Origin of the sequence: Paenibacillus camerounensis, from assembly GCF_000723885.1 — a bacterium.
Taxonomy (GTDB): Bacteria; Bacillota; Bacilli; order Paenibacillales; family Paenibacillaceae; genus Paenibacillus_AQ; species Paenibacillus_AQ camerounensis.
The window spans coordinates 57,672-115,342 of the sequence record NZ_CCDG010000024.1; the positions used below are offsets into that span (position 1 = coordinate 57,672).

53 protein-coding genes and 1 pseudogene (2 of these 54 cut by a window edge) are annotated in these 57,671 nt (G+C 51.0%); 50 read left to right on the forward strand and 4 right to left on the reverse strand.

Annotated features, from left to right (window positions below; all coding sequences use genetic code 11):
• The 15 genes from BN3772_RS10130 to dut form a co-directional block, all read left to right on the forward strand.
• A protein-coding gene (locus BN3772_RS10130; protein ID WP_042199208.1) for a PolC-type DNA polymerase III crosses the window boundary here: on the forward strand, positions 1-2,887 show its 3' portion. The gene continues 1,445 nt to the left of window position 1, outside the view; the window shows 2,887 of its 4,332 coding nt (coding positions 1,446-4,332); its start codon lies beyond the left edge, outside the window; it ends in the stop codon at positions 2,885-2,887.
• A 244-nt stretch (positions 2,888-3,131) separates the two neighbouring features.
• Positions 3,132-3,599, forward strand: coding sequence for a ribosome maturation factor RimP (gene rimP, locus BN3772_RS10135; RefSeq protein WP_038593427.1), 468 nt, complete (start codon positions 3,132-3,134; stop codon positions 3,597-3,599).
• A 26-nt stretch (positions 3,600-3,625) separates the two neighbouring features.
• Complete coding sequence (gene nusA / locus BN3772_RS10140) at positions 3,626-4,723, forward strand: transcription termination factor NusA (protein WP_042177493.1); 1,098 nt, start codon at positions 3,626-3,628, stop codon at positions 4,721-4,723.
• Positions 4,724-4,754: 31 nt separating this feature from the next.
• Positions 4,755-5,063, forward strand: a complete 309-nt coding sequence (gene rnpM, locus BN3772_RS10145) for an RNase P modulator RnpM (protein ID WP_042177492.1) — start codon at positions 4,755-4,757, stop codon at positions 5,061-5,063.
• On the forward strand, positions 5,056-5,379 hold the full coding sequence (locus BN3772_RS30890) for a YlxQ family RNA-binding protein (protein ID WP_036724725.1): 324 nt from the start codon (positions 5,056-5,058) through the stop codon (positions 5,377-5,379). Before rnpM ends, BN3772_RS30890 begins: the two co-directional genes overlap by 8 nt.
• Positions 5,372-8,041: a translation initiation factor IF-2 gene (gene infB, locus BN3772_RS10150; protein WP_042199209.1), complete on the forward strand. Its 2,670-nt coding sequence runs from the start codon at positions 5,372-5,374 to the stop codon at positions 8,039-8,041. Before BN3772_RS30890 ends, infB begins: the two co-directional genes overlap by 8 nt.
• Before the next feature lie 17 nt (positions 8,042-8,058).
• On the forward strand, positions 8,059-8,409 hold the full coding sequence (rbfA, locus tag BN3772_RS10155; protein ID WP_042177490.1) for a 30S ribosome-binding factor RbfA: 351 nt from the start codon (positions 8,059-8,061) through the stop codon (positions 8,407-8,409).
• Positions 8,410-8,430: 21 nt separating this feature from the next.
• Positions 8,431-9,408: a DHH family phosphoesterase gene (locus BN3772_RS10160; protein WP_042199210.1), complete on the forward strand. Its 978-nt coding sequence runs from the start codon at positions 8,431-8,433 to the stop codon at positions 9,406-9,408.
• Positions 9,405-10,319, forward strand: coding sequence for a tRNA pseudouridine(55) synthase TruB (gene truB / locus BN3772_RS10165; protein ID WP_042199212.1), 915 nt, complete (start codon positions 9,405-9,407; stop codon positions 10,317-10,319). The genes BN3772_RS10160 and truB overlap by 4 nt, the downstream gene beginning before the upstream one ends.
• Before the next feature lie 38 nt (positions 10,320-10,357).
• Complete coding sequence (locus BN3772_RS10170) at positions 10,358-11,305, forward strand: bifunctional riboflavin kinase/FAD synthetase (protein WP_042199213.1); 948 nt, start codon at positions 10,358-10,360, stop codon at positions 11,303-11,305.
• A 150-nt stretch (positions 11,306-11,455) separates the two neighbouring features.
• Complete coding sequence (gene rpsO / locus BN3772_RS10175) at positions 11,456-11,725, forward strand: 30S ribosomal protein S15 (protein ID WP_036656390.1); 270 nt, start codon at positions 11,456-11,458, stop codon at positions 11,723-11,725.
• Between the two features lie 221 nt (positions 11,726-11,946).
• Entirely contained in the window at positions 11,947-14,049 is a 2,103-nt protein-coding gene (gene pnp / locus BN3772_RS10180) for a polyribonucleotide nucleotidyltransferase (RefSeq protein WP_042199214.1), read from the forward strand.
• A gap of 184 nt (positions 14,050-14,233) precedes the next feature.
• Entirely contained in the window at positions 14,234-15,223 is a 990-nt protein-coding gene (locus BN3772_RS10185) for a polysaccharide deacetylase family protein (protein ID WP_042199215.1), read from the forward strand.
• Between the two features lie 79 nt (positions 15,224-15,302).
• Positions 15,303-16,568, forward strand: coding sequence for a M16 family metallopeptidase (locus tag BN3772_RS10190; protein WP_042199216.1), 1,266 nt, complete (start codon positions 15,303-15,305; stop codon positions 16,566-16,568).
• The gene (gene dut, locus BN3772_RS10195; protein ID WP_042199217.1) at positions 16,540-16,992 is read left to right on the forward strand and encodes a dUTP diphosphatase; all 453 of its coding nucleotides are present in this window, start codon (positions 16,540-16,542) and stop codon (positions 16,990-16,992) included. The genes BN3772_RS10190 and dut overlap by 29 nt, the downstream gene beginning before the upstream one ends.
• A gap of 99 nt (positions 16,993-17,091) precedes the next feature.
• Here dut and BN3772_RS10200 read toward each other — a convergent pair whose 3' ends face one another.
• A complete protein-coding gene (locus BN3772_RS10200; protein ID WP_042199219.1) occupies positions 17,092-18,564 on the reverse strand; it encodes a S41 family peptidase in 1,473 nt (490 codons plus the stop codon).
• A 169-nt stretch (positions 18,565-18,733) separates the two neighbouring features.
• Here BN3772_RS10200 and dpsA point away from each other — a divergent pair, with 169 nt between their 5' ends.
• The 30 genes from dpsA (at position 18,734) to BN3772_RS10345 (ending at position 49,288) form a co-directional block, all read left to right on the forward strand.
• Entirely contained in the window at positions 18,734-19,630 is an 897-nt protein-coding gene (gene dpsA / locus BN3772_RS10205; protein ID WP_042199220.1) for a dipicolinate synthase subunit DpsA, read from the forward strand.
• The gene (locus tag BN3772_RS10210; protein ID WP_042177480.1) at positions 19,631-20,227 is read left to right on the forward strand and encodes a dipicolinate synthase subunit B; all 597 of its coding nucleotides are present in this window, start codon (positions 19,631-19,633) and stop codon (positions 20,225-20,227) included.
• A gap of 114 nt (positions 20,228-20,341) precedes the next feature.
• Positions 20,342-21,562 carry an aspartate kinase gene (gene dapG, locus BN3772_RS10215; RefSeq protein ID WP_042177479.1) on the forward strand — a complete coding sequence of 407 codons (1,221 nt, stop codon included), beginning with the start codon at positions 20,342-20,344 and terminating at the stop codon, positions 21,560-21,562.
• Between the two features lie 16 nt (positions 21,563-21,578).
• Positions 21,579-22,454 (forward strand): 4-hydroxy-tetrahydrodipicolinate synthase, encoded by an 876-nt coding sequence (gene dapA, locus BN3772_RS10220; RefSeq protein ID WP_042199221.1) that lies wholly within the window; start codon positions 21,579-21,581, stop codon positions 22,452-22,454.
• A gap of 324 nt (positions 22,455-22,778) precedes the next feature.
• Positions 22,779-23,030 (forward strand): hypothetical protein, encoded by a 252-nt coding sequence (locus tag BN3772_RS10225; protein WP_042199223.1) that lies wholly within the window; start codon positions 22,779-22,781, stop codon positions 23,028-23,030.
• The gene (locus BN3772_RS10230) at positions 23,005-24,687 is read left to right on the forward strand and encodes a ribonuclease J (RefSeq protein WP_042199225.1); all 1,683 of its coding nucleotides are present in this window, start codon (positions 23,005-23,007) and stop codon (positions 24,685-24,687) included. Before BN3772_RS10225 ends, BN3772_RS10230 begins: the two co-directional genes overlap by 26 nt.
• A gap of 160 nt (positions 24,688-24,847) precedes the next feature.
• Positions 24,848-25,345 (forward strand): RNA polymerase sigma factor, encoded by a 498-nt coding sequence (locus BN3772_RS10235; RefSeq protein WP_042199226.1) that lies wholly within the window; start codon positions 24,848-24,850, stop codon positions 25,343-25,345.
• Complete coding sequence (locus BN3772_RS10240; RefSeq protein ID WP_042199227.1) at positions 25,342-26,352, forward strand: anti sigma factor C-terminal domain-containing protein; 1,011 nt, start codon at positions 25,342-25,344, stop codon at positions 26,350-26,352. Before BN3772_RS10235 ends, BN3772_RS10240 begins: the two co-directional genes overlap by 4 nt.
• A gap of 113 nt (positions 26,353-26,465) precedes the next feature.
• Entirely contained in the window at positions 26,466-27,239 is a 774-nt protein-coding gene (locus BN3772_RS10245) for a ClpP family protease (RefSeq protein WP_086074506.1), read from the forward strand.
• Complete coding sequence (locus BN3772_RS10250) at positions 27,236-27,451, forward strand: YlzJ-like family protein (protein ID WP_042199228.1); 216 nt, start codon at positions 27,236-27,238, stop codon at positions 27,449-27,451. Before BN3772_RS10245 ends, BN3772_RS10250 begins: the two co-directional genes overlap by 4 nt.
• A gap of 89 nt (positions 27,452-27,540) precedes the next feature.
• On the forward strand, positions 27,541-30,207 hold the full coding sequence (locus BN3772_RS10255) for an FtsK/SpoIIIE family DNA translocase (RefSeq protein WP_425280431.1): 2,667 nt from the start codon (positions 27,541-27,543) through the stop codon (positions 30,205-30,207).
• Positions 30,208-30,383: 176 nt separating this feature from the next.
• Positions 30,384-31,244, forward strand: coding sequence for a spore cortex-lytic enzyme (gene sleB / locus BN3772_RS10260; RefSeq protein WP_042199230.1), 861 nt, complete (start codon positions 30,384-30,386; stop codon positions 31,242-31,244).
• A gap of 211 nt (positions 31,245-31,455) precedes the next feature.
• A complete protein-coding gene (gene yfmF / locus BN3772_RS10265; RefSeq protein ID WP_209443636.1) occupies positions 31,456-32,694 on the forward strand; it encodes an EF-P 5-aminopentanol modification-associated protein YfmF in 1,239 nt (412 codons plus the stop codon).
• Positions 32,695-32,697: 3 nt separating this feature from the next.
• Positions 32,698-33,978, forward strand: coding sequence for an EF-P 5-aminopentanol modification-associated protein YfmH (gene yfmH / locus BN3772_RS10270; RefSeq protein WP_042199233.1), 1,281 nt, complete (start codon positions 32,698-32,700; stop codon positions 33,976-33,978).
• Complete coding sequence (gene ymfI / locus BN3772_RS10275; protein ID WP_042177469.1) at positions 33,978-34,745, forward strand: elongation factor P 5-aminopentanone reductase; 768 nt, start codon at positions 33,978-33,980, stop codon at positions 34,743-34,745. Before yfmH ends, ymfI begins: the two co-directional genes overlap by 1 nt.
• A gap of 153 nt (positions 34,746-34,898) precedes the next feature.
• The gene (locus BN3772_RS10280) at positions 34,899-35,159 is read left to right on the forward strand and encodes a DUF3243 domain-containing protein (protein ID WP_042177468.1); all 261 of its coding nucleotides are present in this window, start codon (positions 34,899-34,901) and stop codon (positions 35,157-35,159) included.
• Positions 35,160-35,339: 180 nt separating this feature from the next.
• Complete coding sequence (locus BN3772_RS10285) at positions 35,340-36,107, forward strand: DUF3388 domain-containing protein (protein WP_042177467.1); 768 nt, start codon at positions 35,340-35,342, stop codon at positions 36,105-36,107.
• Between the two features lie 82 nt (positions 36,108-36,189).
• Entirely contained in the window at positions 36,190-37,155 is a 966-nt protein-coding gene (locus tag BN3772_RS10290) for a helix-turn-helix domain-containing protein (protein ID WP_042199234.1), read from the forward strand.
• Between the two features lie 80 nt (positions 37,156-37,235).
• Positions 37,236-37,397: a hypothetical protein gene (locus tag BN3772_RS30895; protein WP_167336664.1), complete on the forward strand. Its 162-nt coding sequence runs from the start codon at positions 37,236-37,238 to the stop codon at positions 37,395-37,397.
• A 201-nt stretch (positions 37,398-37,598) separates the two neighbouring features.
• Complete coding sequence (locus tag BN3772_RS10295) at positions 37,599-38,090, forward strand: YajQ family cyclic di-GMP-binding protein (RefSeq protein ID WP_042177465.1); 492 nt, start codon at positions 37,599-37,601, stop codon at positions 38,088-38,090.
• A gap of 93 nt (positions 38,091-38,183) precedes the next feature.
• Positions 38,184-38,771 (forward strand): CDP-diacylglycerol--glycerol-3-phosphate 3-phosphatidyltransferase, encoded by a 588-nt coding sequence (gene pgsA, locus BN3772_RS10300; RefSeq protein WP_042177464.1) that lies wholly within the window; start codon positions 38,184-38,186, stop codon positions 38,769-38,771.
• Between the two features lie 52 nt (positions 38,772-38,823).
• A complete protein-coding gene (locus tag BN3772_RS10305) occupies positions 38,824-40,113 on the forward strand; it encodes a competence/damage-inducible protein A (protein ID WP_042199236.1) in 1,290 nt (429 codons plus the stop codon).
• Between the two features lie 298 nt (positions 40,114-40,411).
• Positions 40,412-41,476, forward strand: coding sequence for a recombinase RecA (gene recA / locus BN3772_RS10310; protein WP_042177462.1), 1,065 nt, complete (start codon positions 40,412-40,414; stop codon positions 41,474-41,476).
• 187 nt (positions 41,477-41,663) lie between these two features.
• Positions 41,664-42,398 (forward strand): regulatory protein RecX, encoded by a 735-nt coding sequence (locus tag BN3772_RS10315; RefSeq protein ID WP_042199238.1) that lies wholly within the window; start codon positions 41,664-41,666, stop codon positions 42,396-42,398.
• A gap of 311 nt (positions 42,399-42,709) precedes the next feature.
• Positions 42,710-44,251 (forward strand): ribonuclease Y, encoded by a 1,542-nt coding sequence (gene rny / locus BN3772_RS10320; protein ID WP_042177460.1) that lies wholly within the window; start codon positions 42,710-42,712, stop codon positions 44,249-44,251.
• A gap of 59 nt (positions 44,252-44,310) precedes the next feature.
• The gene (locus tag BN3772_RS10325; RefSeq protein WP_042177459.1) at positions 44,311-45,105 is read left to right on the forward strand and encodes a TIGR00282 family metallophosphoesterase; all 795 of its coding nucleotides are present in this window, start codon (positions 44,311-44,313) and stop codon (positions 45,103-45,105) included.
• A gap of 200 nt (positions 45,106-45,305) precedes the next feature.
• Complete coding sequence (locus BN3772_RS10330; RefSeq protein WP_019910496.1) at positions 45,306-45,566, forward strand: stage V sporulation protein S; 261 nt, start codon at positions 45,306-45,308, stop codon at positions 45,564-45,566.
• Between the two features lie 143 nt (positions 45,567-45,709).
• A complete protein-coding gene (locus BN3772_RS10335; RefSeq protein ID WP_042199239.1) occupies positions 45,710-46,675 on the forward strand; it encodes a dipeptidase in 966 nt (321 codons plus the stop codon).
• Positions 46,676-46,865: 190 nt separating this feature from the next.
• Positions 46,866-47,438 carry a phosphate propanoyltransferase gene (pduL, locus tag BN3772_RS10340; protein WP_042199240.1) on the forward strand — a complete coding sequence of 191 codons (573 nt, stop codon included), beginning with the start codon at positions 46,866-46,868 and terminating at the stop codon, positions 47,436-47,438.
• 257 nt (positions 47,439-47,695) lie between these two features.
• A complete protein-coding gene (locus tag BN3772_RS10345; RefSeq protein WP_042199242.1) occupies positions 47,696-49,288 on the forward strand; it encodes a DEAD/DEAH box helicase in 1,593 nt (530 codons plus the stop codon).
• Positions 49,289-50,048: 760 nt separating this feature from the next.
• On the opposite strand, the gene dapA (BN3772_RS10350) is transcribed toward BN3772_RS10345, so the two are convergent.
• Entirely contained in the window at positions 50,049-50,924 is an 876-nt protein-coding gene (gene dapA / locus BN3772_RS10350) for a 4-hydroxy-tetrahydrodipicolinate synthase (protein WP_042199243.1), read from the reverse strand.
• Positions 50,925-51,042: 118 nt separating this feature from the next.
• Here dapA (BN3772_RS10350) and BN3772_RS10355 point away from each other — a divergent pair, with 118 nt between their 5' ends.
• The 4 genes and pseudogenes from BN3772_RS10355 (at position 51,043) to htpG (ending at position 55,203) form a co-directional block, all read left to right on the forward strand.
• Positions 51,043-51,939 (forward strand): LysR family transcriptional regulator, encoded by an 897-nt coding sequence (locus BN3772_RS10355; protein WP_042199245.1) that lies wholly within the window; start codon positions 51,043-51,045, stop codon positions 51,937-51,939.
• A 59-nt stretch (positions 51,940-51,998) separates the two neighbouring features.
• Positions 51,999-52,453 (forward strand): annotated as a pseudogene (locus BN3772_RS10360) (GNAT family N-acetyltransferase).
• A 23-nt stretch (positions 52,454-52,476) separates the two neighbouring features.
• Positions 52,477-53,172, forward strand: coding sequence for an MBL fold metallo-hydrolase (locus BN3772_RS10365; RefSeq protein ID WP_042199247.1), 696 nt, complete (start codon positions 52,477-52,479; stop codon positions 53,170-53,172).
• Between the two features lie 150 nt (positions 53,173-53,322).
• Positions 53,323-55,203 carry a molecular chaperone HtpG gene (htpG, locus tag BN3772_RS10370; protein WP_042199248.1) on the forward strand — a complete coding sequence of 627 codons (1,881 nt, stop codon included), beginning with the start codon at positions 53,323-53,325 and terminating at the stop codon, positions 55,201-55,203.
• Between the two features lie 150 nt (positions 55,204-55,353).
• Here the strand turns inward: htpG and BN3772_RS10375 are convergent, their stop codons facing one another.
• Entirely contained in the window at positions 55,354-55,968 is a 615-nt protein-coding gene (locus BN3772_RS10375; RefSeq protein WP_042199250.1) for a hypothetical protein, read from the reverse strand.
• 205 nt (positions 55,969-56,173) lie between these two features.
• Complete coding sequence (locus tag BN3772_RS10380; RefSeq protein ID WP_042199252.1) at positions 56,174-57,043, reverse strand: LysR family transcriptional regulator; 870 nt, start codon at positions 57,041-57,043, stop codon at positions 56,174-56,176.
• Between the two features lie 152 nt (positions 57,044-57,195).
• On the opposite strand from BN3772_RS10380, the gene BN3772_RS10385 reads away from it, so the two are divergent.
• Positions 57,196-57,671: the beginning of an ABC transporter ATP-binding protein gene (locus tag BN3772_RS10385; protein ID WP_042199254.1), read on the forward strand. 1,264 nt of this gene lie beyond the right edge of the window; only the first 476 of its 1,740 coding nucleotides appear in the window; it begins with the start codon at positions 57,196-57,198; its stop codon lies off the right edge, out of view.

Sequence of the window (57,671 nt, forward strand, 5' to 3'; positions counted from 1 at the left end):
CGAAATGGTCAAGGATGCCCCGGATCTGGAGCCGGTACTGAAAGACTTTGTCGAGTTTATTGGCGATGCCGTACTGGTTGCCCACAATGCGCGGTTTGATATGGGCTTCATCCAGGCCTCTCTGCGCAAGCTTGGCCAGCCTGAGCTTCCGAATCCGTCCCTCGATACGCTGGAGCTGGCGCGGCTGCTGTATCCGAGCATGAAGAACCACCGGCTGAATACACTGGCGGATAAATATAAAGTATTGCTGGAGAGTCATCACCGTGCGATTGATGATACAATTGCGCTCGGCGGCATCCTGACCGGTCTCCTGAACGATGCTGAGAAGCTGAAGAATCTGACCCGGCTAGAGCGCCTGAATGACTATGTCGGTAATGATCTGTCCAATGTCCGGCCGTTCCACTGCGGAATCTATGCCCTTAATCCTGCCGGCAAAAAGAACCTGTATAAGCTGATCTCAATGAGCCATACCGAGTACTTTAAGCGCGTGCCGTGTATTCCGAAATCGAAGCTTGAGCAGTACCGCGACGGGCTAATCGTTATTTCAGGGTGTGAGCGCGGGGAATTTTTTGAAACGGTGCTCAACAAAACGGTAGAGGAAGCGATGGAGGTTGCCCAGTTCTATGATGTGCTGGAGATTCAGCCGCTGACGATGTATATGCATCTCGTGGATAAAGGGTTTGTGGCAACGGCTGAGGATTTAAGGGATGTTGTGCGCAAGATCTGCGAAATCGGCGAACAGATGAACAAACCGGTCATTGCCACGGGCAATGTTCATTATCTGGAGCCGCGCCAAAAGCTGTTCCGTGACATCACCATTCACGGCATTACCGGATTCAGTCCGCTGAAGGATCAGGTCAAGCCGGACGCCCATTTCCGGACAACAGATGAAATGCTGACAGAATTTGAATTCCTGGGTGCCGAAAAAGCGATGGAGGTTGTTGTTACCAACACTGTAGCGCTTGCTGAACGGTTCGAGGAATACGATCTGTTCCCCAGCGATCTGTTCACCCCTAATATTGAAGGGGCAGACGATGAAATCCGCAGTACCTGCTATAACACGGCTAAATCCATCTATGGTGAGGATCTGCCGGAGGTTGTGGTGGCCCGCCTGGAAAAAGAGCTTGCGCCGATTATCAAATTCGGTTTCTCTGCCAACTACCTGATCTCTGAGCGGCTTGTTAAAAAGTCTAACCAGGACGGATATCTCGTAGGTTCCCGTGGTTCGGTCGGCTCGTCTGTAGTCGCGACCTTTCTCGGCATCTCCGAGGTTAATCCGCTGCCGGCCCATTATATTTGCCTGAATCCGGAATGCAAACACAATGAATGGTTCCTGGACGGCAGCATACCGAGCGGTTTTGACTTGCCGGATAAAGCTTGCCCCGACTGCGGCGGCAGACTGAAGGGGGAAGGCCAGGACATTCCGTTTGAGACCTTCCTAGGCTTCAAAGGGGACAAGGTGCCCGATATCGACCTTAACTTTTCCGGGGAATACCAGCCGAATGCCCATAACTTTACCAAGACAATGTTTGGTCCGGATAACGTATTCCGTGCAGGAACGATTGGTACGGTAGCGGAGAAGACGGCCTTCGGCTTCACCAAGAAGTATGAAGAGCATCACCAGAAGCGCTGGCGCGGCGCTGAGGTTAACCGCCTGGCTGCAGGCTGTACAGGCGTCAAGCGCAGCACCGGCCAGCATCCCGGCGGGATTGTGGTTCTGCCGGATTATATGGAGATCGAGGATATTACTCCCGTCCAGTTCCCGGCCGATGATGTGACTGCCGAGTGGAAGACGACGCATTTTGATTATCACGCTTTTGACGCCAATCTGCTGAAGCTTGATATTCTGGGCCACGATGATCCGACTATGATGCGTATGCTGCAGGATCTGACCGGGGTTGATCCGACCACTATACCGATGAATGACCCGAAGGTTATGAGCATGTTCAATTCGACAGAGGCGCTTGGTGTGCGTCCGGAACAGATCCGGACACCAGTGGCCACCTACGGGGTACCGGAAATGGGGACCAAATTTGTCCGCCAGATGCTGATTGAATCGAAGCCGTCCAGCTTCGCCGACTTGCTGCAGATTTCAGGACTTTCTCACGGTACGGGGGTATGGCTGGGTAATGCGCAGGAGCTGATCAAGAACAACACCTGTAACATTAAGACCGTAATCGGCTGCCGTGACGATATCATGCTGTATCTGATCTATAAGGCGGGTATGGATGCCAGTCTGGCCTTTAAAATTACGGAAAGCGTGCGTAAAGGGAAAGGGCTGCCTCCCGAATGGATTGAAGAGATGAAGAAGTGCAAGGTGCCGCAATGGTATATTGACTCCTGTCTGAAGATCCAATACATGTTCCCGAAGGCGCATGCCGCTGCATATGTAATCTCTGCAGTGCGGACCGCCTACTTCAAGCTGTATCATCCGATTGAATATTATGCAACATACTTCTCGGTACGTGCCGCTGATTTTGACATCGAGCTCTGCTGCCAGGGCTATGAAGCGATCAACCGCCAGATCGGCGAGATTGAAGGCAAGGGCTTCCAGGCGCTGCCAAAAGAAAAAGCGATGCTGCCGGTGCTCGAGATGGCACTGGAAATGACGGCCCGCGGCTTCAGCTTTAAGAATATCGATCTGTACCATTCCGATGCCAACCGCTTTACTGTTGACGGCAAAAGCCTGATTCCTCCGTTCTCTGCGCTTGCCGGAATCGGTGAGAATGCGGCAATTAATATTGCTGCCGCCAAGGACGCCGGCGAGTTCCTGTCGATTGAGGATTTCCAGCAGAAATCCAAAGCAAGTAAGACCGTAATAGAGCTGCTCACCGGCATGGGCTGCTTCCGCGGACTGCCGGAGAGCAACCAGCTGTCGTTATTCTAAGACCCTAACAAAGTGAAGGGATGGCTCCGGAGAATCACCGGGCGCTTTTCGGTCTCCCCCTCAATAGGGACCGCGCAAAGCTGTCCCGGACAGGCAGTCAAGGGCTGGTACTTGTCAGTGCAGATGCACTATGGTATAATTTTTCTTGGTAATAATGAGATAAGTCCGTTGTGTAAAGAGTGGGGAAACCCACTCTTTATCTTTGGTATATAGCAAAAGACAAGTTCGTGGAGGTAATTTTCTTTTGAGCACACCGAAATCCAAAATCAAACAAACGGTAGAGCAGATGCTCGGGTCCTATCTTGAGGACAATGGTTTCGAACTGGTGGACGTTGAGTACGTTAAGGAAGGTTCAAACTGGTTTTTGCGCATATTCGTAGATAAAGAAGGCGGCATTGATATTGATGACTGCGGTGCCATCAGCGAATATTTCAGCTCAAAGCTGGATGAGAACGATCCGATTCCTGAGGCTTATTTCCTGGAGGTTTCCTCACCTGGAGCTGAACGCCCGCTCAAAAAAGCGGCGGATGTAGCCAAAGCTGTGGGTAAAGACGTATATGTAACGGTTTATGAGCCGATTCAGGGTCTTAAGGAGTTTGAGGGCCGTTTGCTCTCGTTCGAGAATGAGGAACTGCTCATCTCCGCGGGAAAAAAAGAACATGTTGTGCCGTATGCCAAAGTCGCCAGCGCGAGATTGGCCATTATTTTTTAATGTTTTGAAAGGGGGACCGGAATTTCATGAGTATGGATTTTATTGAAGCTATGAATGAACTGGAAAGGGAGAAAGGCATCAGCAAGGATGTGCTGTTTGAAGCCATCGAAGCTGCGCTAATCTCCAGCTATAAACGCAATTTCAATGCGGCGCAGAACGTGCGTGTGGATATGAACCGCAACACAGGCGTGATTAAGGTATTTGCCCGCAAGCTGGTTGTCGAGGAGGTTCTCGACGCCAGAACAGAAATTTCCTTGCCTGCCGCAAGGGAAATCAACCCGCATTTCCAGCTGGAAGACGTTGCCGAGCTTGAAGTGACACCGCGCGATTTCGGACGTATTGCCGCACAAACCGCCAAGCAGGTCGTAACCCAGCGCATCCGTGAAGCGGAGCGCGGACTTATCTATAACGCTTTTATTGATAAGGAAGACGATATTGTGACTGGTCTGGTGCAGCGCCAGGATATGCGCAATATTTACGTCGACCTTGGCAAAATCGAAGCCGTGCTTCCGCTCAGCGAGCTTATGCCTGGAGAGAAATTCAAGCAGAGCGAGCGGATTAAGGCTTATATTACCAAGGTGGAAAATACGACTAAAGGACCGCAGATCATGCTGTCCCGCAGCCATCCGGGCCTCTTGAAGCGTCTGTTTGAGCTTGAGGTTCCTGAAATCTTTGACGGGGTCGTTGAGATTCGTTCCGTGGCCCGTGAAGCGGGCTTCCGTTCAAAGATTGCCGTGTTCTCCCGCAATGAAGAGGTTGATCCGGTCGGCTCATGCGTAGGCCCTAGAGGTACACGTGTGCAGACTATCGTCACTGAGCTGCGCGGCGAGAAGATCGACATCGTGCGTTACTCCGAAGCGGTGCAGGAATACGTAGCCAATGCACTCAGCCCGTCCAAGGTACTTGAGGTTCAGGTCTTTGAAGCTGAGAAAATGGCCCGTGTGATTGTGCCTGACTACCAGCTGTCGCTGGCAATCGGTATCAAGGGGCAGAACGCCCGTCTTGCCGCTAAGCTGACCGGCTGGAAAATTGATATCAAGAGCGAGACGCAGGCGGAGCAGGAGTACGGCAGACCGAAGACGTTTAGCGATGAAATGCATCAGGATTCCGTCTCCATCGATTAATTTGGCTGTTGACTGACGGGAGGCGATTAAAATGAAGCAAAAGAAGGTTCCGCTGCGCAAATGCGTTGCCAGCCAGGAAATGATGCCGAAGAAAGAGCTGATCCGTGTGGTCCGTACGCCGGACGGCGAAGTGATGATCGATCTGACGGGCAAAAAGTCAGGCCGGGGTGCTTACATCTGCGGTAAACTGGAATGCTTTAAACTGGCACAAAAGAACAAAGCGCTTGACCGTGCATTAAAATGTCAGGTGAGTCCTGAAATCTATGCCCAGCTGGCAAGGGATTTTGCATCCGTCGAGGAAGAATTTCTAGCAGCAAAGGACAGTGAGGACAATGAGTAAAACCCTTTCTTATTTAGGGCTTGCGATGAGAGCAGGCAAGATTGTCACCGGAGATGAGGCTGTGCTCAAAGCAGTGCGGTCTTCAGAGGCGAAGCTGGTCGTCCTGGCAGGTGACGCTTCAGATAATACCCAAAAAAAGTTCCGTGATAAGTGCGGAACCTACGATATTCCACTAGTAATCGCATTTCACCGGGATGAACTCGGTGCAAGTATTGGTAAGGACCAGCGCGTTGTGCTGGCCGTTACGGATAAAGGATTCGCGGAAATGATCTCCAGAACGCTTGGAGATACTGTCGGAGGTGGAGTTATTGACTAAAGAAGATAATAAGGATAAACTGCGCGTGTATGAATACGCGAAATCTCTGAATATGAGCAGTAAAGAAATTATTACAATTCTGAAGCGTTTGAATGTTCCTGTGAATAATCATATGAGTGTGATGGAGGACGGCTCCGTAAACAAAGTGGAGCAGTTCTTTAAGGACATCAAATCAAACGCTGCAGCCAAGCGGGACAACGGCACCAGCAGCCGTCCGGCAGGAGCCGGCACGGTAACCGCCGAACCCCATAGTGCTCAGAATGCCAACAAAAATCAACCGGAAAAGCAGGTAGGTATGAACAGTAACCAAAACAACAACCAATCGACAACGTCGTCCAGGCCCCAAAGCGGACAAGATTCCCGCAGAACCAACTCAGGCTCCACCCAGAATTCCCGCCCGCAGGGCAGCTCAACCGGCGGCAACCGCCCGCAGGGCAGTTCCACTGGTGGTAGCCGTCCACAAGGCAGCTCAACCGGCGGCAACCGTCCGCAGGGAAGCTCCACTGGCGGCAACCGTCCACAGGGAAGCTCCACTGGCGGCAACCGTCCGCAAGGCAGCTCCACTGGCGGCAACCGCCCACAAGGCAGCTCCACTGGCGGCAACCGTCCGCAAGGAAGCTCTACTGGCGGTAGCCGTCCTCAAGGAAGCGGTACAGGCAGTCGTCCTCAAGGACAAGGCGGCAGCGCTCCGCGTACAGACAGCCGTCCGCAAGGACAAGGCGGCGGAGATTTCTCCCGTGGCGGCGACAGAGGACCGAAGAAGAACACTACGGGTAACAGACCGAACAATAACAGCGGACAAAAACGGTTCGAAGACGGCAGAGGCGGCAATTATCGCGGCCGCGGCAACGGCAAGAACGGCCGTGGCGGACGGAACCAGCCAATGGTACAGCGTGAGAAGATTGACAACACCCCTAAGAAGATTATTGTCCGCGGCAGCATGACCGTCGGCGAAACTGCCAAACTGCTGCATAAGGATGCTTCAGAAGTTATTAAGAAGCTGATCCTGATGGGTGTAATGGCAACCATCAACCAGGAGCTTGATATCGACACTATTCTGCTCTTGTCCGGTGAATTCGGCGTAGAAGTAGAAGTGAAGATCCCTGTTGATGAAGATAGCTTCGAAACGGTGGAAGAGAACGATTCCGATGAGGAATTGATGACACGTCCGCCTGTTGTTACGATCATGGGTCACGTTGACCATGGTAAAACAACATTGCTCGATGCTATCCGTTCAACGAACGTAACCGGCGGCGAAGCCGGCGGGATTACACAGCACATCGGCGCATACCAGGCTGAAATCAATCACAAGAAAATTACGTTCCTGGATACTCCGGGTCACGAAGCGTTTACCGCCATGCGTGCCCGCGGTGCTCAAGTAACGGATATGACTATTATCGTCGTAGCTGCTGATGACGGTGTTATGCCGCAGACGGTAGAAGCGATCAACCATGCGAAGGCTGCCGGACTTCCGATTATTGTCGCAGTTAACAAAATCGACAAGCCGGGTGCAGATCCTGACCGTGTTAAGCAGGAGCTTACTAACTATGAGCTGGTGCCTGAAGAGTGGGGCGGAGACACTATCTTCGTTAACCTGTCAGCCAAGCAGCGCATTAACCTGGAAGAGCTGCTGGAAATGATTCTGCTCGTGGCTGAAGTTAACGAGTATAAAGCGAACCCTGACAAACGGGCACGCGGTACAGTAATAGAAGCCGAGCTTGACAAAAACCGCGGACCGGTTGCCCGTATTCTTGTACAGAACGGTACGCTGAAGGTCGGAGACGCATTTGTAGCAGGTAACTGCTTCGGACGTGTCCGCGCCATGGTAAATGACAAGGGACGCAAAATCAAGGAAGCGGGACCTTCCACTCCGGTAGAAATTACCGGTCTGACTGAAGTGCCGCAGGCGGGCGATCCGTTCATGGCCTTCGAAGACGAGCGTAAAGCACGTGCGATTGCCGACAGACGTTCCATCACCCAGCGCCAATCCGAGCTGAACACGAACACCCGTGTAACACTGGATGATCTGTTCAAGCATATCAAGGACGGCGAGATCAAAGACCTGAACGTTATCATCAAGGCAGACGTACAGGGTTCGGTAGAGGCGCTTAAGGGCTCTCTGGCGAAGATCGAGGTAGAAGGCGTACGCGTAAAAATTATTCACAGCGGTGCGGGTGCAATCACGGAATCCGATATTACGCTGGCTGCAGCATCCAATGCCATCGTAATCGGCTTCAACGTTCGTCCGGATACCCAGACCAAAGCTGCTGCTGAGCAGGAGAAGGTTGATGTGCGCCTGCACAACATCATCTATAACGTAATTGAAGAGATCGAAAGTGCCATGAAGGGTATGCTTGATCCGATCTTCAAAGAAAATATTATCGGCCACGCTGAAGTGCGCAACGTCTTCAAAATCAGCAAAGTGGGCAGTGTTGCAGGCTGTATGGTTACAGACGGCAAAATCACCCGCAATGCCGAAATGCGTCTAGTCCGCGGCGGTATTGTAGTCTTCGAAGGCAAGGTCGATACCTTGAAGCGCTTCAAGGATGATGCTAAAGAAGTGGCGCAGGGTTATGAATGCGGCATAACTTTGGAACGCTATAATGACCTCCAAGAGGGGGACGTTATCGAAGCGTTCATCATGGAAAAGGTAGAGCGCTAAGCGAAGAGGTGATATAGATGTCTAAAATCAGAGCAGGACGGGTTGGCGAACAGATCAAAAAAGAGCTGAGCCAGCTTATCCAGGGCGGACTGAAAGACCCGCGTGTAGGGTTTGTTACCGTAACCGGCGTAGACGTGACGAACGATCTGTCGCAGGCCAAAGTGTACCTGAGCGTGTTCGGTGATGCGGAGCAGCAGAATGCCTCGCTCAAAGCGATTGAGAAAGCTAACGGCTTTCTCCGCTCTGAGCTTGGTAAGGCTATCCGCCTGCGCCATACGCCGGAGCTGATCTTCAAGTTCGACGAATCCGTAGCTTACGGAAGTCATATTGAGAAGCTGCTGGGTGAAATTAAGCACGAAGAAAGCTAGGAATCATAAAGGAGACGGCGAATGCAGAGCTATGAACAAAGTCTCCGGCAGACCCGTGAGTTTCTGCTGGAACACGACGATTATCTTGTAGTGTCGCATGTTCAGCCGGACGGAGATGCAGTCAGCTCCACCCTTGCGGTGGGCTGGCTTCTCTCATGTCTGGGCAAAAAATATACTATGCTGAATGAAGGTCCGATCCCGAAGCGGATGGAATATTTATGGCATGCCGGTGAAATCGTGAACCTGGCGGAAGGTGAACTGCCCCGTCAGTACAGCAATATCATTTGCGTCGACTGTGCAGATTTTCAGCGTGTGGGACTCACCCAGCGCCATTTCTCCAGCGATGCGGTTATCGTGAATATTGATCATCATCCAACCAATAACGGTTACGGATTCATAACGCTGATTAAGCCGGATGCTGCTGCGACTGCAGAAATTTTGTTCGACCTGCTGAAGACGTTTCAGGTGGAATGGGACCTTGATATTGCTACAGCAATCTATACCGGACTTCTGACGGATACCGGCGGCTTCCGTTATACTAATACTTCACCTAAGGTGATGGCGGCGGTTTCGGAGCTTCTGGCGATGGGAGTCAACGGTCCGGAGCTGGCTGAGAATCTGCTGGAGGAAATGACGCTGGCTCAGGTGAAGGTGCTGAACCGTGCACTGGATACCCTGCAGCTATCCCCCGAAGGGGATATCGCCTGGCTGCATGTTACTCCTCAGGATATGATGGATTGCGGAGCGGCGAATGAAGATCTGGAAGGCATTGTGAATTATCCCCGTAATATCCGCGGTGTAGAGGTAGGCATCCTGTTTAAAGTTATCAATGAGCATGCGGTCAAAGCAAGCCTGCGCTCAGCCGGCAAGGTTGACGTAGCTGCACTGGCCCAGGTATTCGGCGGAGGCGGACATACCCGGGCAGCCGGGGCGCGTATCGACGGTACACTGGATGAAGCGGTAGCTCTGGTGCTTCAGGAGGTCAGACGCCATCTATGAGTGAGCTTACGGGTGTGTTGGCAGTCTTTAAGCCTGCCGGTTTTACATCGCATGACGTAGTCGCCAAGGCCCGGCGCATTCTTGGCATGAAGCGGATTGGGCACACCGGAACACTTGATCCTCAAGTGACCGGGGTGCTGCCTTTGTGTCTTGGACGGGCTACACGGGTCGTGGAATACATACAGGAGCTTCCTAAGGAGTATGTAGCCACACTGCGCCTGGGGCTGTCGAGTGATACCGAGGATATGACAGGGACGATCACAGAATCAGTGGATGAGGTCAAGGTGACAGAAGCTGAAGTGCTCACTGTGCTGAATACATTCAAGGGCGTTATCTCACAGGTGCCGCCAATGTACTCAGCCGTTAAAGTTGACGGCAAGCGTCTCTATGAGCTGGCCAGAGAAGGGAAAACGGTTGAGCGCAAGAGCCGCGAAGTGGAAATCTATGAGATCGAAATGACGGGTATGGTCTGGAATGGCAATTATCCTGATATTACTTTCCGCGTGCTCTGCTCCAAAGGAACCTATATCCGTACACTGTGTGTGGATATAGGGCGTGCGCTTGGGCTTCCGGGTGTCATGGTAGAGCTTACCCGGACAATGTCCGCAGGAATTTCTGCCAGCCATTGCCTGACCCTTGAACAGATTGCTGAGCACAAGGAAGCCGGGACACTGGATCATCATCTGATTGCAGCAGATGAAGCTATTTCTCATCTCTCCCGTCATACGGTGAGCGAGGAGAAGAAGAAGGCTGCCCTGCAGGGACAGCGTCTTTCAGTCCGATATGTTGCTCCAACCGTAACGGACAGCGGAGATTTCCGGCTGTACGACACTGCAGGTGAGTTCCTCGGCATATACAAGCTGGACGATACGGGTGCTATTGCACCGGTTAAAGTGTTCGCCCAGCGCTAATTATTAATTTTATCTGTGAATTGTAGGTGAGAAACAGCGTGAGAACCGTAACCTTAAGCTATCCAATACCGCCGGAGACTGCAGCTTTATGGGCACAGCCTCAAGTAGCCGCCCTGGGACAGTTCGACGGACTGCACCGCGGACATGCCAGCGTCATTACATCCGCTGTTGCTCTGGCCCGGAGGCAAGGCGTGCCGGCTGCAGTAATGACCTTTCATCCTCATCCCAAGGATGTTATGGGCAAAGGCGATTATGATGGATATTTGACCCCGCCGAAGGACAAGCAGGAGATCCTGACAGGTTTGGGCGTCGATATTTTGTATATAATAGAATTTAATGAGCAGCTTTCCAGGGTCAGCCCGCAGGATTTCGTATCAGTGATGCTTTTGCCGCTGCAGATTGTAACCGCCGTGGTCGGATTTGACTTCCGCTTCGGATATCTGGGTGAAGGCGATGCGGATATGCTGCGCGAACTGGGACAGGGAATAATGAGCGTAGAGACAGTGCCTCCATTCCTGCTTGAAGGGGAGAAGGTAAGCAGCTCTGGGATCCGCAGAAGTCTGCACAGCGGTGATCTTACCCTGGCGAACAGCTGGTTCGGGCGTTGTTATCATCTGCGCGGGATTGTCGGTCATGGCGAGAAGCGCGGACGCACCATTGGATTTCCGACAGCCAATCTTCAGCTTGAAGACCATTATGTGATCCCTGCCAAGGGAGTCTACGCCGTAAAGGTCTTTTATAATGAGGAGATTCTGTACGGAGTCATGAATGTCGGCGTTAAGCCCACTTTTCATGACGGGATGTCGGCACCGAGCTTTGAAGTGCATTTGTTTGATTTCGCTTCCGACATCTATGGACAGGAGCTGAAGGTTGAGCTTCAGGCCTTCATCCGTCCAGAACGGAAGTTTGAGTCCATCGATGCCCTGATTTCGCAGATAGCGAAGGATGCCGGAACGGCCAAAGAGCTGTTGGGATATTCTTCATAAACTTCTGCCGGACATGCGTTTACTTTTGTCTGCGAAGATGCTATACTGATTAACGTTGCTGGAATGACAGCATCATAACCTTAGCTTGGTTGCACGTTCTCACCGACGGTGACGAGGCTAATGGCGATTATAATGAAGGAGGTGAACAGGATGGCATTGACTCAAGAACGTAAACACCAATTGATTGACGAGCACAAAACTCACGAATCCGATACTGGATCCCCTGAGGTGCAAGTTGCTATCCTTACGGAGAACATCGTTAATTTGACTGACCACCTGCGTACGCACAAGAAGGATCATCATTCCCGTCGCGGACTGCTGAAGATGGTTGGACAACGTCGTAAACTGCTGGCGTATTTGAAGAACAAAGACATCAGACGTTACAGCGCCCTGATCGAAAGACTGGGATTGCGTCGCTAATTTCCATAAGAGTACCCTTAAAGCAGCCTGGTTGTATACCGTATGTCCTTCTTACGATCGACAGCGGGACAGCCGGGTTGCTTTTTGAAAATTTACGGAGATTTTTCCAGCTTTCAAAAGGATATAATGATCAAAAACGGCTGCTTTACCTTCTATAGGAGGACAAGCCGTTTTTGCTTGTAGAATGAATACAGAAATATTACCAATTAAGGAGGGATTTTATGGAACAACGTGTAGAAATGCAGCTTGGCGGAAGACGCCTTGTGCTGGAAACCGGGCGTCTGGCCAAACAGGCAAATGCCGCAGTTATGGTCCGCTACGGAGATACCGCAGTATTATGTACGGTTACTGCCTCCAGTGAGCCTAAAGATCTGGATTTTTTCCCGCTTACCGTGAACTATGAAGAAAGACTATACGCAGTAGGTAAAATTCCGGGCGGATTTATCAAACGTGAAGGCAGACCGAGCGAAAAAGCGATTTTGTCCAGCCGTCTGACTGACCGACCGATCCGCCCTCTGTTCCCTGAAGGATTCCGTAATGATGTTCAAGTATTGAACATGGTTATGAGTGTGGATCAGAACTGCGCACCTGACATTGCTGCAATGATTGGTACCTCTGCTGCCCTGAGTATTTCCGATGTGCCGTTTGACGGACCGATCGGCGGAGTAGCGGTTGGCCGAATCAATGGCGAATTCATCATTAACCCTGATCTCGCCCAGCAGGAAGCCAGTGACATCTATGTTGTGGTTGCCGGAACCAAGGATGCCATTATGATGGTTGAAGCGGAAGCTAACGAAGTGCCGGAAGACGTGATGCTTGAAGCCATTATGTTCGGGCATGAAGAAATCCGCAAGATTGTAGCTGTGATTGAGGAGCTTGTTGCTGTAGCCGGTAAAGAAAAGATGGCTGTAAAGCTTCATGCGGTTAACGCAGACGTGAATACTGAGGTTCGTGCTTTTGCCGGAGACCGTCTGGTTGAGGCTGTTAAGATTGCTGAGAAGCATGCGCGCCAGGATGCTATCGATCTGGTCAATAGCGAGACAGTGGAGTATTTCGTTGAGAAATACATAGAGACACCAGAGCTGTTGAAGGATGTAAAAGAAGTGCTGCATGACATCGTCAAGGATGAAGTGCGCCGCCTGATCACGCATGATAAAGTGCGTCCTGATGGCCGTAAGCTGGATGAAATCCGTCCGATTGAATGTGATACGGCACTGCTGCCGCGCACACACGGTTCCGGGCTCTTTACCCGCGGACAGACACAGATCCTCAGCGTATGTACACTTGGTGCGCTTGGTGATGTGCAGATTCTTGACGGAATCGATCCAACTGAAACCAAACGCTTCATGCATCATTACAACTTCCCGCCGTTCAGCGTAGGGGAAGCACGTCCGCTGAGAGCGCCGGGCCGCCGCGAAATCGGTCACGGGGCACTGGGTGAACGCGCCCTGTCGAAGGTTATCCCTAGTGAAACAGAATTCCCGTACACCATTCGTCTGGTATCGGAAGCTATTGAATCTAACGGTTCGACTTCCCAGGCAAGCATCTGTGCCAGTATTCTGGCAATGATGGATGCGGGTGTACCGATCAAGGCTCCTGTGGCCGGCGTAGCTATGGGTCTGATTAAAGACGGAGAGCATGTCTCCATCCTGACAGACATCCAGGGTATGGAAGATCACCTCGGAGATATGGACTTTAAGGTAGCAGGAACTGCAGAAGGCGTAACGGCAATCCAGATGGATATCAAGATTGCCGGCATTGACCGCAAGATCCTGAAGGAAGCGTTGGAGCAAGCCAGAGAAGGACGGCTGTTCATCCTCGGCAAAATGATGGAAGCTATCTCTGCACCAAGACCTAGCCTGTCCCAATATGCGCCTAAGATCATCATCATTAACATCAATCCGGACAAAATCCGTGATGTTATCGGTGCCGGCGGCAAGATCATCAACAAGATCATTGAAGAAACCGGCGTGAAGATCGACATCGAGCAGGACGGACGCGTATTCATCGGTTCTTCCGACGAAGCGATGATCCAGAAGGCCCGCGGTATCATCGAAGGCATCGTGAAGGAAGTCCAGGTCGGTGAGATATATGTCGGTACGGTTCGCCGCATTGAGAAGTTCGGCGCATTCGTTGAGCTGATTCCAGGCAAAGACGGTCTGGTTCACATCTCCCAGCTGTCGACTGAGCGTGTAGCCAAGGTTGAAGATGTTGTTGCCATCGGGGATACCATTACCGTAAAAGTAACTGAAATCGACCAGCAGGGCCGTGTCAATCTGTCCCGCAAGGCTGTATTGACTGCAGAGAGCGGAGCGAAGGCGTAAGCCTGAATGACGTTCTAAAATAGATAGGAAGAAGAGGCAGAAGCTTTTGCATTCTGGCTCTTTTTTGTTGTGTTAGCATCATATTCTGCTGATCTTTCTCATAGGCTGGGACAAAGGGTCCTGTGCATGCTATACCTGTTGTGCGGGACGGTGAAGACCGTATGTAGCCGGGGAGGACTTAAGCATGAAGACGGACAAGGCGGCGCTTGTGCTGGCCTGTATGGCTGTTGTAATCGGAATAGGCAGTACCAGCGGACCGGTAAAGGAGATGCTGGCACAGCTAAAGCCGCAGGATGCCTTGGCGGTTAAGGCTGGCCTGGCCGCAGAACATAGCAGTAAGGATCTGCGGGCCCGGGTGGAGCAAAAAGCTGCAGAGCTGAACATGCCGCCGGTGGATGCCGTTGTAGACCGGGTGTGGAAGGCAATTCCGGGTTATAACGGTCTCGAAGTAGATGTGGAAGCAACTTACCGGAGCTCTCTACAGCAGGTTCCGGGGGAAGGGCTGAAACTGGTCTACCGCCAGACGAAGCCTAAGATATCTTTAAACGATTTGGGAGCCAGCCCGATCTATCGGGGCAATCCGGCCAAGCCTATGGTAGCCTTCATGATTAATGTAGCCTGGGGGAATGAGTACATTAAGCCGATGCTGGATATTCTGGATGAAGAGCAGGTGAAGGTGACCTTTTTTCTGGATGGAAGCTGGCTGAGCAAGAACAGGGAGCTTGCCGCAGAAATGCTGAAGCGCGGGCATGAAATGGAGAACCATGCATACACGCATCCGAATATGAGTACCTTGAGCCGGGCAAGGGCAACTGCCGAAATACAGAAGACGCAGCTGCTGTTAAAAGAAAGCCTGGGGGTCACCAATCAGTGGTTTGCCCCGCCTTCAGGGGATTTCGATCAGGAGACAGTGGAGATTGCTGCTGCGCTTGGGTTGAGGACGGTGCTATGGACGCTGGATACGGTAGACTGGCGCAATCCTTCGCCTGAATCCGTTGTAGCCAAAATCAGTGCCAAAGCAGAGCCGGGGACACTGGTTCTGATGCATCCTACAGCTTCCGCCTCAAAAGCGTTAAGAGGGATGATCCGGGCGGTTAAGGCGAAGGGACTGAGGCTCGGAACTGTCAGCCAGACATTATCGCCGGAAAGGATTATGCCCGATGATGTTGAGTGAGCCGTTATTTTCTGGTAGGATTAAACTCGCTTGATAAATAGGCAGTACAGACACAGGGCTATGCCAGGAGGACGCAGAATTGGAGAAAATCATACTATCAAACGGCCTGCGGGTGGTTACAGAAAAGATTGCTACCGGCCGTTCCGTTTCCTTTGGAATCTGGGTCAGAACCGGTTCCCGTAATGAGAATCCGTTGAACAACGGGATCTCCCACTTCATCGAACATATGCTGTTTAAGGGCACCGACCGCTTCAGCGCCAAGGATATTGCGGAGGAGTTCGATGCGATCGGCGGCAACGTGAATGCCTTTACCTCGAAGGAATACACATGCTATTATGCAAAAGTGCTTGATGAGCATCTGCCGATTGCGGTGGATGTACTTTCTGATATGTTTTTCCGCTCGAAGATTGACGCTGAAGAGCTGGCTAAGGAAAAGAACGTCATTCTTGAAGAAATCGCCATGTGCGAGGATACACCGGATGATCTGGTGCATGATCTGATGTGTGCTGCCGCTTACGGTGAGCATCCGCTCGCCTATTCGATCCTTGGCCTCAAGGAACGGCTGCAGGAGATGACCCCGGATGACCTGCGCGCATATATGAAAGAGCAGTATACGATTGAAAATACCGTGATCAGTGTGGCCGGTAATTTCGACGAGGGTCTCGTGGAGCTGCTGGAGCGCCATTTCGGCGGCTTTGACAATCACGGCCAGGCTCCGGAGCTGACAGCGCCTGATTACCAGGGCAGCCTGCTGTTTCACCGCAAAAAGACAGAGCAGAACCACATTTGTATCTCGCTGCCGGGCGTTCGGAGCGGCGGGCCGCTGCAGTATCCGATGGTGCTGCTGAACAATGCAGTCGGAGGCGGTATGAGCTCGCGCCTGTTCCAGGAGATCCGCGAGAAGCGCGGGCTGGCTTACTCGGTCTACTCGTATCACAGCTCCCAGGCGGACAGCGGCCTGTTCACCGTGTATGCGGGAACTGCACCCAAGCAGACCAAGGAAGTGACCGAGCTGGTCAAAGAGATGATGCAGGAGCTGGCTGTGAAGGGCATCACTGAGGATGAGCTGAGAAAAGGTAAGGAACAGCTCAAGGGCAGCCTGATTCTCAGCCTGGAGAGCACCAGCAGCCGGATGAACCGGATCGGCAAAAACGAGCTGATGCTGGGCAGGCATGATACACTTGATGATATGATTGACAAAATCAGCAAGGTTACGATGGACGATGTAAACCTGCTGCTGGACCATATGTTTGCTGAACCGCTCGCACTGGCGATGGTCGGCTCAACAGATAAAGCGATTGCCAATGTTAGGAGAGATGATCTTGTCTTATCACGTTCAAATTAACAAGCTTCCGGGAAATGAAGATGTACAGCTGCCGCGCAAAATGTCGGAGCAGGCTTCAGGCTTTGACCTGCATGCCTCTGTAGCTGAGCCTGTAGTGCTTGCTCCCGGAGAGCGCGCACTGATCCCGACAGGGATTGCCATAGCTATGCCGGACGGGCTGGAGGCGCAGATCCGCCCGCGCAGCGGGCTTGCTTTTAAGCACGGCATAACCTGCCTTAACACACCGGGAACGATTGATGCCGACTACCGCGGCGAGATCAAGGTGCTGCTGATCAACCTGGGCCAGGAGCCGTTTGCAATTGCGCGCAATGAGCGGATCGCCCAGATGGTGTTCCAGGCTGTTCCGGCAGTAACACTGGTCGAGGTAGAAGAGCTGACCGAGACACAGCGCGGCGCCGGCGGCTTCGGCCACACCGGGAAGTAAGGATTTATTGCATATTTAAAAGCTTGCAGACAAACCGCCTTTTAGCGGCGCTGTCTGCAAGCTTTTTTTTGTTACAAGGCTTTTATTTGCGGCTACTGTTCATTTCAAGTCTGCACGCACAACTTCGCGAAGCTTCTCCAGCTGGGCATCCCGGCGTTCAAGGATATCTGTGGCTGTAGTGTAGGCTTCAATATCAGGCTGTACGGAATCCGCAGGGTCGCGCTCCGGTGCGGGACGTGTGAACTGCTTAAAAGAGCTCTGGAAACGGATGCCGGAGGCAGGGAGCTGGAAGGTAAGAACATCCCCGTACGATGAAGGCTGGTTGCCCGTTGCTTCACCGATAATTTGGCCCAGGCCGTTATCCTGGACAATGACAGCGAACATGTTGGCAGAGCTGAAGGTATGGGCAGAAGTCAGCAGGTAGAGCTTTCCTCTAAAAGGATATAGCGTCTTCATTAAGATATGGTTTAAAGAGGGTTCACTTACCACATAACCGCTGTTCTGCTCCGCTCCGCGGATGTTCTGAAGCTGTTGAGAATACCGCATCAGACTCCCGTATCCATAATAGGACTTCACGTTTGTGTAGGACAGAAATTCCTCGATAACGGACGAGTCACCGCCTCCGTTACTCCGCAGATCCACTGCCACATGTTGAATACCCCGCGCCTTAACCTCATCAAAGAACTGTTTTACCGTGACCAGATACTTCCGTGTATTCTCACATGTGTTCAACTGAAAAATGCCTAACGACAGCTCGTCCTCGAAGGAATAGGAGAAGGGGACTTCGCCCTTTGGATAGTGGCTGTACTCCTTCTGTAGAGGTTTATCTGTCAGTATTAATGTTTCAGTAATACTGCCGCCCCCCCGAGTTACGGTTATTTCAACCCGATCATCTGCAGCCAGTCCCAGATGACGAAGCATAAATTCCACCCTCAGCAGGACAGTTCCCTGTACTCTGACCCACTGGTTATTCTCAGCCGGAATAATCTTGGCCAGCTCCTGTTCCAGATCACCGATGCTACGACGGCTGATAGCAGTAACGATATCCCCGGTGTGAAGCTTTCCACGGTCTTGCGTTACAATCAGCCCCTCACGGCTCCAGAAAAGGGGAAGGTTGAGCAGTTTCTGGTTCTGCAGCTCCCAGTACATATTCGTGTGCCCGTCTTGGAGCAGTGAGGTGATCGTGTTGACGATGAAGTAAAACCCTTCCTCTGTCCGTGCCGTTTGAATCATGTCGTAAGCTTCGCTGATTACCTGCTGCTGTCCGCTGCTCCAGCCGTTTATCAGAGCAGGATGAACCTGAACCAGCGTTTCTGTCAGGAAGTCCAGATCCTGCTTCATCTGCTCCGGATTAACAAGCTTTTCCGGGGCATCTGAGGCCGGAGCGCCCTGGCTTTGGGCTGATGGGATTCCATCGGGCGCCGGACTGGCATGGACTGATGCTGCGGGAGGCGTCCCGGCGGCTTGACCGCTTCTATCCCCGGAATCTGCAGATTTAATATAGAGTGCGGCAGCTGCCACTGCGGCTGCTGATACCAGCAGCAGAGCAGCCAGCTTCCATTTCGGCTTCATTATATAAATACTCCTTTTCCATTTTTAACTAACTATAGAATGATTACGGGCAATTTTCTGTGATTTATGTGGACCGCCCAGTAATTATGCTCCGCTCTTCACCCATCCGCAGGACCCGGCATAAGATGCTTTATAGTCGATAGTGTATGTGGAAAGGAGCGTCATCCCTATGCTTACTGGCATCAGGATCGTGTTCCTGGGCGGGGACGCGAGACAGCTTGAAGTTATTCGAAAATGTGTGGAAATGGATGCTGCGGTAAGCGCCGCCGGGTTCGAGAAATGGGATGCCCCTAGCCCGGGGGTTAACCTGGAACTAATGTCGCCGGAGCTGCTTGGCCGTGCCGATGTGCTGGTGCTGCCAACGGTAGGGTGTGACGAAGAAGGGAACATCAATGCATTGTTCTCTGACGGTCGCCTGCAGCTGCTTGATGAGCACGCTGCGGCCCTGCCGCCGGGCTGCACAGTATATACGGGTATCGCCAAAAGCTACCTGCGAAGCCTGTGTGCAAGGCATAAGCTGAAGCTTGTTGAGCTGCTTAACCGTGATGATGTAGCGATTTATAATTCAATTCCGACAGCAGAAGGCGCCCTGGTCATGGCTATTCAGAATACGGATTTTACCATCCATGGCTCTACCTCGATGGTGCTGGGGATGGGGCGTACCGGTTTTACTATGGCAAGGGCGCTGCAGGGCCTGGGTTCCACAGTGAAGGTGGGCGTGCGGAAGCAGGAGCATTTTGCCCGGGCGGAGGAGATGGGCTGGAAGCCGTTTATGACCGGAGAGCTGCTGCAGCAGGTGAGCGATACAGAGCTTATATTTAATACAATACCCAGCATGATTATTACGGCACAGATTCTTACCCGGGTTCCCAAGCAATGCGTCATTATCGATCTGGCCTCGGCTCCCGGCGGCTGTGACTTCCGGTATGCGGAGAAGCGCGGCATCAAGGCGATGCTTGCCCCCGGGCTGCCCGGGATTGTCGCCCCGAAAAGTGCCGGGATGATTATGGGCAATGCGCTGGTGCAGTCGATCTCGGAGGAGATTCTAAACAAGGGGGACCTATAAATGGATTGGCACGGAAAAACAGTAGGTTATGCGATTACCGGCTCACACTGCACCTTTGCTGAGGTGATGCCGCAAATTCAGCGGTTTATGGACGGGGGCGCAAATGTGGTGCCGATTGTATCCTCCTCTGTGCTGAATACGGATACCCGGTTCGGCACATCGGAAAATTGGCTAAAACAGTTGAAAGATATAACGGGGAATGATATCATTTCTACAATTGTTGATGCGGAACCGCTGGGTCCATCCAAGCTGCTCGATGTGCTGACAATAGCTCCCTGCACAGGTAATACGACGAGTAAGCTGGCTAATGCCATGACTGACAGTCCCGTCCTGATGGCTGCCAAATCGCAGATGCGTAACGGCCGTCCGCTTGTGCTGGCCATCTCAACTAACGACGGGCTGGGCCTTAATGCAGCGAATATTGCGAAGCTTCTGGTTGCCAAACATATTTATTTTGTGCCGTTCGGCCAGGATAACCCTGAGGGCAAGCCGAATTCGCTGGTAGCACGCATGGAACTGATTCCAGAAGCCTGCTACGCCGCTTTGCAGGGCAAACAGCTGCAGCCGATGATTATCGAACGGTTTCATTCAGCATAGCTTGGAGGTCTGCATGGAGCAGGCTTATCATAGGTTCTACTTTTGCCGTCCTCAGTTTGAGGGCGGTTCAACACTTTTTAAGCTTGTTTAGAGAAGTTATGGAGGAATTATACAATGGGTATTTTAGTGCAAAAATTCGGAGGCACTTCACTTTCGACACCGGCGGCAAGAGAGCATGTTATCCGTCATGTCAGACGGGAGCTGGCAAGCGGATTCAGTCTTGTGGTGGTGGTTTCTGCAATGGGCCGCAAGGGTGAGCCTTATGCTACCGATACGCTGCTGGACTGGGCAGTTCAGAACGGCAACGCGCTGCCTGACCGTGAAAAGGATCTGCTGATGTGCTGCGGTGAGATTATCTCGGCAACCACACTTTGCGGACTGCTGGAAGAGCAGGGCATCCGTTCTACTGTGTTAACAGGAGCCCAGGCGGGCTTTTTGACAGACAGCAATTACGGAAATGCACGAATTCTTGATGTGCGCACCGAACGGATTCTACGCGAGCTCCGCGAGCATAAAGTAGTAATAGTAACCGGGTTCCAGGGTCAAACCGAAGCCGGTGATTTCACGACTCTTGGCAGAGGCGGCAGTGACACCTCGGCAACCGCGCTGGGTGCAGCGCTCCGAGCAGATATGGTCGACATTTACACTGATGTTGACGGGATTCTGACCGCTGATCCGCGGATTGTCGAGGATGCGAAGCCGCTGACTTATGTCAGCTATACGGAAATCTGCAATATGGCTTACCAGGGGGCGAAGGTCATTCATCCGCGCGCCGTGGAGATTGCTATGCAGGCTAATATTCCGGTGCGTGTGCGCTCGACCTTCTCTGAATTAGAAGGGACACTTGTTACCCATCCTGAAGGGTTTAATGATGTCTCTAACGGTATTGTTGACCGGTTTGTTACGGGTATTGCTTATGTAAGCAATATCACGCAGATTTCCGTGGAATGCCCGGACGGGAACGGTACAGGCGTTCAGCTGCAGATTTTCAAAAGCATGGCTGATAACGGCATCAGTGTCGATTTTATCAATGTAACGCCTACAGAGGCGCTGTATACCGTAAATGACGACAAATCAGAGCGGGCTATAGCTGCGCTTCAGGAGCTGGGGCTGCGGCCGAAGAGCTTATCCGGCTGTGCCAAGGTGTCGGTTATCGGCGGCGGAATTAACGGTGTACCGGGGATTATGGCCCGGATCGTTGAGGCGCTCAGCTCGCAGAACATTCAGATTCTGCAATCGGCGGATTCGAATACAACCATCTGGGTCCTAGTGAAAAAGGAAGATATGGTACAGTCGCTGCGTGCGCTGCATACCAAGTTTGAATTGCACCGCTGACAAGGAGGAATTCAAAGTGGATTTCGGTAGACTGATCACTGCGATGGTAACCCCCTTTGACGGGGATGGAGAAATCAGCTGGGAGGCTACTTCCCGGTTAGTTGATTATTTGATCGAAGAACAGAAGTCCGAAGCGCTGGTTGTCTGCGGAACTACGGGAGAATCGCCTACTCTAACCGATGAGGAGAAGCTGCGGCTGTTTTCTTTTGTCCGGGACAGGGCAGGCGGGCGCTGCAAAATTATCGCCGGAACCGGCACCAACAGCACCAGACACTCTATACATCTTACCAGGGAAGCCGAAAAAATCGGCGTAGACGGTGTTCTGCTGGTTGTTCCCTATTACAACAAACCTAACCAGGAAGGGCTGTTTCAGCATTTTTCGGCAATTGCCGGCAGCACCTCCTTACCCTGCATTCTGTATAATGTTCCAGGGCGTACAGGCGTCAGCATGAGTGCAGCAACGACACTGCGGCTGGCGGAGATTCCTAATATTGTCGCCACTAAAGAATGCGCCTCCGTAGATCAGATAACGCTGATTGCTTCAGCCTGTCCTAAGGATTTTCATGTCTACACAGGCGATGATTCGGCCGGCCTTGCCACGCTGGCTGTAGGCGGGCACGGGATCATCAGTGTGGCGGGCCATATTATCGGCTCGCAGATGTCTGAGATGATTCAGGCTTACCTGGCAGGCAATGTAAAGCGGGCAGGAGAGCTTCACCGTCAGCTGTTCCCCGTATTCAAGGGACTGTTCGAGTGTCCGCAGCCGCTGCCGAATCCGGCCGCTGTCAAATACGCGCTTTCACTGCGCGGAATAGACGTCGGCTCTGTCCGGCTCCCGCTGGTCGGACCGGATGAAGCCGAGGCCGCTTTTATCGAAGCACTGCTGAATTAGCCCATATCTGTATTCCAAAGCGTCTGCCAAAAACCGGTATCCCGTTAAAGGAGCCGGTTTTTTGCTGCAGTCCGGTATATTTTATCAGCTGTCTGCATAAACATTTCCGCAAATAATGCCCCGATTCTAAGGATAGAATAACGTTACATAGTGGATGACTTGTCTTTTGCCAAAAAAATCATGTATAATGTTCTTAAGTGACTGGGTGCGGTTAATTAAATATGCGGTAATCTTCCGTCAATGTTTTGTTACATTGTGATGCAGGATAGGTCCTAGTATAAGTCTGTGCTATTGCTGCCTAATTTTCGCGCGAGGGGCGCGGCAGTGAAGTTTGACGGGTTTTGTCCCTTTCAAGAACTGCTCTCTGCCTGGAATCCGGGATTTTTCGCACTGCGCAATTTTTCAGACTTAAATATAAGGAATATCGCTGTAGTTGTGGAAGCTATCGGAAATTATTTGAACAATGTGTTCAGTGCCGCTGAAATAACGAAGCTTAAATATTTGCAAATAAAAAGTATGACGTCCAACATCATAGGAGGGTTAGATTCATTTGTCGAAAAAAAACAACAACAATGATAAGCTGCTAATATTCGCACTAGGCGGAGTCGGAGAAATCGGAAAAAACATGTATGTAGTCCAATACGGAAATGACATCGTAGTCGTGGATGCGGGACTTAAGTTCCCAGAAGAGGATATGCTCGGTATTGATATCGTTATTCCTGATATTTCGTACTTGACGGAGAACCGTGATAAGGTACGAGGAATTGTCCTTACCCACGGTCACGAAGATCACATCGGCGGATTGTCCTATGTGCTCAAGAATTTGAATGTTCCGGTATACGGAACAAGACTTACCCTTGGTCTTGTTGATAACAAGCTCAAGGAAGCGAACCTGCTTGGCGAAACCAAGCGTATTCTGATTAATGAGGATTCTGTCATCGACCTGGGAACTTCCCTGCAGGTGACGTTCTTCAGAACAAACCACAGTATTCCGGATTCCGTTGGCGTATGCATTGAGACACCGGAAGGTAATGTTGTGCATACAGGCGACTTCAAATTTGACCATACACCAGTCAATGGCCAATATGCGAACCTGCACCGGATGGCGGAAATCGGACAGAAGGGTGTACTTGCCCTTATGTCAGACAGTACCAATGCCGAGAAGCCGGGCTTTACCCCTTCGGAGAAAAACGTCGGCATCGTGCTGGAGGATATTTTCCGTAAGGCTGACCAGCGCGTAGTTGTGGCGACTTTCGCCTCTAACGTACACCGTATCCAGCAGGTAGTGAACGCCGCAGAATCGACAGGCCGCAAGATCACTGTTATCGGACGCAGCATGGTGAATGTGGTTGCTATTGCTTCCGAGCTGGGTTACCTGCATGTACCGGACGGTATGCTGATTGAGCCTGAGGAAATGAACCGGATGGCAGCGAACCGCGTTGTTGTGCTCTGCACAGGCAGCCAGGGCGAGCCGATGTCTGCACTTACACGCATGGCACGCTCCAGCCACCGCAAGGTGGATATCCTGCCGGGAGATACCGTTATCATTGCGGCAACTCCGGTTCCGGGTAACGAGAAATATGTCGGCCGTACCATTGATGAGCTGTTCCGTCTCGGTGCCAACGTAATCTACAGCGGCTCGAACTCCGGTGTTCACGTATCCGGTCACGGCAGCCAGGAAGAGCTTAAGCTGATGCTGAACCTCATGAAGCCGAAATACTTCATTCCGATCCACGGTGAATTCCGTATGCAGCGCAGACATGCGCTTCTGGCAGAATCAGTGGGCGTGGAGCCAAGCAATATCTTTATCACTGAAATCGGTGAAGTGATTGAAATTCAAAGCGGCGGAGCCCGCAGAGCCGGTAAGGTTACTGCAGGAAACGTTCTGATTGACGGTCTGGGTGTCGGCGATGTGGGTAACATCGTACTCCGCGACCGTAAGCTGCTGTCCCAGGATGGTATCCTGGTAGTGGTTGTTACTCTGAGTAAGCAGAATGGAGCGATTGTCTCCGGGCCGGATATTATTTCCCGCGGCTTTGTATATGTCCGTGAGTCCGAAGGACTTCTGGACGAAGCCAACCGCATCGTAGCCAGCACTCTGCAGCGCCTGATGAGCGAGAAGGTCAACGAATGGGCTTCCCTCAAGACAAGCGTAAAAGATTCGCTCGGCCGTTTCCTGTACGAACAGACACGCCGCAGACCGATGATTCTGCCGATCATTATGGAAGTTTAAGAAGACAGTTACTTTTGTTTAAATAAGCAGGGCCTATAGGGCCCCTTCTCCCCCCCGGAAATATTGGACGGTTTCCGGGGACGAAGGGGTCTTTGTTTTTTTTAACACAATGGGACAACATTTCCTCCGTTCAATCGTTATACTGCCAGGGAGGTGCATAATGGGGGCTAAGCTGAAGGAACAGCTGCTGGGGTCCAAGATGGCCGAGATCCGCAGATATTTGATCCGTCTGGGCGCAGCGCCTGAGGATGCAGAGGATATCGTGCAGGATACAGTCTGCAAAGCACTGCAGTATATCAGCGGAATTGAAGAGCGCAATTTCAGCGCCTGGCTCTATAAGGTTGCAATTAACCGCTATTATGATTTGTGCCGCAGACATAAACGGTTTCAGTTCACCATGGAGGCAGAGGAGCAGGCGGCGCCTGACAGGGAGCAGCCGGAGTCACAGTTATTGCAGCGTGAGCAGAAGGAACGGATCGAGGAGACGCTGAACCGGCTGGTTCCGGCGAACCGTCAGCTGATCCTGCTCAAATATGAAATGGGCTTTACGTATAAAGAAATTGCAGCGCTGCTGGGGATCAATGAAGGAACGGTTAAGGCATCTCTATACCGGGCCAGACAACAATTTCAACAATTTTACGGAGGTGAGGCACATTGACTGCCCCATGGAACGAAGAAGAGGACAAACAGCTGTCACAGGTGCTCAAAAAGGCTAAACGAAAAAGCACGGTACGCAGTATTATCATTTCACTGGCAGTAGTGCTGGTGACGTTAACGGCTATCTTTTTTGGTGCGGCCCAAATTGTCAACCACAGGTCAGGCGAGACGCTTCAGAGTGAGTGGATGTACAGAATGATCAGCAGCCCTAACGAATATGAATCGGGATATAAAGATACGAGGGGATTTCTTTCCGGTGTACTGGAAACGAACACCTATAAAATTATCGAAGGCGTTCCAATTCCCTGGGAGCAAGAGTGGACTAACTACAATGAATGGTGGTTTCCATTTGCTACAGGCGCGTATGGCGGTTCATCACCTCTGACAGTCAGCAATTCGGAGCTGGAGCAGGCCGGATATGATTATGGCAGGCAGTATAACCCGTACAATGGCCAGCGAGAGATGCTTTATTATATTCCACAGGTAGATTATAACGGGAAGATATTTAATGACCTTCCTCAGCTAAGTGAAATGGAACCGGAGAAGCTTGCGGAAATGTCGCTGTCTTTTGATAAGCCGCATACCTTTGCTGAAGTACAGGAGATGCTGCCTGCAGGTGTAAGGCCGGTCTGGTATTGGGTTGATACGTACGGGGAGCGGGAAGGCTTCCAGTTCGAACCCCATGAAGACGGGGATGGCGGAATCTCTGCCCCTCTGCCAATGTCGGGCTATGGGGTATACGGCTTTGGAATCCGTCCCGATTACGAGAAAGTAACACCTGAAGATTTTGTAGACTCTGTTCAAAACGGGTTGTCGCGCAAAGACCGGTATTACGATGAATATAAGCAGATCAGTTTGAATTTAAAAAAAGATAAAGCCGCGCCGGATGCAGACGATGTCCGTATTCTGGGTGTGGTCGTTACAGGTACGGCATCCGGGCTTACCGTTCTCCAAGATCAGAGTTACATCCGTGGGGCGGTGCTGGGGGCAGTTGTAGACAAATACTAAATTTAAAAGGCTGTTTTTGCATAAGCGGCTCACCGTAAATGTCATACTAAGCACAGTTAGTACGGCTGCAGTGTCAATAAGCTGCAAGCGGAAAGGGTGAGCTGCAAGTGGAGATGAAGCAGGGTCCAGAAACTGAGAATAACGGTGAAATCCAGCCGGAGGAGGTAAAACCCGCCGCTGCTGATGCCGCTCCGCCTGCTGTAGGCATTATTAAAGAGCTGGGCCAGACGGCGGTACCGAGTGCGGAGCCGGATATCTTCTGTATGACCATTATCGGACAGATCGAAGGGCATTTCGTGCTTCCGCCGCACAACAAAACAACAAAATATGAGCATATTATTCCGCAGCTGGTTGCAGCGGAGCAGAACAAGAATATTAAAGGCCTTCTGATCATTCTCAACACGGTAGGTGGTGATGTTGAAGCAGGACTGGCTATTGCCGAGATGATTGCCTCCCTGTCCAAGCCGACAGTAACGGTCGTTATCGGCGGGGGACACAGCATCGGTGTGCCGATTGCAGTCGCGTCAACCTATTCCATTATTGCCGAGAGCGCAACGATGACGATCCACCCGATCCGGATGAACGGTCTGGTTATCGGCGTGCCGCAGACCTTTGAGTATATGGAACGGATGCAGGAGCGGATGGTCCGTTTCGTTACCTCCCATTCCCGGATCAGTGAACAGCAATTTAAGGATCTGATGTTTAAGACCGGTGAGCTTAACCGTGACATCGGCACCGCTGTCGGCGGCTTCGATGCCGTTAAATTCGGACTGATGGATGAGGTTGGCGGAATCGGTGCCGCGCTGGCCCATCTCAACCGGATGATTGCCGGTACAGCTATACCGGCTGTATCAGGCGGGCTGATGCAGGGGGGGCTGACACAATGACCTTTTATACAGTGGTGCCGCTTGAGCAAATGTTTGAGGGAGCTTACAGCTCCGGACAGCAGGCAGAAGAGGTAATGATTAGCGGAATGCTGATGCAGGTTGAGCCGCTGGAAGGCAGACAGGCACGGATTATCCGGCTGCTGCAGTGTCCGCTGGACAAGTATCTTAACCCGGCATTCGCTCCCGGTGCAGTTATTGATTACGATAAATAATTTAATGTCATGAAGTTGCATTTTTTTACAGAACAGAACATAGGTACGCCACGCCATTATATGGTATAATGTTGCCGGGGGTGGCTGGCGTGGCTAAACGGAGAAAAAGAAAGTCAAAGAAAAAAGCGACAATCGGCAGCGTTCTTAAATATGAAATTTACGGAATTATGCTTATTACCATTTCGGTAATTGCCCTGTCCGGCGAAGCTGCTGTAGGGCGTTCCCTGTCCAGTATGGCCGGATATCTGCTGGGCAGATTTTATTTTGTTCTGCCGGTTGTCGGCATTATTTACGGCCTGATGGTAATGATACACAGAAAGTGGCCGTCCGGCTGGAACAGCCGTTATACGGGGGCTGTTTTACTGGTAGTGTCTTTATGTCTAATGAGTTCAATATCGGCCATGCAGCAGAAGCTGGGACCTGTAAACATGCTGCATCCCGGCAATGTGATGGCACAAATACATAATGATCTTTCCGGTGCGCTTAAGCCCGGTACAAATGACAGCAGTGTCTATCTGCTGGGCAAGGATATTAGCGGAGGATATGTGGGGGCGCTGGTATTCTCAGCCCTGTTGTGGCTGTTTGGTACATTGGGAGCCAAGCTGATTATGATCGTCATGCTTGCAATCAGCTTTATGCTGGTTACTAATCTCTCCTATGTGGAGCTCTTCTCGCTGCTGCGGTTACGGTCGGTGAAGCTTATTGAGAACCTCCGGCAGCGTGCGGCCAACCGCCCGGCTGCGGTTCCGGTAACCCCGCGCCAAGCCAGAGCGGACAGAGCCGCAGCGGCAGCGCCTCCGGATATTGAGGAGGAAGAGGAAGAAGAGGACGAGCCTTCCCTGCCGCAAAGAAGCAGGCCTCTGTTTATCAGCCGGATCGGCAACTGGATCAGCGGTGCCTCTAAATCTCCGCCTGATGAAGGTCCAGACCAGGGCTTGCAGACAAATGGAGCGCCGGCAGGCTCTGCCTCCCAGGTTCTTCCGGTTATTTCCGGGCTGGAGGCCGACAATGCACGTGGTGCATCTGAACATTCGTCATCTGAAAATGCAGATGAAGATCAGGGGCCTGTAACACCGATCATACGGGATTTCTTTGAACATATACGTTCAGAAGGGTTAAGTGAGGAAGAGCGGGAGGAGTGGAGCGGTTTTTCACCGGCTGCACGCAGTGCAGGAACACGCGGTCCGGCTGCTCCAGACAGTCCTGCAGCTGCCCGGCCGGCCGGTGCAGCGGACGTGCCTGATGAGGATGTTACAGTGGAGCTTGACGGGCTTTTAGGTACAGCTGAGGGCGGAGAGCCTGTTCCGGCTCCGCCGCTTCCACCGCCACCTAAGCCCTATAAGCTTCCCCCGTTCCGGCTGCTATCTAAGCCGAACGGGGGCGGCAAGGCGGGAGACCAGAACGATTACATGCAGACTGCACGTAAGCTGGAGGCAACACTGGAGAGCTTCGGTGTCCGGGCCAAAGTGCTTGAGGTGGTACGCGGACCTGCCGTAACCCGCTATGAAATTCAGCCCGATATAGGCGTTAAGGTCAGCCGGATCGTTAATCTGACCGATGACATCGCCTTGGCGCTGGCAGCCAAGGATATCCGGATGGAAGCTCCGATTCCCGGCAAATCAGCAATAGGGATCGAAGTTCCGAACCCTGAAGTTTCCGTTGTGACGATGCGTGAGGTAATGGAGACCCAGATTTTCCAGGATGCTGAATCGCGGCTGTCGATAGCATTCGGGCGTGACATTTCCGGACAGACCATCATCGGTAATCTGGCTAAGATGCCCCATCTGCTTGTGGCTGGCGCGACGGGATCAGGAAAGTCTGTATGTATTAACGGTATCATCACCAGTATTTTATACAAAGCCAAGCCAGACGAGGTCAAGTTCCTGATGGTCGATCCTAAGATGGTGGAGCTCAATGTATATAACGGGATTCCCCACCTGCTTGCTCCGGTAGTTACAGATCCGAAACGGGCCAGCTTAGCCCTTAAGAAGATTGTAGTGGAGATGGAGAAGCGTTATGAGCTGTTCTCCAAATCGGGAACGCGGAATGTAGAAGGGTACAATAATCTGATGAAAGATAATCCGGCTGCTATTCTTCCTTATATTGTAGTTATTGTGGACGAGCTTGCCGACTTGATGATGGTCGCTGCGAATGATGTAGAGGATGCGATCTGCCGGCTGGCGCAAATGGCTCGTGCAGCGGGTATCCATCTGATTATCGCCACCCAGCGGCCTTCCGTTGACGTAATCACCGGTCTGATCAAGGCGAATATCCCTTCCCGGATCGCTTTCGGTGTATCCTCGAATGTGGATTCCCGGACCATTCTGGATATGCCCGGTGCAGAGAAGCTGCTCGGACGGGGAGACATGCTATTCCTCCCGATGGGGGCTTCCAAGCCGGTCCGCGTCCAGGGTGCCTTCATGAGTGATCAGGAGGTTGAGACAATCGTCCAGTTCGTAAGCAGCCAGGGTGAAGCCGAGTATGATGAGACGCTTGTACCAGAGGTGGATGATATGGTTACCGAAGACCAGGAGCCGCAGGATGAGCTGTATGAACAGGCTGTACAGATTGTACTAGAAGCGAAGCAGGCCTCCGTTTCATTGCTTCAGCGGCGGATGCGGGTAGGCTACACCCGTGCTGCCAGGCTAATTGATGCTATGGAAGCCCGGTCGGTTATCGGCCCTTACGAGGGCAGCAAGCCGCGTGAAGTACTGATGTCACTAGAGCAGTACCAGCAGAACCGGATCAGCTCCTAGATCCTAGACAGGCTTTTTGAGCGTAATGACAAGGGCACTCTTTCCTTACCAGAAGAGTGCTTTTTTGCTGTGATTGTTAGCAGCTCATTCTGTCCATGCATAGGATGTCCTGCCAGTCGTCATAATAACTTTAGCCATCCATGTTGAACCTACAAGAGAAAGGTAGAGCGACTCTAATGAAAAAACAGAAGCAATGGATATTAGCCTTAATGACGCTGGCGCTGGCTGCTGCACCGTTTGCAGGGTTATTCTTTAAGGATCATGAGGCCTATGCTGATCCACAGCAGACGGAAGCTGCCAGTCCAATCAACACTGAAGAGGTACTGCCTGCTTTCGGGACTACCCCGCTCAAGGTGGGCTCATCAGGGCAAGACGTATACGAGCTCCAAGGCAGACTGAAGCATCTCGGGTACTACAGCGGCAAGATAGACAGCCAGTTCGGCACAAAAACCAAAAATGCAGTGACCTGGTTCCAGTGGAAATTCGGGATGAAGGCTGACGGCGTCGTCGGTGCAAAAACAAAGCTGAAGCTGTACAACGCAACAAAGGCATGGAAACCGACGGAGCCTTCAACTACTACAGCAAAAAAGAACTCCGGCAACACTGACACAGCCGCCAAAGCCGGCAATGCCGCAAAAAAGAACAGCGGTGCCGAGCTGTCCTCAGGCAATACAATGGGCCTCTCTGAAAATGATCTGAAGATCATGGCCAATGCTGTATACGGTGAATCGCGCGGCGAACCGTTTGAGGGCCAGGTTGCGGTAGCAGCGGTAATATTGAACCGGGTCAAATCCCCGAGCTTTCCCAACACCCCGTCAGGCGTCATTTTCCAGCCCGGTGCTTTCACGGCCGTAGCTGACGGACAGATTTACCTTGAGCCCAATGAACAGGCCCGCAAGGCTGTACAGCAGGCTCTGAACGGCTGGGATCCTTCCGGCGGCTGCTTGTATTATTTTAATCCGAAGACAGCGACCTCCAAGTGGATCTGGACACGGCCGCAGGTGATTACAATCGGAGAGCATATTTTCTGTATGTAAAAAACCACCCAACCGCTGCCGGCGGAACATCAATCCGCCTCTATACACTGACCCAGAGCAACCGGTAAATCTTCTGCCGGTTGCTTCCTTACTTTGGAATGGTTTAGAATGGATAATACTTCATAAACTTAAATTGTAGGGCATCTATCCACGCCGTAAAGGAGTTTTGGACTTGACAAACAATGGATTTCAACATGGCAACGCCGCAGGCATGCGCATCCATGTGCTGCCGACCAAGGCGTTCAAAACGTTCGCCATTTCCCTCTATGCCGGAGTACCTTTGGATGAGAGCACGGTGACTTCAACTGCACTTGCTCCTTTTGTCCTCCGCAGAGGCACAGCCACCTACCCGGAAACTACACAGTTCCGCGAACGGCTGGAGGAGCTTTATGGAGCCGGGTTCGGCTTCGACATCTACAAGCGAGGCGACTATCAGATTGTCCAGTTTCGGATGGATACGATTAACGATTCTTTTGTCCAGAGCAAGGAAAGTCTGCTTGGCGAATCATTTGCTTTTCTCGGTGAGGTATTGACCCGTCCTTTACTGGAGGATGGAAGTTTCCGTGCTTCGTACGTAGCGACCGAACGTGAGACTGTACGCAAGAAGCTGGAAGCAATCGTGAACGATAAAATGCGTTATGCCGCGGAGCGCTGTATTGAGGAAATGTGCCGCCAGGAGCCTTACCGCCTGCATCCGCTTGGGCAAAGATCCGATCTGGACGGAATCACTCCGGCCAGTTTATATGAATCCTATTCAGCCTGGCTGGATGGAGCCATACTGGATCTGTATGTGGTAGGCGACACTACGCCGGAGGAAGTTGAGAAGCTGGTCCTCCGTCATTTCGGCCGCAGCCACAAGCAGGTGGAAGCCTATGCCTCCAACTTTAAGCCTGTAACCGTATCAGAGGTCCGCACGGTGGAGGAGAAGCTGGATGTCAATCAGGGTAAGCTTAATATGGGCTTACGCACCTCAATCACTTATTCAGACGACAAATATGCCTCAGCACTGATGTACAACGGTATTTTGGGCGGGTACCCGCATTCCAAGCTGTTTGTTAACGTACGTGAGAAGGAAAGCCTTGCTTACTATGCGTCATCCCGCTATGACGGCCATAAGGGAATCGGAACGATACAGTCAGGGATCGAAACACAGAATTACGATAAGGCTGTCGATATTATCCGCAAACAGCTCGAGGAGCTGAAGGCCGGCAATATCAGTGATCTGGAGCTGAATCAGACCAAGGCGATGATCCGCAATCTTTTGTCTGAGATCCAGGATTCTGCCTTTGAACTGATTTCATTCGATTTCAACCGTCAATTGTCCGGAAAAGACCGCTCTGCCCAGGAGCTGCTGGCTCAAGTGGACAGCACAGGCGCGGAAGATGTTAAGGCGGCCGCCGGCACCTTCCAACTGGATACGATTTATTTCCTGACAGGGAAGGGGGAATAGCAGATGGAACAAATCCATTACGATAAGCTGCAGGAGACACTATATTATGAGGTTATGGACAACGGGCTGAAGGTTTATGTACTGCCAAAGCCCGCTTTTAAGAAAACCTATGCCACTTTTGCCACCAAATACGGGTCTGTAGACAATCACTTTAAAGTAGCCGGCGGTGATGAGACTACAGTACCGGACGGGATTGCCCATTTTCTTGAGCACAAAATGTTTGAGGAGCCGGAAGGCGATATCTTTGCTACGTTTGCCTCCAACGGGGCATCGGCCAATGCGTTTACCAGCTTTGACCAGACCGTTTATCTTTTCTCTGCTACAGAGAATATTGAGACGAACCTCAGTACACTGGTGGATTTCGTGCAGCGCCCTTATTTCACTGATGAAAATGTGGAGAAAGAAAAGGGAATCATCGGCCAGGAGATTAATATGTATGCCGACAATCCGGACTGGCGCGTCTATTTCGGATTAATTGAGGCAATGTACTCCAAGCATCCGGTGCACATTGATATTGCCGGTACGATTGAATCCATTGCCACCATCACCAAAGAAACGCTGTATACCTGCTACAACTCCTTCTATCATCCGAGCAATATGCTGCTGTTTGTTGTCGGCGGCGTAGAGCCGGAAAAAGTATTTGAGCTGGTCCGCAGCAATCAGGCTGCCAAGTCCTACGATAAACAGGGTGAAATTACACGTATCTTTGCAGAAGAGCCTGTTCAGGTTTCCCAGAAGCACAAGGAGAGCCGGCTTGCTGTTTCCATGCCGAAATGCCTGTTCGGATTCAAAGAAAAGCAGGATGGCCTGAGCGGAGCGGCCGCGGTACGCCGTGACCTGACCACGAAGCTTATGCTTGACCTGCTGCTCGGAAGCAGCACGGCACTGTATCAGAAGCTCTATGACGAAGAGCTGATCTCTGACAGCTTCGGCCATGAATTTAACAGCTCCCCCCAATATGCATTCTCGGCGATTGGCGGAGATACCAAAGACCCGGATCTGCTGCTGAAACGGATTAAGGAAGAAATCAATGCTGTTCTAGCTTCCGGCTTTGCGGAGAAGGATTTTGAACGTGCCCGCAAAAAGAAAATCGGCGGCTATCTGCGCATGCTGAATTCACCGGAGAGTATAGCCCATGAATTCACCCGCTACCAGTTCCGCGGCGGTGATCTGTTCGAGGTGCTGCCGGTTTATGAGTCGATTACACTGGATGAGGTCAATGCCCGTCTGCGCGCCCATGTAGACTGGGAGCAGCTAAGTGTATCGCTTGTGGTGAGTCCTTAATGGCGTTAACGGGAGAGAGCAGTAAACCGATTAAGGAGATGACCGTGCTTATTACGGGGGGCAGCGGGGGAATCGGCGGTGCAATCGCTGAACGTTTTGCTTCCGTCGGCATGAACATTGTCATCCATTATATGAATTCGCATGAAGCGGCCAATGATGTAGCCCGGCGCTGTCTGGCGCTGGGGGCCAAAGTGCTGACAGTGGCCGCGGACATGAAGGACCGCGGCCAGCTGCTGCGTATGGCTGAACGCCTGGAGAGCAGCGGTATGCTTCCGGACATTCTGGTCAATAATGCCGGGAAAGCGCATTACGGCATGCTGGCCGATGTCACGGAGGAAGAGTGGGACGAAGTGATGGCGGTCAACCTCAAGGGCACTTTTTTGTGCAGCCAGATATTCATGCCTTATATGGTGTCCCAGCGCTACGGGCGTATCATAAATGTATCGTCAGTCTGGGGAATTTCCGGCGCTTCCTGTGAGGTCGCTTATTCCGCCAGCAAGGGCGGTGTGAATGCCTTCACAAAAGCACTGGCCAAGGAGCTGGCCCCTTCAGGAGTGACAGTTAATGCTGTCGCACCCGGAGCTGTCAGCACCGCTATGCTGAATAATCTGCAGGAGGAAGAGCTGCGGATGCTGGAGGAAGAAATACCCGCAGGCCGGCTTGCTTCACCGGATGAGGTGGCCTCGCTTGTTTATTTTCTGGCCCTGCCTGAATCAGGATATATTACCGGACAGGTAATCAGTCCGAACGGGGGATGGATTACTTAGTGTTGCCTGTGTACTTTGAGCGGCTTGGAGAAAAGCTCCAGCATAAAAGGCTGGTGTACGTGACATATTAGTACTGTTGCTTTTAAATCATCACGTAAGGCGGCTGCTGGTCCCAAAAGGCCAGCGGACCGTAAACATGAAGGAGGATTTAAGATGTCAACAGAATCCGTAGTGAAGAACTTTGATACTTGGAAGAGCTTTTTAGGTGAACGGGTCATCCAGGCTGAAAAAATGGGGATGAGTGAAGAAACCATCACCAAGCTGGCTTTTGAAATCGGGGAATTCCTCGATAAAAAAGTCGATCCGGGCAACTATTCCAACCGGGCGATCAAAGAGCTGTGGGATGTCGGTACGGACGATGAGAAGCACACCATTGCTTCACTCATGGTCAAGCTGGCGAAGAAAAACGCATAGGCATGCGGAAAAGCTCCCCTCGCGGGAGCTTTTCTGCAATTATTACAACAGTGTCCTTGCCTTTCATTTTTATTTTATATATCATTAACATGACCCGTGTTTCAGAAGCTTTGCCGAAGCCGGTTTTTTTGAGGTTATGGCAGTTCTGCAGGGAAAAGGAATCTATGAGGTGCGAAATCAGTGGAATATAAACAGTGGTACATGGAGTACAAGATACATAAGAACAGACCCGGTCTGCTCGGCGATATTGCTTCAATGCTCGGTATGCTTGAAGTGAATATCCTTACGATTAACGGCGTGGAAGGTAAAACCCGCGGCATGCTGCTGGAAACCAGCGATGATGAAAAAATTATGCTGATGGGCGAAATGCTCAAAAAGGTGGATAATATTACGGTTACGGCGCTGCGCTCACCGCGTCTTGTGGATAAGCTCGCCGTCCGTCATGGACGATATATAGACCGGGATTCAGATGACCGTAAGACCTTCCGCTTCACCAGGGATGAGCTGGGGCTGCTCGTTGACTTTCTAGGCGAGCTGTTTAAGCGGGAAGGCAATCAGGTTATAGGACTTAGAGGTATGCCGCGTGTAGGAAAAACCGAGTCAATTATTGCAGGGAGCGTCTGTGCTCAGAAGCGCTGGACCTTTGTATCTTCCACGCTGCTGCGGCAGACGGTACGCAGCCAGCTGGCTGAAGATGAGATGAATCCGAACAATGTCTTTATTATTGACGGCATTGTAAGCACAATCCGTTCCAACGAGAAGCACTATAATCTTCTTCAGCAGGTCATGAGCATGCCAAGCACCAAGGTGATTGAGCATCCGGATATTTTTGTGCGGGAATCCGAGTACAGCTTTGATGATTTTGATATCATTATCGAGCTGCGCAACAACCCTGCAGAAGAGATATTGTACGAAACGTTCACAACGAGCTACAGTGATGATCTGTAAATAAGTTTATGCTTCCGTAGCAAGTTTTGTACGAAGCTAAATCATGGAAGTATCGCTTACAAAACTTTTAGGAGGTGATGGTATGTCGGAACTGGGCCGGCATTTGAAAGAGGCGCGTCTGCAAAAAGGGATGAGTCTTGACGATGTCCAGGAAGTAACGAAGATTCGCAAAAAATATTTGGAAGCCATCGAGGCGGGGGATTACAAAGTGCTCCCCGGAAGTTTTTATGTCCGGGCCTTTATTAAAACCTATGCGGAGGCAGTCGGGGTAAATCCGGACGAGCTGATGGAAGAACACGGCAATGTTCCGGCAGCTCCTGTCGATACTACGATGGAAACGGTGATCCAGAAGCGCAGCCGCAGGACGGAAACCGAGCGGAATGCAAAGTGGCTGCCGACAGTGCTGATGTGGACCTTTCCGGTACTTATCATCGCAGTCATTTACTGGTATGCCTCATCGAACATGAACGATTCTGATCCCAAAACGGTCGATTCATCGAATGTGACGAACGAGCAGCAGGACCCTTCGAAGATTCAGCCTTCGCCGACGGCGGTTGGCGGCGGGCTTGTCAGCAATCCTCCGGCAGGCGGTGACAGCACCGCCACAGCTTCAGCTTCGCCTACAGTAGCGCCTACAGCAACGCCGGCACCTTCACCGACCAACGCGCCTATAACGGTGACTCAGGACCGCAAATCGGGCAAAACGACGATCTACAAAGTATCTGCTCCTTCCGGTGCTGCCGTTGAGGTTAAGATTGCAGCTACAGGCACGAGCTGGCTTGAGGTGTACAACGGCGAGAATTCTCAAGGGGAGAAGCTTAGCTTCGGCAATACTTCAGCGGGTGATTCGCTAAGCTTTACGCTGGGTGCCGGGGGCATGTACATCAAATCAGGTTATTCTCCGGCAACTACGATTACGGTGAACGGCCAGGAGATTACAGACGGCAAAACGTCCTCACGCCTGCTGCTTGAGCTGGATAACAGTGCTTCAGGCGGCACCGCAGGGACGGATGGAGCTGAAGGGACGGAGAGTAATTCCGGCGAGTAGGGAAAGAGCTGCATAGACTTTGGCATTTTGGATAACCTAAGAATGATTTACAGTTCTTACGCCAAAGTGAGGTGTATCTCATGACTGTCAGCTGGATTGTCACCGGGCTCGGTATTATTGTCAGCCTCCTCGGGTATTATTTGACACCGGGCGCCTGGGGCTATGGAATTCTGGGTTTTGGACTGGCGCATATTGTGCTGGGGATTCTGGATATGTTCCGGGCTCCCGCACGCAGCAGATAAAGCCAAGACAGACGTCTCCCGGGACCTTGAAATTCCGGGGGACGGCAATAATCTTTTATTTCTTGCAGAAACGGGTGCCGTCCTTTACCGGGCGGCGCACCGTTTCTTCTTGATGCCCGGCAGCTTCTTTCCATAATTAGACTTCAAGTGCCCTTTCTCATATAATAGTAAAGAATAATTGTAAGCAAAGGACGTGGCAGAATGAGTTCGGAAAGTTCATTTGACATTGTATCCAAGATGGATATGCAGGAATTAACCAATGCGGTTAACCAGACAGAGAAGGAAATTGATAACCGCTTTGATTTTAAAAACAGCAAGAGCAGTCTCAAGCTGGAAAAGGATGCCCTTATTATTGCCTCCGAGGACGAATATAAGCTGAATGCTGTCATTGATATTCTACAGTCCAAGATGGTCAAGCGCGGAATTACCCTCAAAAATCTGGATTTCGGCAAAATTGAGCCGGCTGCACTTGGTACGGTCCGGCAGCGTCTCGGCCTCAAGCAGGGCATTGACCAGGAGAACGCCAAAAAAATCAATATCCTCATCCGGGATTCCAAGCTGAAGGTAAAGAGCCAGATTCAGGGCGACACCATCCGTGTAACCGGTAAGAGCCGCGATGATCTGCAGCAGATCATCCAAATCCTGCGCAAAGCTGATTTGCCGCTGGATCTGCAGTTTAACAATTTAAAGTAAGCTGATGCACCCCGCAGTGTCTGTGTACTGCCTCGGCGGGGTGTTTTAACTACATATTTTTTGGAATCAGGATGGATCAGGGGAGGAACCTCAGTGAATTTGCCCAACCGTATTACACTTGCACGTATTTGTCTTATCCCGATTATGATGTTCTTTCTGCTGGTAGACTTTAAGTTCTATCCGGAGCCGATACATTGGGGCTCTTTCCAGCTCTCGGTTAATCATCTGATCGCAGCTGTAATCTTCCTGCTCGCCGCTAGCACAGACGGTATTGACGGCTACATTGCCCGGAAGTATAACATGGTCACCAATCTCGGAAAGCTGCTTGATCCGCTTGCTGACAAGCTGCTGGTATCGGCTGTTTTGATCTCTCTGGTCGAACTTGGAAGATGTGATTCGTGGATTGCCATTGTTATTATCAGCCGCGAGTTTGCGGTGACCGGACTGCGCCAGGTTGCGCTGCTTGAAGGAAAAGTAGTGGCTGCCAGCAGATGGGGCAAGATAAAGACAGTAACGCAGATCGTTGCCATCTCTCTGCTGCTGCTTAACAACTTCCCGTTCCAGTTCGTCAGCATTCCGCTGGATGATATTGCAATTTGGGCGGCAGCACTGATTACGATTTATTCCGGGGTCGATTATTTTGTCAAAAATAAAGACCTGCTGGAGCTGCATAACGCTTAGCCGTAATCCGTAATTACTCATCCACATTAGCCTCAGGAGGAGAGAGCCAGCTATGAAAGCAGAAATAATTGCTGTCGGCACAGAGCTTTTGCTCGGACAGATCGTTAACAGTAACGGACAGTTTTTATCGGTAGAGCTGGCCGCGATGGGGATAGATGTCTATTTTCAGACTGTAGTCGGTGACAACAAGAGCCGGATTCAGGAGGCTATCGAAATTGCCCGGGGCCGGGCAGATATTATTCTGTTCACCGGAGGAATCGGGCCAACTGAAGATGATCTTACCAAAGATGCGCTGGCTGCAGCGCTGGGACGTACTCTTCATATCGACCAGCTGGCCATGGACCATGTACAACGCTTTTTTGATGAACGCAAAATAGTAATGACCGAAAACAACCGTAAGCAGGCTGTCATTATTGACGGAACAACACCGCTTCCGAATGAAACCGGGCTGGCCGTAGGTCTTGCTTTTGCCCATGAGAGTAAATATTATATTGTCCTTCCCGGACCGCCGCGTGAGATGAAGCCGATGTTTACCGGTAAGGCCAAGCCTTGGCTCCTGCAGCACGCGCTTACGACTGAAATGCCGATCTACTCCAAGATGCTTAAGTTTGCCGGTATCGGGGAGTCGCTGCTGGAGGACAAGCTGATTGATCTGATCCGCAGCCAGACAGACCCTACTATTGCGCCTTATGCCAAAGAAGGCGAGGTAACGGTCCGGATCTCTACCAAAGCACCTTCTGAACATGAAGCTATGGAGAAGCTTGACGTGCTGGAGGCAAAAATTAAGGCAATTCTTCCGGAAAACATGTATGCCAATATTGATATGCCGCTCGAACAGCTGCTGGTGGACTGGATGGCAGATGCCGGACTTACACTCAGTGCTGCAGAAAGCTGCACCGGCGGTTTATTAATGGAGAGTATTACAAACATTCCGGGCAGCGCATCGATGTTCAAAGGCGGCATTGTCTGCTACTCCAACGAAATAAAGAAGAAGCTGCTGAATGTACCTGCTTCCTACCTGGAGGGGCCTGATGCTGTAGGAGCTGTCAGCCGTGAGGTTGCAGAAGTGCTGGCTGATCAGGTCAGAATGCTGGGCGACAGCGACTTCGGATTATCGGTTACCGGGGTTGCCGGTCCGGGATATTCCGAGCGTAAGCCGGTCGGTCTGGTATTTGTCGGTCTGGCAGAGCGCGGACGTCCAACAGAGGTCTTTGAGCTTAATCTCAAGGGTACCCGCGAGAATATCCGGCTGCGCTCTGTAAAAGCGCTGTTGTACCGGCTGTGGCGCAGGCTTGAGGAACGTAAGGTGGACACTCCCCTCGAAGGATCAGCCTTGCAATAGCCTGTCAGGGCGTTATATAATTGGTATTACGGAAGAACCGTGGCATAGTGAACCTTTTGCTGCGGTTTTTTGTTTTTTTGTGAACGCGGCTCTATTGCCGGGGCTCTCCTAAATGTGAGTCTGCTTCTCCGGATGGTCAATGACTATGTACAGTACATAAGCAGGGGAGGAGGCTTACAATAAAAGGGAGTAATGCGCCTGTAGTCAAAAAAAACGAATGTATGTTCGAAAAAAAGCTTGGCAAGACCTCTAAAACACGCTATTATATTACTATAAACAAGTGAAGGAAGTGGTCTGATTGTCAGATCGTCGTGCTGCGCTGGATATGGCGCTTCGTCAAATAGAAAAACAATTTGGTAAAGGTTCGATCATGAAGTTGGGTGAGTCCAATCACATGAAAGTGGAAGTTGTTCCTAGCGGTTCTTTGGCACTTGATATTGCCCTGGGTATAGGCGGACTTCCAAAAGGACGTATCATTGAAGTATATGGACCGGAATCCTCCGGTAAAACAACGGTTGCCCTGCACGCTATTGCAGAAGTACAGAGAGTTGGCGGACAAGCCGCCTTCATCGATGCAGAGCATGCGCTCGACCCTAAATATGCCAACGCGCTTGGCGTCAATATTGATGAGCTTCTGCTGTCCCAGCCGGACACAGGCGAACAGGCGCTGGAAATTGCTGAAGCGCTCGTACGCAGCGGTGCGGTAGATATCATTGTTGTTGACTCTGTAGCAGCTCTGGTGCCTAAGGCTGAGATTGAAGGCGACATGGGGGACTCCCACGTTGGTCTGCAGGCTCGTCTGATGTCTCAGGCTCTGCGCAAGCTCTCCGGCGCAATCAACAAATCCAACACTATCGCAATCTTCATCAACCAGCTGCGTGAGAAGATCGGTGTTATGTTCGGAAATCCCGAAACAACTCCGGGCGGACGTGCATTGAAGTTCTACTCCTCCGTACGTCTTGACGTACGCCGTGTTGAGAGCATCAAGATGGGTAATGATGTTGTCGGTAACCGTACCAAGATCAAAGTCGTGAAGAACAAGGTAGCTCCTCCGTTCAAACAGGCAGATGTTGATATTATGTATGGTGAAGGCATCTCTAAGGAAGGAAGCCTTGTCGATATCGGAACGGAAATGGATATTGTTAACAAGAGCGGAGCCTGGTATTCCTACGAAGGCGAACGTCTTGGACAAGGACGTGAGAATGCTAAGCAATTCCTTAAGGAGCATCCGGAAATTGCTCTGGTAATCGAGAATAAGATCCGTGAAGCGAGCAACCTGACAACCATCGTTGCTGCACCAACGGAAGCTGAGGCTGCTGCAGAGAAAGAAGAAGAAGATAATCTGCTGCTTGAAATTGAATAAGACTTTACGCTAATATAGAGCGCCCTGTGTATGACTGCAGCAGGGCGCTTTTTTAGTAGTGAAGAAATGATTATTTTTTCGGTTCCGTGAAGCACTTGAATCAGTATCAATGAGAGACCCCGCTTTGAGGGGTTATATTTATCAAATTCTTTTCTATACAGATAGAACACGAGGTGAAGTCAATACCATGGTTATTCAACTTAATCCTGAACCGGAAGAGCAGGACGTACAGGTGCTGGCCGGGTTCCCGGAAGGGGAGCTGCTTGAGATTACGAAGGTCGAGCGGCAGAAGAAAGCGGATCACCGCTATATTATACATTTTGGTGCTTATAACATGACTGTTCACGAGGATGTCATGATTAAATACCGCATGATCTCGGGCAATACGTTCATGAAGGCTGACCTGGAGGAGATTGTGGTTGCCGACGAGCGCCAGCGGGGTTATTTAGAAGGACTGAAGTATCTGGGGCATAAGCCGCGGACAGCCCTGGAGATGGCCCGCCGTTTAAGGGAGAAGGAAATAGGAGAGACTATTATTGCCGAGGTGCTGGAGCGCCTGCAGCAGGAGCGCTTAATCGATGATCCGCTCTATGCTAAGCAATGGGCAGAGCAGCGTATTAATAATCAGCGCAAGGGCAAGCTGTGGATCCGCCAGGAGCTGCGGGAAAAGGGCATCGATAAATCGCTTATCTCCGAAGCGCTGGAGAATATTTCACCCGAAGAAGAAATGGATAGCGCTCTGCAGACCGGGCGCAAGAAGTGGAATATGATCCGCGGGGATGTTAATGATAAGCGCCGGAAGACAGGGGCATTCCTGATGCGGCGCGGTTTCTCGGGTGAAATGGTCCGCCAGGTGCTGAATACTCTGCGTGAGGAAGAGGACGCTGAGGGCGGAGATGATGAATTTTACGAATATGAATGATCCGTTTGACATTCTCTTGACTTTAATGCCATTATCGACTCTCTTGACAATGTCTTTTTATAAATAATAAAATATAACATGAATCGGCATAAACTAAGAATCCTTTTTCCTTCCCAAAAAGCAGAATCTTAGGAACCGGTTCGCGTACAACTCATATGAAATGTAATCGCCGGATAAGGCGGGCAGTGTGCATGTGCAGCATGGCAATCGGTGTATTACCGGTTTTTTGTATGGTGATGAACGGATAGTTTAACAACTGCACACAATTCCCAAGGCTTGTTCCTTGGAGGAACCAACGAGGGGGTGAACAGATGCCAACAGCAATCTGGGTCATAATCGTTCTCGTTGTAGCTGCATTATTCTTTGGATTCGGTTATTTTATTCGTAAATCCCTTGCAGAAGCTAAGATTCAAAGCGCCGAGAAGGAAGCCCTCGTCATCGTGGAGAACGCGAAGAAAGAGGCTGAAGCGCTGAAGAAGGAAACAGTACTCGAAGCTAAGGATGAAGTCCACAGAATCCGTACTGAAGCTGAGAAAGAAACTCGTGAACGCCGGAATGAAATCCAACGGCAAGAGAGACGTTTGCTGCAAAAGGAAGAATCACTGGATAAAAAAATGGAATCGCTTGAACGAAAAGAAGAACAAGTGGCTAACAAAGAGAAACGAATTGACGAGACACAGCAGCAAATTGATGTTATTTACAAGAAACAGGTTACTGAGCTTGAGCGTATCTCCAACCTGAGCATCGATGATGCCAGAAGTATCATTCTCAGCAATGTAGAGCAGGAAGTTCGCCATGAAACCGCGCAGATGATTAAGGAAATTGAACAGCAGGCCAAAGAAGAAGCGGACAAGAAGGCCCGCGAAATCATTACATTGGCTATTCAGCGCTGTGCAGCTGATCATGTTGCAGAGACTACGGTATCTGTCGTAACCTTGCCGAATGAAGAGATGAAGGGCCGGATTATCGGCCGTGAAGGCCGTAATATCCGGGCACTGGAAACTCTTACTGGTATTGATCTCATTATCGATGATACGCCGGAAGCTGTTATTCTGTCGGGCTTTGATCCGATCCGCCGTGAAGTGGCCCGTACGGCACTTGAGAAGCTGGTTGCTGATGGACGTATCCATCCGGCACGGATTGAGGAAATGGTTGAGAAATCCCGTAAGGAAGTGGATGAACGGATTCGCGAGTACGGTGAACAAGCTACCTTTGAGGTTGGCGTTCACGGTCTGCACCCGGATCTGATCAAGATTCTGGGCCGTCTGAAATTCCGTACGAGCTATGGTCAGAACGTACTTAAGCACTCTATGGAGGTTGCTTATTTGACAGGACTTATGGCCGGTGAGCTTGGGGAAGACATCGTGCTGGCAAAACGTGCCGGGCTGCTCCATGATATCGGCAAAGCGCTGGATCATGAAGTGGAAGGATCGCACGTTGAAATTGGCGTTGAGCTTGCGAAAAAGTACAAGGAGCATCCGGTGGTTATCAACAGTATCGCTTCTCACCATGGAGATTGCGAAGCCACTTCGGTTATTGCGATGCTGGTCGGAGCAGCTGACGCATTGTCGGCAGCACGTCCGGGCGCACGCCGTGAGACACTGGAAACTTACATCAAACGTCTGGAGAAGCTGGAAGAGATCTCCGAAAGCTTCGAGGGCGTTGAGAAGTCTTATGCCATCCAAGCGGGCCGCGAGGTTCGCGTAATGGTGCAGCCTGAGAAGATTGATGATGCGGAAAGCTTCCGCCTGGCACGCGACATTACGAAGATGATCGAGAGTGAGCTGGATTATCCGGGTCATATCAAGGTTACCGTTATCCGCGAGACACGGGCTGTAGAATACGCAAAATAAGCAAGGAAATTGGCCCCCCTGCGGGGCCTTTTTTCTTTTTAAATTAGGAGGAGAACGATATTAAAGTTTTATTTATAGGTGATATTGTAGGCAATACCGGCAGAAAGGCACTACGTGAAATGCTGCCGACGCTCAAGAGCAAATACCAGCCGCATATTATAATCGTCAACGGTGAAAATGCCGCCGCAGGCAGAGGGATTACCTCGGCAATTGCCAATGAATTTTTTAATTGGGGTGTACATGGCATTACATTGGGTAATCATACGTGGGACAATAAGGACATTTTTGAATTTATTGACGATGAGCCGCGGATGATCCGTCCGGCCAACTTTCCGCCGGGAACCCCGGGCAGAGGGTATACCGTTGTTAAAGGAAACGGCAAAGAGCTGGCTATTGTGAACCTGCAGGGACGTACCTTTTTACCGGCAATTGATGATCCCTTCCGGATCGGAGAAGAGATTGTGGAGGAGCTGCGCCGCAGCCATAAGTGCATTCTCGTTGATTTCCATGCCGAAGCGACTTCGGAGAAGATTGCCATGGGTTATTTTATGGACGGCATGGCATCTATAGTAGTCGGAACCCACACGCATGTGCAGAGCAACGACGATGTAATTCTGCCCGGCGGAACCGCATATCTGACTGATGCAGGCATGGTTGGTTCAAGAGAAGGAATTCTGGGTATGGAAAAGGATGCAGTCCTTTATAAATTCACTACCCAGCTCCCGTCGAGATTTGTGGTAGACGAAGGTAAATGGCAGTTGAACGGGTTATTCGCGGAGATTGACGAGGCTACAGGTAAAGCGACACGTCTGGAGAAGATTCGTTTGCGTGAAGATGAATGGGTTATGAGCTAGACCCGGATATTAGAAAGCAAGGTATTCGGGAAAATCCGCTGTTTTCGGATAAAGTGTGATCTTTTTTATATCGAAAAAGAGTATCTTTTGTACCATTTTCTCCAGCGTAGTCCGCAAAAAGAAGGAATTATTTCTTCTCCCGCGAATAACATCTACAGTAGTGGAAGAACACCATCATTTTCCCAGGGGAGGTACTTACTATGGATGTATTAAAAGTATCAGCTAAATCCAATCCGAATTCCGTTGCCGGCGCATTAGCAGGTGTTCTTCGAGAACGTGGATCGGCCGAGCTGCAAGCTATTGGAGCCGGAGCACTGAACCAGGCAGTCAAAGCTGTTGCCATCGCCCGGGGATTTGTCGCTCCAAGCGGTGTAGATCTGATCTGCATTCCTGCTTTTACAGACATTGTAATTGACGGGGAGGACCGGACGGCGATTAAACTTATTGTTGAACCCAGATAATTCTATGGATTAACCTTTTTTGATGGGCCTGTTTACTTACAGTAAACAGGTTTTTTGCTGTGCGTTGTAAAGCGGCGGAGTGACTGCATAAGCTGTTAGTGGAGCTGGAGTACATACACTAAGCAGATAAGGCGGTGGAACAGATGAAGACAACAAATATGCTTAAGGTTGCGGATTTTCATTGTGATGCTCTCAGCAAGCTGCAGGCGGAGCCGGAAATTGATTTCAAAAAGGACAGCAGAATGGATGTGACGGCGGAGCGGCTGGCGGCGGGGAATGTAGGGCTGCAGGTATTTGCGATATATTTGTCAGAAGCCAGAGGGAAACCTGGACTTGATAGGGTGCTCGGACAGCTGGAGCTATTCCGGAAGCGTATTATCGGCAGCGGGGAGATGCGATGGCTGCGCTGGAAGGAAGAAGCGGTCATACCCGCTGCTGCTGAACCACCTTTAGGAATGCTGTCGCTAGAGGGTGTAGACGCTCTGGAGGGGAATTTATTTTATGCAGAGGTGCTGTTTGAGCTGGGTGTGCGTTTTTTGGGGGTTACCTGGAATGTTGCCAATTGGGCGGCAGACGGGGTGCTCGAGTCACGAAACGGCGGATTTACGGAGAAAGGCAGGCAGCTTATTGAATGGTGCAATACCAGCGGAATGCTGCTGGATGTGTCACATCTTGCTCCGGCGGGTTTTTGGGAACTGGCAGAGCGGAGTACCCGTCCCTATATTGCATCTCATTCAAATGCGGCAGCTGTGTGCAGCCATCCCCGGAATTTAAGTGATGAGCAGATCAAAGCGCTGATTGCCATGGATGGACGGATCGGGCTGACCTTTGTCCCTTGGTTTGTGCGTGATGGAGGTGGCGTAAAAGCTGCGGATGTACTGAAGCATATTGATCATATCTGCGCGCTTGGCGGATCACGGCAGCTGATGTTCGGCTCGGATTTTGACGGCATAGATGCCTGGGTTGAGGGGCTGGAGCATCCGGGAAAATATACGGCATTCGCTGAGCTGCTGCTGAAGCATTATCCTGAGAATCAGGTGAGGGGCTGGCTGTATGGCAATGCTATGAGCTTCTTGAGCTCTCATCTGCCTTCCCGGCCTAATCCTTGAATGATAATCCGGTGAAAAATATAAAATGGCGAAAACGTGACTGAGACGGTGGAAATACAGTAAATTGTCGGAGAAATGTCGAAAAAGGGATGCTGAATGTGAGCGGAACCTTTTTATTTATGGGTAAGAAGATGTATAATGTTCAGTGGCTTGTACAGATACTAGAGAAAATACAAGGAGTGACTTACAAATGAGCAAGACTGTACCCGTAGGTGTGTCGGCCCGACATATTCACCTAACGCAGGAGCACGTGGAGGCATTGTTTGGCGCAGGTTACCAATTGACTGAGTTCAAACCGCTCTCCCAACCAGGACAATTCGCAGCAAACGAGCAAGTAGCCGTAATCGGCAGCAAAGGCAAGTTCGACAAGGTAAGAATTCTCGGACCTGCACGTCCGGCATCCCAGCTGGAAATTTCCCGCACTGACTCTTTCAGCCTCGGCGTAAAAGCCCCTGTCCGTGAGTCAGGACATATCGATGGAACACCAGGTATTACCCTTAAAGGACCAGCTGGTGAAGTTGAACTGGAGACTGGCGTAATTATTGCAGCCCGTCACATTCACTTCCACACATCCGAAGCTGAAGCTTGGGGCATCGCTGATAAGCAATTGCTCAAGGTACGCCTTGGCGGTGAGCGCGGCCTGGTGCTGGAGAACGTGCTTGCGCGCGTATCCGACAGCTTTAAGCTTGATATGCACATCGACACCGACGAAGCGAATGCTGCAGGTGCCAACAACGGTGACACAGCTGAAATCGTAGATTAGTCTTATCTTTATAGCTTAGAAGGGCGGGGGAATATTCCTCCGCTCTTTTTGCTGTTTTTGAAGGGTGAAGCAGCAGGCGGCAATGGGACTGAATCGGCGTTATCGCAGGGGCTGAGATTACAGGGTTATTTTATATGTCGAAGTATGGTATCATTATGTGTTATGACTTAGCTTTGCGCATGTGGAATCGTATGGATAAGCATAATCCCGCAAGTCCGGGTAATCTGACAATATGTGTTTGATATAAGGAGACAATTATGACTTTTAATGACTTGGGTCTGAGCCCCGCAATTCTGAAGGCGCTGGACCTTGCTAACTATACATCACCTACACCGATTCAAAAAGAAGCTATTCCCGCAGCATTGACCGGAAGAGACGTGCTGGGCTGTGCACAGACGGGAACGGGGAAGACGGCAGCTTTTTCCCTGCCTATTATTCAGCTGCTTAGCAAGCAGACGGTTAACCGGAGCGGAAAACGCCCAATTCGTTCCCTGATTCTCACTCCTACCCGTGAGCTGGCGCTGCAGATTTATGAAAACATTCAGGTCTACAGCAAGTTTACCGGTATCCGTTCTACAGCAGTTGTCGGCGGTGTCTCACAAAGATCACAGGAACGTGCGCTGGCGCTGGGTGCGGATATCCTGATTGCGACTCCAGGCCGTCTGATTGACCTGATCTCCCAGAAGCATGCCGATCTGCAGCATGTGCAGGTGCTGGTGCTGGATGAAGCTGACCGGATGCTCGATATGGGCTTTATCCATGATGTAAAACGGATCATCGCCAAGATGCCGGCCAAGAAGCAGACGCTGTTCTTCTCTGCGACAATGCCGCAGGAGATTTCACAGCTGATCAAGACGCTGCTCGTGAATCCGGTAAAAATTGAAATCACCCCGGTTTCTTCAACGGTTGACCGGATTGAGCAATCTGTCTATCTGCTGGAAAACGGCTTTAAGCAAAAGCTGCTGAACCGGCTGCTGGAGGATAAATCCATAGTGTCTGCGCTTGTCTTTACCCGTACAAAACGCGGAGCGGACCGGGTCGCGCGTGATTTGGCCAAGGTGAATATCACCGCACAGGCAATTCACGGCAACAAGTCGCAGAATGAACGGCAGAATGCGCTGCGCAATTTCAAAAGCGGGGTAACCCGTGTGCTGGTGGCTACTGATATCGCTGCCCGGGGAATTGATATTGATGAGCTGTCGCACGTAATCAACTTTAATCTGCCGAACATTCCCGAGACGTATGTGCACCGGATCGGACGTACCGGCCGTGCCGGCATGAGCGGTATTGCCATTTCCCTGTGCGAAGCGGAGGAGCTGCCTTACCTGAAGGATATTCAGAAGCTGATCGGCAAAACCATTCCGGAAGTGAAAAATCATCCTTATCCGATGATAAAGGTGAATCCGGCGCTGGCAGCAGAGGTTGCTAAAGCGAGTAAGGGTGTGGGATCAGCAAAGGCTGCTGCACCTGCAAAGCCGAAGTCAAAAACCAACCCTGCTCGTAAGCCGAAGGAAGAATGGTTCACGCAGGGCAGCCGCCCGCGCAGTGGACAAGGTGCCGGCAAGAGTGGTGCTGCAGGTGGCAGACAGCATGGAGAGTCTAACGCAAGCGGCAATGGTAGTGCCGGCGGAGCACGCGCTGCTGGAGCAGGCAGAGAGCACGCTGGCGGAGCACGGACACCAGGAGCAGGCAGAGGACAAGGCGGCGGAGCACGCGCTGCTGGAGCGGGCAGAGAGCAGACTGGCGGAGCGCGGACTGCAGGAGCAGGCAGAGGACAGACTGGCGGAGCACGAACAGCTGGGGCAGACAGATCGGCAGGAAGCCGGGCTGGCGGAAGCGGAAGAAATTAGTTCAGGCACAGTGTGAGTGTTAACAGGGGCTGGACGGAACAACGTTCATAATAGCAGCGACTTGGGAGGGAGAATCCGGGCGGAGTTTTCATACGCGAAGATTTTCTTCCCGGTTACTGCTTGCTGTCCGCTCAGATGTCAAACTCACTTGGCTCAATCGGTATTTACTCTTCTTTGGAGTAACTTTTTGTAGCAGACTGATCAAGATAACTGTATTTCGTACAACTAAACACAGCAAAATGGGCAGCAGACGCGAGATAAGTGTATTTTGTACAACTATAAAACGCCAAATTGCTCAAAACAGCTACTTTTAGGCGTTTTAGTTGTATGGAATACAGCTAAACGGATAGTTGGACGGAAAACTGGCGTTTTAGTTGTACAGAGTGCAGTTAAGCCGTCTGGGGTAATGGAAATAAGACTCAGCAGAGGGGAAACCCTGTTGCTCGTTAAATCTGCGAGTAAGGGTAGCTATGAGTAGATTAGTAAGTTAAAGCTGCAATGGAGTTAGTAAGTTAAAGCTACAAGTAAGTTAAAAATAACAGTAAGTTAAAGCTGCGATTAAGAGGAAACACGGTAGCATCTACGCGCCAAGCGTAGGCACCAGAGCCGTCCGAAAGCCAGCTGGATTGCAGCGGACGTAAGTAATCGGCGTTGCAAATACCAAAACACAAACACAAAACCCCGTATTGCACACTCAGCTGAGAGTACAATACGGGGTTTTGCGTCTATAGCGTCCAGCCGTTATAGTCCAGGCGAAGGACTAGCCGGCGAGATGGGCACCAAGCTCCTCGCGCAGCGCTTCGCTGATCGAAGTCATTGGCAGGCGCAGAGTGTCTGAGGAGATCTCGCCTGTGGCGCTGAGCAGCCATTTAATCGGTGCGGGATTGGATTCCTTGAACAGCAGCTTCATCAGCGGTACCAGCCGGTCGTAATCGGCTCTGGCAGCCTCAACCTGGCCGGCTCTATACTGTTCGTAAATGCCAAGGAATCTTGCGGTGTGCACATTGGCGGAGGCAAGCATGCCACCGGCGGCGCCGCAGCCCAGCATGTCGAAGAAGGAGAGGTCATCGCCGCACAGGATCGGCTTCGAGCCGTGACGCGACAGCTCTGAGACGAGCAGCTGCGAGCCGGAGCAGTCCTTGAGGCCGACAACGTTGTTCATTTCCAGAATGGTGCGCGCAGTATCTAGAGTCATGCCGACTCCGGCGCGGCCCGGGATATCGTAGGCCATGACCGGAATCCCGACCTCGGCAGCTTTGCGGAAGTGCTCGATAATGCCCTGCTGTGAAGGACGGCTGTAATAGGGGACAACTACGAGTGCGGCATCAGCTCCGGCATTTGCAGCTAGCTCCGTACGTTTGACTGTAGACATCGTGTCGTTGGTGCCTGTACCGATGACGAGCGGAATATCGCTGCCCTGCAACAGCTGTTTAGAGGCATCAATTAGCAGTTCTAATTCTTGTATACTGACTGTCGGCGATTCTCCAGTGGTTCCATTTACGACCAGACCATGAATTTTGTTCTTGATGATGTTCTGCACATACCGCTGATACGAAGCCAGATCAATCTCGCCGGCTGCATCGAACGGTGTTACCACGGGAACATAGATTCCATAAATCTGCTCTTCTGTTAACATGAATATCGTCCTCCAAATTTGTATAACCGTTTATTCTACTGTAGCATGGAATTATTCATCGGCGTTAGCTATAATAAATGATATGGGTCATCAATAATATTGATGTTAGGGTGATGAAATGGATTTAACCTATATGAGAACTTTTCGCGAGGTGGCGAAGCGGCAGAGTTTCACCCGGGCGGCAGAGGAGCTGGGATATGCCCAGTCGAGCGTAACAACGCAGATTCAAAAGATCGAAAAAGAATACGGAGTAACCCTGATGGAGCGCCACGGCCGCATTTTGCGCCTGACTCCGCCGGGCGAAGAGCTGCTGAAGCTGTTTGTTGAGATTCTTGATCTGTATGACCGTTCTAAGGAGACGATTGCCCAGCAGATCGGCGGTACGCTGACTATCGGGACGATCGATTCGCTGGCTGCGTTCTATCTGCCGCCGTTTCTGCAGCAGCTGCGGACGACCTTTCCCGGCTTGAACATTCATCTGCAGACCGAGCAGGAGGCGAATCTCGTATCCAAAATCAGGGACGGCGAGGTGGACATCGGACTGATGCTGGACCGCTGTACAACCGATTCCATGCTGGAGCGGACGATTATCCGGGATGAGCCGCTGGTGCTGGTCGCTCCCTCCAGTCATCCGCTGGCGAAGCTCGCCGAGGTATCGCTGCAGGATTTGAATAACTGTGAGCTGATAGTCTCGGAAGAAAGCTGTATCTACCGCAGCATGTTCGAGAATCTGCTCCGCGAGCACGGTATTGTGTTCCGCATCGGCTTTGAGCTGTCCAATCTGGAGGCGATTAAGCGCTGTGTACGCAACGGCCTGGGCATTGCCCTGCTGCCGAGAATAGTGGCTGAGGAGGAGATCGAGCGGGGGAATCTGGCCGAGCTTCCTTTTGCCCATCCGGAGATTCACTTTGACCTGCAGCTGCTGATCCATCCGAAAAAATGGAAGTCGCTGCCGCTGCAGTCGCTGATTCAAATGCTGCTTGCCGATGCCGAAGCCAAAAAAGCCGCGGTATAATAATGATATGAGAGCCTACTACGAAGCTGCAGCAGGCTTTTACACTTGTAGGAGGTAATATGGTTCATTTCAGGATTGCCACATTAGATGATCTAAGTGCAATGGTTCAGATGCTTGCAGACGATGAATTAGGCAGAACTAGAGAACGTTACGAAACTCCTCTTCCGGAGAGCTATTTTAGAGCCTTTCATGCGATTGACACTGACCCGAACAATGAATTGATTGTGGCCTGTCTTGATGACCAGCCGGTAGGTGTTCTGCAGCTTACTTTTACACCTCATTTGACCCATCAGGGCAGCTGGAGAGCATCAATCGAAGGGGTTCGGACAGTAGCTTCAGTAAGGGGAAAAGGAATCGGAAGCAGGCTGGTTCTGCGGGCGGTTGAGCGTGCTAAAGAGCGGGACTGTCTCACTTAATTCAGCTGACGACGGATACTGCACGCGGTGATGCTTTGCGCTTTTATGAGCGGCTGGGCTTTAAAGCGACTCACACCGGGCTCAAAATGAAATTATAAAACGATAACGCTTGGAGGTCACAATGAACATTATCGAGCTTCCGGTTGAATTTATGTATGAGGGACAGCCGTATTTTATTTACCCGAGCTTAATTGTGCTTACGAATCATGAGCTGGCTCTGGTTGACACTGGCTATCCCGGGTTCCTGCCCCTGATTGAGAACGCAATAGAGCACAAAGGCTATGACCTGAGGCAGCTCAAGCATATCGTGATCACCCACTATGACGACGATCACATCGGGGCATTGCATGATTTTAAGGGGAAATACCCTTGGGTGACGGTGATCTCCAGCGAACGGGAAGCGGCCTATATCAGCGGCGAGGTGAAATCCGAACGGCTGGTGCAGGCAGAGGAGCTGCTTGAGCAAATGCCTGAAGAGCAGAAGGCCTTCGGCCAGTCATTCGTTGACCTGCTGACAAGCCTTAAGCATATTGCGGTCGATCGGACGGTCAAGGAGGGGGAATGGCTGTTTGACGGGGCTTGCAAGGTAATAGCAACACCCGGACACACGTCAGGCCATATTTCCCTGCACCTCCCGGAGCTGGACAGCGTAATTATCGGGGATGCAGCCTACCTAGAGGACAATGGTACAGAGCTGCTGGTAGCGAATCCTCAGTACTGTCTCGACCTGCCGCAGGCGGAGCGTTCTTTGGAGCTGCTGAAGAGCCTTAAGGCGAAGCATTATTACTGCTATCATGGCGGATCGTTACATATATAAAGAAGCTTTTTTAGCACCGATATGCAGCAAGATATTGACATCAAAAACGACAATATGGTATATAAAAGGAAGTGTTAGCACTCAGGCCTATGGAGTGCTAATCATCCGGAAGCAATCAGCAGGCTATTTTTGAGAGGAGATTCTATATTCATGTCTAAAAAAGAGTTCAAAGCCGAATCCAAACGACTACTGGAAATGATGATTAACTCCATCTATACACAGCGGGAAATCTTCCTGCGGGAGCTGATCTCCAACGCAAGTGATGCCATCGACAAAATCTATTACAAAGCACTGGCCGACGACAGCCTGGTGTTCAATAAAGAGGATTACTACATCAAAGTAACCGCCGATAAGGACAGCCGCACGCTGACCATCTCCGATACAGGAATCGGGATGACACAGGAAGAGCTGGAGAACAATCTGGGGATTATCGCGAACAGCGGCTCTTTTGCGTTCAAGAAGGATAACGAGGCCAAGGACGGCCATAACATTATCGGACAGTTCGGGGTCGGCTTCTATTCCGCTTTTATGGTGGCAGAGGATGTTACGGTCATCAGTAAGGCGCTGGGCAGCGAGCAGGCGTACAAGTGGGAATCCCAGGGGGCAGACGGTTATACCATCGAGAGAGCGGACAAAGACAGTGTGGGTACTGAGATTACCCTTACTATCAAAGCCAACACCGAAGAGGACAACTACGACGAGTTCCTGGAAGAGTACCGCCTGAAAGCGATTATCAAGAAGTATTCCGACTTCATCCGCTTCCCGATCAAGATGGACATCACCGGCAGCAAGCCGAAGGAAGGCAGCGAAGGCGAGTTCGAAGAAACAAAGGAAGAGCAAACCGTTAACAGCATGGTGCCGATCTGGCGCAAGAACAAAAGCGAGCTGACTGAAGAGGACTACACCAACTTCTACAACGAGAAGCGCTACGGCTTCGACAAGCCGCTTAAGCACATCCACATCAGCGCTGACGGTGCGGTAGTATACAATGCAATTCTGTTCATTCCGGAGAACACACCTTTTGACTACTACACTAAGGAGTACGAAAAGGGCCTGGAGCTCTACTCCAACGGCGTGCTGATCATGAACAAATGTGCGGACCTGATGCCGGACTACTTCAGCTTTGTCAAAGGGATGGTGGATTCCGAGGACCTGTCGCTGAACATCTCCCGCGAGCTGCTGCAGCATGACCGCCAGCTGACGCTGATTGCGAAGAATATCAAGAATAAGATCAAGAGCCAGCTCCTCAGCCTGCTGAAGGACGAGAGAGAGAAATACGAAACGTTCTACCAGTCTTTTGGCAGACAGCTGAAGTTCGGTGTGTACAATGACTATGGTATGGAAAAAGAAACCCTGCAGGACCTGCTGATGTTCTACTCCTCCAAGGAGAAGAAACAGGTTACGCTGGCTGAATATGTGGAAAGAATGCCGGAAGACCAGAAGTATATCTACTATGCTTCCGGTGAGTCTGTGGAACGGATCGAGAAGCTGCCGCAGACCGAAATCGTGCTCGACAAGGGCTATGAAATCCTCTACTTCACTGACGATATCGATGAATTCGCGATCAAGATGATCATGTCCTATAAGGAAAAAGAATTCAGAAACGTCTCCAGCGGCGATCTCGGCATCGAAGAGGATGCTGCGGACAAGCCGTCGGAAGAGGAGCAGAACGAGAATAAGGACCTGTTCGAAGCAATGCAGGGTATCCTGTCCGGTAAAGTAAAGGCAGTCAAAGCCTCCAAGCGGCTGAAGTCCCATCCGGTCTGCCTGTCCACTGAAGGTGAGCTGACCATCGAGATGGAGAAGATCCTCAAAGCGATGCCTAACGGTCAAGAGGTGCAGGCGGACAAGGTACTTGAAATTAACGTCAACCATGACGTCTTCAAATCGCTCAAGGCTGCGGCTGACGGTGACAAGGAGAAGCTGGGCCTGTACACGAACCTGCTGTACAACCAGGCGCTGCTGATCGAAGGCCTGCAGGTTAATGATCCGGTGCAGTTCACCAACGATATCTGCAAAATTATGGTGTAATACTGAAGCGGCAGCTGTATGCTGCTGTAGATTGGCTGTAAAAGACAAAACCCGCTTCCGGCGCTGCCGGGAGCGGGTTTTAAATTTTCTGGTGATAAATTGTCTTAATCATAATGTTCGCCTATTCATATAATTGAATTCAAAGGCAGGCTAATCCATTCTTGTAATATGAAAATGTTCAGCGACAACATAAAAGGAATGTTCTACATTAACGAATAGCAGGATTTGTTCCGTTCCTGTATCGGAGTGGATAAACGGATAGGACTGGAGCGTAACCTGCATGGACTCCTTTTCCAGCACCTTGCGGTAAATATCTGCAATTTCCTGAGGCCCAGAGGTAAGTGAAATAAGGCCTTGAGAGAAACCTGGCTGAAATGACAGGAAATCATAAATTCTATTAACAGCATTATATTTTTCTAGAAAATTAGAAAGTTCTTCAAAAAGCTGACCATAAATTTTTTCGTTTTCCGCCATCTTTTCTGGACCTAAAATCCGAAAGTAGGGCTTGTTGTATTTAAATAAAACCGGATGATCTCTCAAAATACGCAAATAAAGAAATGAGCTGCTGATGCCAAGGTTGTTTTCACGTACATCCTCGCAAATAATGCTCCAGGAGGCATGCTTTCCTACAGTTCTTCCGTAAACCTCCTTGTACATGGTTAGGGTGAGGTGCAAGTCGTTGTCTACCCGTACAGCTTGATCAATAGAGAAATACCCCTCACCTTCTGTTAATTCATCTAGTGCATCAATAATTTGTTGAATCAAATAAATAGCCTCCTTGCTATGAAATAATAGTGGCGGTGCTAAAAAAAAATCTCAGGACACGAAGTGAATCTTTCTAACGAATGGTCAAGTCTACGATTCCGTTCCAGCGGATCGATTTACTGTCATTCCTGGCTTTTGTATACGTGGCTGCCATTTTCAGATTGACTCAATGAAGAGTTTTCAGACACGAGTTCTTGCCCCTGGGTTACCCCTCCCGGAAGTTCTCAATAAACTTCACAGCCAGGGCGGATAGATATTTGTCCTTCATCCAGACCGCGGCAACCCGGGTATTAAGAGAATCGCTAATAATCTCCTTGTGGACAAGGTTACTGTTGTCGGCAAGTTTATAAGCCGATCTTGGGATAATGCCGACGCCTAGACCGGCGTTAGCCCATAGCAGGGTCGTACGGGCATCGTCATTCATGCAGAAAAACTGCGGATCAAAGCCATGCTCCAGGCAGGTCTCACGGATCAGCTGTTCAAACCTGCGGTAGATAATGAGCGGCTGTTCCTGCAGCTCACCGGTATCAATGGACGATCTTCCGCCGGTCCAGTCATAATCAGGCGACATCACGGCAATCATAGGTTCTGATGCTGTATAGATACACTCCAGCCCTGCACTGCTGAACGGGGTGCGGACGATGCCTACCTCAACGATGCCTTTACTCAGCAGATCAAGAATACGATACGTATTGCCTTCGTGGATCTCAAACTTCACGCCGGAATATAGCTGGTGGAACTCCAGCAGCCGCTCCTGAAGCAGCGTGGCGGCAGAAGAGGAGACGGTACCGATGGAGAGTGTGCCGGATACACCCTTCACGTAATCCTTCAGCTCGCGGGTGGTGGAATCTGCCAGCTCCAGAATCTGCTGTGCGCGGACCCGCAGGATCATTCCGGCTTCGGTAAGCTGTACGCTGCGCGGACCGCGCTCTACGAGCTTGACTCCCAGTTCTTCCTCCAGCAGCTTGAGCTGCTGGCTGAGCGGCGGCTGGGCCATCTGCAGCCGCCTGGCAGCTGAAGTAATCTGGCCTTCCTCGGCGATCGCCAGGAAATATTTAAGTTGGCGGATATCCATAACTAACCTCCGTATTATTATGCTGACATATGATTGTCATATCGCAGAGATATGAAACCAATATTATTAATATGGTAGCGGATATGACATAATCATAACGGGTCTTTTAGGAATTGCATAGAGATACATACTGTATAGGCTGGTGAGAATTTATGTTTAAAATTGCTGTTTTTCTGAAACCGTACAAAAAAGAGGTTATCCTCGGACCGATCTTCAAGCTGCTGGAAGCCATTCTGGAGCTGCTGCTGCCGACCATCGTTGCGCTGATTGTCAATAACGGCATCGGCAACCAGGATAGCGCCTATGTGTACCGGATGGGCGGGCTGATGCTCCTTATGACCTTGCTTGGCTTCGGCTGCTCGATGGTCTGCCAGTATTATGCTGCCCGTGCTTCGCAGGGCTTCGGCACATCGCTGCGCAACAAGATGTTCAAGCATGTCTCTTCGCTCTCCTATGCAGAGCTGGATAAGCTGGGAACGCCATCCCTGATCAACCGGATCACCAATGATGTGAACCAGCTGCAGCTTGCGGTAGCGATGCTGATCCGGCTGGTTGTCCGTGCGCCGTTCATCTGCATCGGGGCCATCATCATGTCAATGATTCTTGACTTCCAGCTATCGCTCATTTT

Coding starts and splice junctions, on each gene's coding strand:
- BN3772_RS10315 (WP_042199238.1), top strand. CDS start 41,664: ATGGTTATTCAACTTAATCCTGAACCGGAAGAGCAGGACGTACAGGTG.
- BN3772_RS10345 (WP_042199242.1), top strand. CDS start 47,696: ATGACTTTTAATGACTTGGGTCTGAGCCCCGCAATTCTGAAGGCGCTG.
- yfmH (WP_042199233.1), top strand. CDS start 32,698: ATGGAACAAATCCATTACGATAAGCTGCAGGAGACACTATATTATGAG.
- truB (WP_042199212.1), top strand. CDS start 9,405: ATGAGTGAGCTTACGGGTGTGTTGGCAGTCTTTAAGCCTGCCGGTTTT.
- dapA (WP_042199243.1), bottom strand. CDS start 50,924: ATGTTAACAGAAGAGCAGATTTATGGAATCTATGTTCCCGTGGTAACA.
- ymfI (WP_042177469.1), top strand. CDS start 33,978: ATGGCGTTAACGGGAGAGAGCAGTAAACCGATTAAGGAGATGACCGTG.
- rny (WP_042177460.1), top strand. CDS start 42,710: ATGCCAACAGCAATCTGGGTCATAATCGTTCTCGTTGTAGCTGCATTA.
- BN3772_RS10290 (WP_042199234.1), top strand. CDS start 36,190: ATGTCGGAACTGGGCCGGCATTTGAAAGAGGCGCGTCTGCAAAAAGGG.
- pnp (WP_042199214.1), top strand. CDS start 11,947: ATGGAACAACGTGTAGAAATGCAGCTTGGCGGAAGACGCCTTGTGCTG.
- yfmF (WP_209443636.1), top strand. CDS start 31,456: ATGCGCATCCATGTGCTGCCGACCAAGGCGTTCAAAACGTTCGCCATT.
- rnpM (WP_042177492.1), top strand. CDS start 4,755: ATGAAGCAAAAGAAGGTTCCGCTGCGCAAATGCGTTGCCAGCCAGGAA.
- htpG (WP_042199248.1), top strand. CDS start 53,323: ATGTCTAAAAAAGAGTTCAAAGCCGAATCCAAACGACTACTGGAAATG.
- BN3772_RS10355 (WP_042199245.1), top strand. CDS start 51,043: ATGGATTTAACCTATATGAGAACTTTTCGCGAGGTGGCGAAGCGGCAG.
- BN3772_RS10365 (WP_042199247.1), top strand. CDS start 52,477: ATGAACATTATCGAGCTTCCGGTTGAATTTATGTATGAGGGACAGCCG.
- BN3772_RS30895 (WP_167336664.1), top strand. CDS start 37,236: ATGACTGTCAGCTGGATTGTCACCGGGCTCGGTATTATTGTCAGCCTC.
- BN3772_RS10250 (WP_042199228.1), top strand. CDS start 27,236: ATGACCTTTTATACAGTGGTGCCGCTTGAGCAAATGTTTGAGGGAGCT.
- dut (WP_042199217.1), top strand. CDS start 16,540: ATGATCTTGTCTTATCACGTTCAAATTAACAAGCTTCCGGGAAATGAA.
- BN3772_RS10185 (WP_042199215.1), top strand. CDS start 14,234: ATGAAGACGGACAAGGCGGCGCTTGTGCTGGCCTGTATGGCTGTTGTA.
- BN3772_RS10210 (WP_042177480.1), top strand. CDS start 19,631: ATGGATTGGCACGGAAAAACAGTAGGTTATGCGATTACCGGCTCACAC.
- BN3772_RS10305 (WP_042199236.1), top strand. CDS start 38,824: ATGAAAGCAGAAATAATTGCTGTCGGCACAGAGCTTTTGCTCGGACAG.
- dpsA (WP_042199220.1), top strand. CDS start 18,734: ATGCTTACTGGCATCAGGATCGTGTTCCTGGGCGGGGACGCGAGACAG.
- pduL (WP_042199240.1), top strand. CDS start 46,866: ATGAGCAAGACTGTACCCGTAGGTGTGTCGGCCCGACATATTCACCTA.
- rbfA (WP_042177490.1), top strand. CDS start 8,059: ATGTCTAAAATCAGAGCAGGACGGGTTGGCGAACAGATCAAAAAAGAG.
- rpsO (WP_036656390.1), top strand. CDS start 11,456: ATGGCATTGACTCAAGAACGTAAACACCAATTGATTGACGAGCACAAA.
- BN3772_RS10235 (WP_042199226.1), top strand. CDS start 24,848: ATGGGGGCTAAGCTGAAGGAACAGCTGCTGGGGTCCAAGATGGCCGAG.
- BN3772_RS10200 (WP_042199219.1), bottom strand. CDS start 18,564: ATGAAGCCGAAATGGAAGCTGGCTGCTCTGCTGCTGGTATCAGCAGCC.
- BN3772_RS10380 (WP_042199252.1), bottom strand. CDS start 57,043: ATGGATATCCGCCAACTTAAATATTTCCTGGCGATCGCCGAGGAAGGC.
- BN3772_RS30890 (WP_036724725.1), top strand. CDS start 5,056: ATGAGTAAAACCCTTTCTTATTTAGGGCTTGCGATGAGAGCAGGCAAG.
- BN3772_RS10335 (WP_042199239.1), top strand. CDS start 45,710: ATGAAGACAACAAATATGCTTAAGGTTGCGGATTTTCATTGTGATGCT.
- BN3772_RS10245 (WP_086074506.1), top strand. CDS start 26,466: ATGAAGCAGGGTCCAGAAACTGAGAATAACGGTGAAATCCAGCCGGAG.
- BN3772_RS10330 (WP_019910496.1), top strand. CDS start 45,306: ATGGATGTATTAAAAGTATCAGCTAAATCCAATCCGAATTCCGTTGCC.
- nusA (WP_042177493.1), top strand. CDS start 3,626: ATGAGTATGGATTTTATTGAAGCTATGAATGAACTGGAAAGGGAGAAA.
- dapG (WP_042177479.1), top strand. CDS start 20,342: ATGGGTATTTTAGTGCAAAAATTCGGAGGCACTTCACTTTCGACACCG.
- sleB (WP_042199230.1), top strand. CDS start 30,384: ATGAAAAAACAGAAGCAATGGATATTAGCCTTAATGACGCTGGCGCTG.
- BN3772_RS10160 (WP_042199210.1), top strand. CDS start 8,431: ATGCAGAGCTATGAACAAAGTCTCCGGCAGACCCGTGAGTTTCTGCTG.
- BN3772_RS10295 (WP_042177465.1), top strand. CDS start 37,599: ATGAGTTCGGAAAGTTCATTTGACATTGTATCCAAGATGGATATGCAG.
- BN3772_RS10280 (WP_042177468.1), top strand. CDS start 34,899: ATGTCAACAGAATCCGTAGTGAAGAACTTTGATACTTGGAAGAGCTTT.